The 54,468-nt window shown below is 73.4% G+C and carries 59 protein-coding genes, 1 pseudogene and 1 riboswitch (1 of these 61 only partly in view); of the genes and pseudogenes, 31 read left to right on the top strand and 29 right to left on the bottom strand.

The annotated features are described in order from the left end of the window. Window positions 1–228: 228 nt before the first annotated feature. The gene (locus EBO15_RS26140; RefSeq protein ID WP_122197151.1) at window positions 229–2,016 is read right to left on the bottom strand and encodes an AMP-dependent synthetase/ligase; all 1,788 of its coding nucleotides are present in this window, start codon (window positions 2,014–2,016) and stop codon (window positions 229–231) included. A 402-nt stretch (window positions 2,017–2,418) separates the two neighbouring features. On the opposite strand from EBO15_RS26140, the gene EBO15_RS26145 reads away from it, so the two are divergent. The 6 genes from EBO15_RS26145 (at window position 2,419) to EBO15_RS26170 (ending at window position 6,883) form a co-directional block, all read left to right on the top strand. Beyond that, complete coding sequence (locus EBO15_RS26145) at window positions 2,419–3,111, top strand: copper homeostasis protein CutC (protein WP_122197098.1); 693 nt, start codon at window positions 2,419–2,421, stop codon at window positions 3,109–3,111. Window positions 3,112–3,182: 71 nt separating this feature from the next. Further along, window positions 3,183–3,950: a metallophosphoesterase family protein gene (locus EBO15_RS26150; protein WP_122197099.1), complete on the top strand. Its 768-nt coding sequence runs from the start codon at window positions 3,183–3,185 to the stop codon at window positions 3,948–3,950. A gap of 68 nt (window positions 3,951–4,018) precedes the next feature. Continuing rightward, complete coding sequence (locus EBO15_RS26155) at window positions 4,019–4,453, top strand: SRPBCC family protein (protein ID WP_122197100.1); 435 nt, start codon at window positions 4,019–4,021, stop codon at window positions 4,451–4,453. Window positions 4,454–4,550: 97 nt separating this feature from the next. Beyond that, complete coding sequence (locus tag EBO15_RS26160) at window positions 4,551–5,087, top strand: hypothetical protein (protein ID WP_122197101.1); 537 nt, start codon at window positions 4,551–4,553, stop codon at window positions 5,085–5,087. 31 nt (window positions 5,088–5,118) lie between these two features. Then, window positions 5,119–6,063, top strand: coding sequence for an ROK family glucokinase (locus tag EBO15_RS26165; RefSeq protein WP_122197102.1), 945 nt, complete (start codon window positions 5,119–5,121; stop codon window positions 6,061–6,063). 118 nt (window positions 6,064–6,181) lie between these two features. After that, window positions 6,182–6,883: an endonuclease/exonuclease/phosphatase family protein gene (locus EBO15_RS26170; RefSeq protein ID WP_233616441.1), complete on the top strand. Its 702-nt coding sequence runs from the start codon at window positions 6,182–6,184 to the stop codon at window positions 6,881–6,883. Window positions 6,884–6,905: 22 nt separating this feature from the next. Here EBO15_RS26170 and EBO15_RS26175 read toward each other — a convergent pair whose 3' ends face one another. Further along, on the bottom strand, window positions 6,906–7,805 hold the full coding sequence (locus EBO15_RS26175; protein ID WP_122197104.1) for a hypothetical protein: 900 nt from the start codon (window positions 7,803–7,805) through the stop codon (window positions 6,906–6,908). A 343-nt stretch (window positions 7,806–8,148) separates the two neighbouring features. Between EBO15_RS26175 and EBO15_RS26180 the strand changes: the two genes are divergently transcribed. Both EBO15_RS26180 and macS read left to right on the top strand, forming a co-directional pair. Further along, a complete protein-coding gene (locus tag EBO15_RS26180) occupies window positions 8,149–8,868 on the top strand; it encodes a lysophospholipid acyltransferase family protein (protein WP_199744816.1) in 720 nt (239 codons plus the stop codon). 4 nt (window positions 8,869–8,872) lie between these two features. Then, a complete protein-coding gene (gene macS / locus EBO15_RS26185; protein ID WP_122197105.1) occupies window positions 8,873–10,066 on the top strand; it encodes a MacS family sensor histidine kinase in 1,194 nt (397 codons plus the stop codon). Window positions 10,067–10,082: 16 nt separating this feature from the next. Here the strand turns inward: macS and EBO15_RS26190 are convergent, their stop codons facing one another. Together EBO15_RS26190 and EBO15_RS26195 are read right to left on the bottom strand one after the other, a co-directional pair. After that, window positions 10,083–10,793 carry a response regulator gene (locus EBO15_RS26190; protein ID WP_122197106.1) on the bottom strand — a complete coding sequence of 237 codons (711 nt, stop codon included), beginning with the start codon at window positions 10,791–10,793 and terminating at the stop codon, window positions 10,083–10,085. After that, window positions 10,790–11,965, bottom strand: coding sequence for a sensor histidine kinase (locus tag EBO15_RS26195; protein WP_122197107.1), 1,176 nt, complete (start codon window positions 11,963–11,965; stop codon window positions 10,790–10,792). Before EBO15_RS26195 ends, EBO15_RS26190 begins: the two co-directional genes overlap by 4 nt. 169 nt (window positions 11,966–12,134) lie before the next feature. Between EBO15_RS26195 and EBO15_RS26200 the strand changes: the two genes are divergently transcribed. From EBO15_RS26200 to EBO15_RS26210, 3 genes are all read left to right on the top strand, one after another. Beyond that, entirely contained in the window at window positions 12,135–13,046 is a 912-nt protein-coding gene (locus tag EBO15_RS26200; protein ID WP_199744817.1) for an ABC transporter ATP-binding protein, read from the top strand. After that, complete coding sequence (locus EBO15_RS26205) at window positions 13,043–13,897, top strand: ABC transporter permease (protein WP_122197109.1); 855 nt, start codon at window positions 13,043–13,045, stop codon at window positions 13,895–13,897. Before EBO15_RS26200 ends, EBO15_RS26205 begins: the two co-directional genes overlap by 4 nt. An 88-nt stretch (window positions 13,898–13,985) precedes the next feature. Beyond that, entirely contained in the window at window positions 13,986–14,936 is a 951-nt protein-coding gene (locus EBO15_RS26210) for a hypothetical protein (protein ID WP_147481653.1), read from the top strand. Here the strand turns inward: EBO15_RS26210 and EBO15_RS26215 are convergent. Further along, window positions 14,912–15,817 carry an SDR family oxidoreductase gene (locus EBO15_RS26215; protein WP_122197111.1) on the bottom strand — a complete coding sequence of 302 codons (906 nt, stop codon included), beginning with the start codon at window positions 15,815–15,817 and terminating at the stop codon, window positions 14,912–14,914. The genes EBO15_RS26210 and EBO15_RS26215 overlap by 25 nt on opposite strands. 163 nt (window positions 15,818–15,980) lie before the next feature. On the opposite strand from EBO15_RS26215, the gene EBO15_RS26220 reads away from it, so the two are divergent. Further along, window positions 15,981–16,886: a LysR family transcriptional regulator gene (locus EBO15_RS26220; protein WP_122197112.1), complete on the top strand. Its 906-nt coding sequence runs from the start codon at window positions 15,981–15,983 to the stop codon at window positions 16,884–16,886. Here EBO15_RS26220 and EBO15_RS26225 read toward each other — a convergent pair. Then, window positions 16,883–17,383, bottom strand: coding sequence for a hypothetical protein (locus EBO15_RS26225; protein WP_147481654.1), 501 nt, complete (start codon window positions 17,381–17,383; stop codon window positions 16,883–16,885). The genes EBO15_RS26220 and EBO15_RS26225 overlap by 4 nt on opposite strands. 249 nt (window positions 17,384–17,632) lie before the next feature. On the opposite strand from EBO15_RS26225, the gene EBO15_RS26230 reads away from it, so the two are divergent. Together EBO15_RS26230 and EBO15_RS26235 are read left to right on the top strand one after the other, a co-directional pair. Beyond that, the gene (locus EBO15_RS26230) at window positions 17,633–18,184 is read left to right on the top strand and encodes a cysteine hydrolase family protein (protein ID WP_122197114.1); all 552 of its coding nucleotides are present in this window, start codon (window positions 17,633–17,635) and stop codon (window positions 18,182–18,184) included. 71 nt (window positions 18,185–18,255) lie between these two features. Then, window positions 18,256–19,134, top strand: a complete 879-nt coding sequence (locus EBO15_RS26235) for a DUF1963 domain-containing protein (RefSeq protein ID WP_122197115.1) — start codon at window positions 18,256–18,258, stop codon at window positions 19,132–19,134. Here the strand turns inward: EBO15_RS26235 and EBO15_RS26240 are convergent. Together EBO15_RS26240 and EBO15_RS26245 are read right to left on the bottom strand one after the other, a co-directional pair. Continuing rightward, on the bottom strand, window positions 19,131–19,331 hold the full coding sequence (locus EBO15_RS26240) for a hypothetical protein (RefSeq protein ID WP_122197116.1): 201 nt from the start codon (window positions 19,329–19,331) through the stop codon (window positions 19,131–19,133). The two genes, EBO15_RS26235 and EBO15_RS26240, sit on opposite strands and share 4 nt — an antisense overlap. 1 nt (window position 19,332) lies before the next feature. Beyond that, window positions 19,333–19,686 carry a hypothetical protein gene (locus EBO15_RS26245; RefSeq protein ID WP_147481655.1) on the bottom strand — a complete coding sequence of 118 codons (354 nt, stop codon included), beginning with the start codon at window positions 19,684–19,686 and terminating at the stop codon, window positions 19,333–19,335. 93 nt (window positions 19,687–19,779) lie between these two features. Between EBO15_RS26245 and EBO15_RS26250 the strand changes: the two genes are divergently transcribed. Genes EBO15_RS26250 through EBO15_RS26265 form a run of 4 tightly spaced genes read left to right on the top strand, consistent with a single transcriptional unit; the run spans window position 19,780 to window position 21,126 of the window. Then, window positions 19,780–20,592, top strand: a complete 813-nt coding sequence (locus EBO15_RS26250) for a helix-turn-helix domain-containing protein (RefSeq protein WP_122197118.1) — start codon at window positions 19,780–19,782, stop codon at window positions 20,590–20,592. After that, entirely contained in the window at window positions 20,589–20,771 is a 183-nt protein-coding gene (locus EBO15_RS26255) for a DUF397 domain-containing protein (protein ID WP_122197119.1), read from the top strand. The genes EBO15_RS26250 and EBO15_RS26255 overlap by 4 nt, the downstream gene beginning before the upstream one ends. Further along, window positions 20,768–20,947, top strand: a complete 180-nt coding sequence (locus EBO15_RS26260) for a DUF397 domain-containing protein (RefSeq protein ID WP_122197120.1) — start codon at window positions 20,768–20,770, stop codon at window positions 20,945–20,947. Before EBO15_RS26255 ends, EBO15_RS26260 begins: the two co-directional genes overlap by 4 nt. Further along, window positions 20,944–21,126 (top strand): DUF397 domain-containing protein, encoded by a 183-nt coding sequence (locus EBO15_RS26265; RefSeq protein ID WP_122197121.1) that lies wholly within the window; start codon window positions 20,944–20,946, stop codon window positions 21,124–21,126. The genes EBO15_RS26260 and EBO15_RS26265 overlap by 4 nt, the downstream gene beginning before the upstream one ends. Before the next feature lie 69 nt (window positions 21,127–21,195). Here EBO15_RS26265 and EBO15_RS26270 read toward each other — a convergent pair whose 3' ends face one another. Together EBO15_RS26270 and EBO15_RS26275 are read right to left on the bottom strand one after the other, a co-directional pair. Continuing rightward, window positions 21,196–22,011, bottom strand: a complete 816-nt coding sequence (locus EBO15_RS26270) for an SDR family NAD(P)-dependent oxidoreductase (protein ID WP_122197122.1) — start codon at window positions 22,009–22,011, stop codon at window positions 21,196–21,198. A 219-nt stretch (window positions 22,012–22,230) separates the two neighbouring features. Then, complete coding sequence (locus EBO15_RS26275) at window positions 22,231–22,581, bottom strand: cupin domain-containing protein (RefSeq protein WP_122197123.1); 351 nt, start codon at window positions 22,579–22,581, stop codon at window positions 22,231–22,233. Between the two features lie 120 nt (window positions 22,582–22,701). Between EBO15_RS26275 and EBO15_RS26280 the strand changes: the two genes are divergently transcribed. The 3 genes from EBO15_RS26280 (at window position 22,702) to thiI (ending at window position 26,018) form a co-directional block, all read left to right on the top strand. After that, window positions 22,702–23,346: a response regulator gene (locus tag EBO15_RS26280; RefSeq protein ID WP_122197153.1), complete on the top strand. Its 645-nt coding sequence runs from the start codon at window positions 22,702–22,704 to the stop codon at window positions 23,344–23,346. Between the two features lie 219 nt (window positions 23,347–23,565). After that, window positions 23,566–24,591 carry a 6-phosphofructokinase gene (locus EBO15_RS26285; RefSeq protein WP_122197124.1) on the top strand — a complete coding sequence of 342 codons (1,026 nt, stop codon included), beginning with the start codon at window positions 23,566–23,568 and terminating at the stop codon, window positions 24,589–24,591. A gap of 200 nt (window positions 24,592–24,791) precedes the next feature. Next, on the top strand, window positions 24,792–26,018 hold the full coding sequence (gene thiI / locus EBO15_RS26290; protein ID WP_122197125.1) for a tRNA uracil 4-sulfurtransferase ThiI: 1,227 nt from the start codon (window positions 24,792–24,794) through the stop codon (window positions 26,016–26,018). 63 nt (window positions 26,019–26,081) lie between these two features. Here the strand turns inward: thiI and EBO15_RS26295 are convergent, their stop codons facing one another. From EBO15_RS26295 to aroF, 3 genes are all read right to left on the bottom strand, one after another. After that, a complete protein-coding gene (locus EBO15_RS26295; protein ID WP_147481656.1) occupies window positions 26,082–26,984 on the bottom strand; it encodes a DUF5954 family protein in 903 nt (300 codons plus the stop codon). Between the two features lie 114 nt (window positions 26,985–27,098). Beyond that, the gene (locus EBO15_RS26300; protein ID WP_122197127.1) at window positions 27,099–28,091 is read right to left on the bottom strand and encodes a DMT family transporter; all 993 of its coding nucleotides are present in this window, start codon (window positions 28,089–28,091) and stop codon (window positions 27,099–27,101) included. 255 nt (window positions 28,092–28,346) lie between these two features. Then, window positions 28,347–29,387, bottom strand: a complete 1,041-nt coding sequence (gene aroF / locus EBO15_RS26305) for a 3-deoxy-7-phosphoheptulonate synthase (RefSeq protein WP_122197128.1) — start codon at window positions 29,385–29,387, stop codon at window positions 28,347–28,349. 274 nt (window positions 29,388–29,661) lie between these two features. Between aroF and EBO15_RS26310 the strand changes: the two genes are divergently transcribed. From EBO15_RS26310 to EBO15_RS26330, 5 genes and pseudogenes are all read left to right on the top strand, one after another. After that, window positions 29,662–30,372, top strand: coding sequence for a sulfite oxidase-like oxidoreductase (locus tag EBO15_RS26310; protein WP_122197129.1), 711 nt, complete (start codon window positions 29,662–29,664; stop codon window positions 30,370–30,372). Window positions 30,373–30,507: 135 nt separating this feature from the next. Continuing rightward, window positions 30,508–31,890 (top strand): histidine kinase, encoded by a 1,383-nt coding sequence (locus EBO15_RS26315; protein ID WP_122197130.1) that lies wholly within the window; start codon window positions 30,508–30,510, stop codon window positions 31,888–31,890. A 64-nt stretch (window positions 31,891–31,954) separates the two neighbouring features. Beyond that, window positions 31,955–32,737 (top strand): annotated as a pseudogene (locus EBO15_RS26320) (LytR/AlgR family response regulator transcription factor); the annotation flags it as partial. A gap of 172 nt (window positions 32,738–32,909) precedes the next feature. Next, window positions 32,910–33,407 carry a hypothetical protein gene (locus EBO15_RS26325; RefSeq protein WP_122197132.1) on the top strand — a complete coding sequence of 166 codons (498 nt, stop codon included), beginning with the start codon at window positions 32,910–32,912 and terminating at the stop codon, window positions 33,405–33,407. Next, window positions 33,404–35,110, top strand: coding sequence for a sodium/solute symporter (locus EBO15_RS26330; RefSeq protein WP_233616442.1), 1,707 nt, complete (start codon window positions 33,404–33,406; stop codon window positions 35,108–35,110). The genes EBO15_RS26325 and EBO15_RS26330 overlap by 4 nt, the downstream gene beginning before the upstream one ends. Before the next feature lie 434 nt (window positions 35,111–35,544). On the opposite strand, the gene EBO15_RS26335 is transcribed toward EBO15_RS26330, so the two are convergent. The 6 genes from EBO15_RS26335 to thiO form a co-directional block, all read right to left on the bottom strand. Then, complete coding sequence (locus EBO15_RS26335; RefSeq protein WP_122197133.1) at window positions 35,545–36,396, bottom strand: deoxyribonuclease IV; 852 nt, start codon at window positions 36,394–36,396, stop codon at window positions 35,545–35,547. Between the two features lie 77 nt (window positions 36,397–36,473). Beyond that, window positions 36,474–38,441 carry a Stk1 family PASTA domain-containing Ser/Thr kinase gene (gene pknB / locus EBO15_RS26340; RefSeq protein WP_122197134.1) on the bottom strand — a complete coding sequence of 656 codons (1,968 nt, stop codon included), beginning with the start codon at window positions 38,439–38,441 and terminating at the stop codon, window positions 36,474–36,476. A 148-nt stretch (window positions 38,442–38,589) separates the two neighbouring features. Continuing rightward, window positions 38,590–39,525, bottom strand: a complete 936-nt coding sequence (locus EBO15_RS26345) for a DMT family transporter (RefSeq protein WP_122197135.1) — start codon at window positions 39,523–39,525, stop codon at window positions 38,590–38,592. A 141-nt stretch (window positions 39,526–39,666) separates the two neighbouring features. After that, window positions 39,667–40,479 (bottom strand): thiazole synthase, encoded by an 813-nt coding sequence (locus EBO15_RS26350; protein ID WP_378237714.1) that lies wholly within the window; start codon window positions 40,477–40,479, stop codon window positions 39,667–39,669. 2 nt (window positions 40,480–40,481) lie between these two features. Then, the gene (gene thiS, locus EBO15_RS26355; RefSeq protein ID WP_122197137.1) at window positions 40,482–40,682 is read right to left on the bottom strand and encodes a sulfur carrier protein ThiS; all 201 of its coding nucleotides are present in this window, start codon (window positions 40,680–40,682) and stop codon (window positions 40,482–40,484) included. After that, window positions 40,679–41,815, bottom strand: coding sequence for a glycine oxidase ThiO (gene thiO / locus EBO15_RS26360; protein ID WP_122197138.1), 1,137 nt, complete (start codon window positions 41,813–41,815; stop codon window positions 40,679–40,681). The genes thiS and thiO overlap by 4 nt, the downstream gene beginning before the upstream one ends. Further along, a riboswitch (TPP riboswitch) is annotated at window positions 41,805–41,920 on the bottom strand. Its footprint overlaps the gene before it by 11 nt. A 42-nt stretch (window positions 41,921–41,962) precedes the next feature. Between thiO and EBO15_RS26365 the strand changes: the two genes are divergently transcribed. The 4 genes from EBO15_RS26365 (at window position 41,963) to EBO15_RS45450 (ending at window position 44,783) form a co-directional block, all read left to right on the top strand. Continuing rightward, complete coding sequence (locus EBO15_RS26365; RefSeq protein WP_122197139.1) at window positions 41,963–43,165, top strand: NAD(P)/FAD-dependent oxidoreductase; 1,203 nt, start codon at window positions 41,963–41,965, stop codon at window positions 43,163–43,165. Between the two features lie 82 nt (window positions 43,166–43,247). Continuing rightward, window positions 43,248–43,631, top strand: a complete 384-nt coding sequence (locus EBO15_RS26370; RefSeq protein ID WP_122197140.1) for an Rv2175c family DNA-binding protein — start codon at window positions 43,248–43,250, stop codon at window positions 43,629–43,631. Window positions 43,632–43,848: 217 nt separating this feature from the next. Continuing rightward, window positions 43,849–44,523, top strand: a complete 675-nt coding sequence (gene thiE / locus EBO15_RS26375; protein WP_199744818.1) for a thiamine phosphate synthase — start codon at window positions 43,849–43,851, stop codon at window positions 44,521–44,523. A 95-nt stretch (window positions 44,524–44,618) separates the two neighbouring features. Beyond that, window positions 44,619–44,783, top strand: a complete 165-nt coding sequence (locus EBO15_RS45450) for a hypothetical protein (protein WP_199744819.1) — start codon at window positions 44,619–44,621, stop codon at window positions 44,781–44,783. 21 nt (window positions 44,784–44,804) lie between these two features. Here the strand turns inward: EBO15_RS45450 and EBO15_RS26380 are convergent, their stop codons facing one another. The 4 genes from EBO15_RS26380 to EBO15_RS26395 all read right to left on the bottom strand — a co-directional run bounded on the left by EBO15_RS26380 (window position 44,805) and on the right by EBO15_RS26395 (window position 49,933). Then, window positions 44,805–45,797 (bottom strand): serine/threonine-protein kinase, encoded by a 993-nt coding sequence (locus EBO15_RS26380; protein WP_122197141.1) that lies wholly within the window; start codon window positions 45,795–45,797, stop codon window positions 44,805–44,807. Between the two features lie 118 nt (window positions 45,798–45,915). Next, window positions 45,916–48,114 carry a beta-glucosidase family protein gene (locus EBO15_RS26385; protein WP_233616443.1) on the bottom strand — a complete coding sequence of 733 codons (2,199 nt, stop codon included), beginning with the start codon at window positions 48,112–48,114 and terminating at the stop codon, window positions 45,916–45,918. A gap of 32 nt (window positions 48,115–48,146) precedes the next feature. Next, window positions 48,147–48,767: a carboxymuconolactone decarboxylase family protein gene (locus EBO15_RS26390; RefSeq protein ID WP_233616444.1), complete on the bottom strand. Its 621-nt coding sequence runs from the start codon at window positions 48,765–48,767 to the stop codon at window positions 48,147–48,149. A 77-nt stretch (window positions 48,768–48,844) separates the two neighbouring features. Then, the gene (locus EBO15_RS26395; protein ID WP_122197144.1) at window positions 48,845–49,933 is read right to left on the bottom strand and encodes a polyprenyl synthetase family protein; all 1,089 of its coding nucleotides are present in this window, start codon (window positions 49,931–49,933) and stop codon (window positions 48,845–48,847) included. A gap of 43 nt (window positions 49,934–49,976) precedes the next feature. On the opposite strand from EBO15_RS26395, the gene metF reads away from it, so the two are divergent. Beyond that, on the top strand, window positions 49,977–50,912 hold the full coding sequence (gene metF / locus EBO15_RS26400; protein WP_122197145.1) for a methylenetetrahydrofolate reductase [NAD(P)H]: 936 nt from the start codon (window positions 49,977–49,979) through the stop codon (window positions 50,910–50,912). Here the strand turns inward: metF and EBO15_RS26405 are convergent. The 6 genes from EBO15_RS26405 to EBO15_RS26430 form a co-directional block, all read right to left on the bottom strand. Beyond that, window positions 50,849–51,451 carry a GNAT family N-acetyltransferase gene (locus EBO15_RS26405; protein ID WP_122197146.1) on the bottom strand — a complete coding sequence of 201 codons (603 nt, stop codon included), beginning with the start codon at window positions 51,449–51,451 and terminating at the stop codon, window positions 50,849–50,851. The two genes, metF and EBO15_RS26405, sit on opposite strands and share 64 nt — an antisense overlap. A gap of 17 nt (window positions 51,452–51,468) precedes the next feature. Further along, on the bottom strand, window positions 51,469–51,801 hold the full coding sequence (locus tag EBO15_RS26410) for a hypothetical protein (RefSeq protein ID WP_122197147.1): 333 nt from the start codon (window positions 51,799–51,801) through the stop codon (window positions 51,469–51,471). Continuing rightward, window positions 51,798–52,826, bottom strand: a complete 1,029-nt coding sequence (locus tag EBO15_RS26415; protein WP_122197148.1) for a hypothetical protein — start codon at window positions 52,824–52,826, stop codon at window positions 51,798–51,800. The genes EBO15_RS26410 and EBO15_RS26415 overlap by 4 nt, the downstream gene beginning before the upstream one ends. Before the next feature lie 227 nt (window positions 52,827–53,053). Next, on the bottom strand, window positions 53,054–53,404 hold the full coding sequence (locus EBO15_RS26420; RefSeq protein WP_122197149.1) for an arsenate reductase family protein: 351 nt from the start codon (window positions 53,402–53,404) through the stop codon (window positions 53,054–53,056). Between the two features lie 57 nt (window positions 53,405–53,461). Then, a complete protein-coding gene (locus tag EBO15_RS26425; protein ID WP_122197156.1) occupies window positions 53,462–53,929 on the bottom strand; it encodes a YbaK/EbsC family protein in 468 nt (155 codons plus the stop codon). Between the two features lie 42 nt (window positions 53,930–53,971). Beyond that, window positions 53,972–54,468, bottom strand: the 3' portion of a protein-coding gene (locus tag EBO15_RS26430) for an ATP-dependent Clp protease proteolytic subunit (protein WP_122197150.1). 85 nt of this gene lie beyond the right edge of the window; only the last 497 of its 582 coding nucleotides appear in the window; its start codon lies beyond the right edge, outside the window — the gene reads right to left on this strand; the stop codon is at window positions 53,972–53,974.

Raw genomic sequence — 54,468 nt, forward strand, 5'->3', positions numbered from 1 at the left:
GCCCGTGCCGCTGCCGGCCGGGACCGCCGCCGCGGGGACGCGGCGGCGGGCGACGATGCGGGCGGGCGTGGCGACGGCGCGGTCGAACGGCGCGTCGGTCAGGTTCGCGGTCTCCGGGAACCGCTCCCGGACGGGGACGTCGGTCTCGCGCATCGGTTCCTCACGGCCGGTCGGAGCGGATCGAACAGGACGGATCGAACAGGACGGATCGAGCAGGGACGGGACGGGTCAGGTGTAGAGGGCGTCGATCTCGCGGGCGAAGTCCTTCATCACCACGTGGCGGCGCACCTTGAGGCTCGGGGTCATGTGCCCGGCCTCCTCGGTGAAGTCGACCCCGAGGATCTCGTACTTCTTGATCGCCTCGGCGTGCGACACGGACTTGTTGGCCTCGGCCACCGCGCGGTCGATCTCGGCGATGACGTCGGCGTCGCGGCGCAACTCCTCCACGGTCATCGCGGCGGGCTTGCCGTGCTGGGCCTTCCACGGGACGAGGGCCTCCTCGTCCAGGGTGATCAGGGCGCTGATGAACTTGCGGCCGTCGCCGACCACGATCGCCTGGCTGATCAGCGGACAGGCGCGCAGCCGGTCCTCGAGCGGGGCCGGGGCGACGTTCTTGCCCGCCGCGGTGACGAGGATCTCCTTCTTCCGCCCGGTGATCTTCAGATAGCCCTCGGAGTCGAGTTCGCCCAGGTCGCCGGTGTGGAACCAGCCGTCCTCGACGGCCTCGCCGGTGGCCTTCTCGTTGTTCCAGTAGCCGCGCAGGATGTTGACGCCCTTGGCGAGGACCTCGCCGTCCTCGGCGATCCGTACCGAGACGCCCGGGATCGGCTGCCCGACGGTGCCGATCTTCAGCGCGGACGGCCGGTTCACGGTGATCGGCGCGGTGGTCTCGGTCAGGCCGTAGCCCTCGAGGATGGTGATGCCGACGCCGCGGAAGAAGTGCCCGAGCCGGTCGCCGAGGGCGGCGCCGCCGGAGACGGCGTACTGGACCCGCCCGCCGACGGCCGCGCGCAGCTTGCCGTAGACGAGGACGTCGAAGACCTTGTGCTTCAGCTTGAGCTTCAGGTCGGGCCCGCCGGCCGAGAGCGCCTTGCTGTAGGCGATCGCGGTGTCGGTGGCCGCGGCGAAGATCTTGCCCTTGCCGCCGGCGATGGCCTTCTGCTCGGCGCCGCCGTAGACCTTCTCGAACACGCGCGGGACGGCCAGCAGGAACGTCGGCTTGAAGGTGTCGAGGTCGGGCAGCAGGTTCTTGATGTCGCTGTGCCCGAGGACGATGCCGCCCTCGATGGTCGCGACCTGGATGAGCCGCGCGAACACGTGCGCGAGCGGCAGGAACAGCAGCGTGGACGACCCGGCCACGGTGACCTCGGCGAGCGCGCCCTGGATGGCGTTGCGCGCGGTCAGCACGAGGTTCCCGTGGGTCAGCTCGCAGCCCTTGGGACGGCCCGTCGTGCCGGAGGTGTACACCAGCGTCGCCACGTCGCCCGAGGACGGGACGCGCCGCCGCTTGTCGATCTCGGCGTCCGTGACGCCGGCGCCGGAGGCGGCCAGCTCGGTGACCGCGCCCGCGTCGATGCCCCAGACGTGCGCGAGGCCCGGGAGTCCGTCCCGGACCTCGGCGATCGCCGCGAGGTGCTCGTCGTTCTCGGCGAACACGGCCTTCGCCCCGGAGTCGCCGATGATCCACTTCACCTGCTCGGGGGAGGAGGTCTCGTAGATCGGGACGCTCACGCCGCCGACGGCCCAGACGGCGTAGTCGATCAGCGTCCACTCGTAGCGGGTGCGGGACATCAGCGCGACCCGGTCGCCCGGCTCGATCCCGGCGGCGACCAGGCCCTTGGCGAGGGCGGTGACCTCGGCGGCGAACTCGCCCGCGGTCACGGCGGTCCAGGCGTCGCCGACGCGGCGGCGGATGACGATCGTGCCGGGCTTCTCGGCGGCCCGGTCGAACGGCGCGTCGGTCAGATTGGTGGAGTCGGGGACCTCCACCAAGGCGGGGACGCTGAACTCGCGCACGGCCACTCCTCGGTTGATCACGGCTAAGGCGGGGACGACGGTACAACCTCTTGCTACTCGATGGTAGCTACGGGTCCGCGCAGGTCGGTAGCGGCCACCTCCGAGGCGTTCGCGCACCGCCCGGGCGACCGCCGCCCGGACGCCGCCCGGACGCCGCGCGGACGCCGCGCCCGGCTCGGTCGTGAGGCCGCCGGATCCCGTGCGGCCCCGCGAGATCGGGGCACAAGGGGTGGCGGGAGGCGGGGGCGCGGTGGTGCCGGCGTCCGGATCGCCCGGGGGAGCCCGGCGTGATCGTCGCCACACGGTCACAGCTGGGCAACGTCCGGGGTGGGCCGCGGACCCCCGGTTCCCGCTGGCCTACCCTTGACCAGGACATATTCAGCTTATGCGAGGAGGCGCGCGGTGGCCCTGCTGGAAGTGATCGCGCTGACCGCGGAGGACGCTCGTGCCGCCGAGGCGGGCGGCGCCGACCGTATCGAGGTGGTCGCCGACATGGCCGCGGACGGCCTCACCCCCGATCCGGAGGTCGTCGCGGAGATGCGGCGGGCGACGTCCCTGCCGATGCGGACGATGCTGCGGGCCAATTCCGGCTTCCGCACCACCGCACCGGAACTGGACCGGCTGCGCCGCGCCGCCGGGGATCTGGCCGAGGCGGGCGCGGACGGCTTCGTCCTCGGCTTCCTCGACCCGTTCGGCGCGGTGGACGCCGCGTCGGTCGCCAAGCTCGCGGCCGCGCTCCCGGCCGATCTCCCGTGGACCTTCCACCGGGCCCTGGACCACGCCACCGACCCGCTCGCCGGGTGGGCGGCCGTCCGGATGCTGGGCTGCGACGCCGTCCTCACCGCGGGGTCCGCGCGCGGCGTCGAGTCCGGGCTGGACGTCCTGGCCCGCCGCGCCGCCGAGGGCCCGGCGTCCGCGCGGCTGCTGATGGCGGGCGGGGGGCTCCGGCGCAAGCACGTGGCCGCCCTCGCCGCGGCCGGGGTCGGCGCGTTCCACGTGGGGACGGCCGTCCGTCCCGACGGCTCCTGGGACGCCTCGGTCGACCCGGCGCTGGTCGCCGAGTGGCGCGCCCTCGTGACCGCCGCCTCCGCCTAGCGGTCAAGGGACCGATCAACACGGCGGGGCTCGTCGTGCCCGTTCCCGGCGGCGCCTATTAGGCTCGTTTCATGCGGATCCATGTGGTGAGCGACGTCCATGGCCGCGCGGAGGCGCTCAGGCATGCCGGGGACGGCGCGGACGCGCTGGTCTGCCTGGGCGACCTGATCCTGTTCGTCGACTACTCCGACCATGGCCGGGGCATCTTCGCCGACCTGTTCGGGGCGGAGAACGCGGACCACTTCATCGCCCTGCGCACGGCCAAGCGGTTCGACGAGGCGCGCGACTTCTCCCGGCGGATGTGGTCCTCGCTGGACGGGGACGCCTGGCCGCACATCGAGAAGGCCGTCCGGCGGCAGTACGCCGAGCTGTTCGACGCGATGCCGACGCCCGCCTACCTCACGTACGGGAACGTCGACGTGCCGCGGATGTGGGGCGACTTCGTCCGGCCGGGGCACACCGTCCTGGACGGCGAGGTCGCCGACATCGGCGGCGTCCGGTTCGGGTTCGTCGGCGGCGGCCTGCGGACCGTCTACCGCACCCCGAACGAGGTCGACGACGAGGAGTTCGCCGCGAAGGTCGCGGCGGTCGGCGCGGTGGACGTCCTGTGCTGCCACATCCCGCCCGCCGTCCCGGAGCTGCTGTACGACACGGTCGCGCGGCGGTTCGAGCGGGGCAGCGAGGCGGTGCTCGAGGCGATCCGCGCGACGTCCCCGCGCTACGTGCTCTTCGGCCATGTGCACCAGCCGCTCGCCCGGCGGATGCGGATCGGCCGGACGGAATGCATCAATGTGGGTCATTTCCGGGCGAGTGGGAAACCCTACGTACTGAACATCTGACCGGACTCCGCGAGGATGTACGGCGGCGGAGACAGGCACGGAACACGGAGCCGGAGGGGAAGGGGCCCATGGCGGACCGCACGAGCTCGTCCATCACGATCAAGGCCGCGAAGGCCGACGTCATGGCGGTGATCGCCGACCTGGACGCCTATCCCGAGTGGGCGGGCGGCGTCCGCTTCGAGGTCACCGAGACCGGCGACGACGGCCGCGCCCGCGGTGCCCGGATGTCCCTGGAGGGCGGCCCGATCAGCGACACCGTCGGCCTCGCCTACACCTGGGACGGCGACGACGGCGTCCGCTGGGAGCTGGTCGAGCCGGGCACCATGGTGTCGGGCCTGCGCGGCGCCTACACCCTGTCCGGCACCGGCCCCGGGGAGACCGAGGTCACCTACGAACTGGCCGTGGACGTCCGGATCCCGATGATCGGCATGATCAAGCGCAAGGGCGAGAAGCGGATCATCGACTCGGCGCTCAAGGGCCTGAAACGGCACGTCGAGCGCTGAGGGCGACGGGACGGCGACACGTCGGGCGCCGGGCGGTGTGCCGTCTCGGGCGCGAGCCGCTACCGTTTCCCGCCGACCAGGGATGGACAATGTTCTCATGACCGACCAGCAGCCAGGCGACCTCCTCGACGAGGCGGCCAAGCTCCTCGACGCCGTCCGGCGCCGTGTGGGCGACGCCGCCCGCGCCGCTGCGTCCGGAACGCCGTCCTCCCTGGACGACGAGGACGACGAGGACGTCTGGGGCCGCGCCACCAAGCGCGCCCCCGAGGATGCCGCCGAGGACGCCTCTGAGGACGCCACCGAAGACGCCGCCGGGGAGCCCGAAGGAACCCGGGCGGAGGCGTCCCGTGGCGGGGCGGCGGGCGAGGACGTGTGGGCGCAGGTCCTCGAGGAGGAGCGGCGGGCCGAGGCAGGGCCTTCGGAATGCCAGAATTGTCCGGTATGCCGTGCGATCGCACTGGCGCGCGAGTCCGGTCCGGACGTCCGGCGGCATGTGGAGCAGGCCGGACGGTCGCTGCTGGCGGCGCTGTCCGACGTGGTCGCCGCCTACGAGCGCACCCGTTCCGGACGGCCCGGACGCTCCGGCCGGAACGGTCCGGACGGTCCGGCGGGATCCGCGGCGGACATCGGTTGACAACTCAACGAATTGGCGGAGGGAAACGCTCATGGCCCTGACCATCGGCGTGGACGTGGGCGGGACGAAGGTCGCCGCCGGTGTCGTCGACGACCGGGGGAACATCCTGGAGAAGGTGCGGCGGCCGACGCCGTCCACCAACCCCAAGGAGACCGCCGAAACCATCGCCGAGGTCGTCGACCTGCTGAAGGGCAAGTTCGAGGACGTGACGGCCGTCGGTCTCGGCTGCGCCGGGTTCGTGGACGAGACGCGCTCGGTCGTGATGTTCGCGCCCAACCTGGCCTGGCGGGACGAGCCGATCAAGGCGATCGTCGAGGGCCTGGTCGGGCTGCCCGTGGTGGTCGAGAACGACGCGAACGCCACGGCCTGGGGCGAGGCGCGCTACGGCGCGGGCCGCGGGCACGACTACATGGTCCTGGTCGCGCTCGGCACCGGCATCGGCGGCGGCCTGGTCATCGACGGCGAGCTGTACCGGGGACGGTTCGGGGTCGGCGCGGAGTACGGGCACGTCCGGGTCGTCCCGGACGGGCGCCGCTGCGGCTGCGGCAACCGGGGCTGCTGGGAGCAGTACGCCAGCGGGAACGCCCTGGTCTACGAGGCGCGCGAGCTGGCCCGGGTCTCCCCGGCCCTCGCGGGGCGGCTGCTGGAGCTCGGCGGCGGCAAGCCCGAGGGGATCAACGGCCCGCAGGTCACCGAGGCCGCCCGCGAGGGCGACGCCGCCGCGCTGGAGTGCTTCCGCACGATCGCGCAGTGGACCGGCCAGGGCCTGGCCGACCTCACGGCCGTCCTCGACCCGGGCTGCTTCGTCATCGGCGGCGGCCTCTCCGACGCCGGGGACCTGCTCCTGGAACCCGTCCGGCAGGCGTTCACCAACGCCCTGACCGGACGCGGCCACCGTCCGCTCCCCGAGATCAGGATCGCCGAACTCGGCTCGGCCGCCGGCATCGTCGGCGCCGCCGACCTCGCCCGCCTCTGACCTCCGGACGCCGCTGCCTCCGGACGGCTCCGACCTCCGGAGGCCCTGGCGGCGTCCGGACGTGAACGCCGCTCCAGGCCGAGGCCGAGGGCGGTGTGCATCGCGGGAGGGGAAGACCGTGGGTGTGACGGTTCGGGTGGTCAGCTACAACATCAGGTCGCTGCGGGACGATCCGGACGCGGTGGCGCGGGTCGTCCGCGCGCTGCGTCCGGACGTCCTGTGCCTCCAGGAGGTGCCGCGCTTCGGCAGCTGGTGGTGGCAGCGGCGGCGCCTCGCGCGCGCGTGCGGGATGCGCGTCGCGGCGGGGCGCCGTGCCTGCGGCCTCGCCGTGTTCACCGCGCCGCGCGTCGAGCGCGTGGCCCGCGAGTTCCATCTGCTGTCGCGCGTTCCCGGCCTGCACCGGCGCGCGCTGGCCGTGGCCGTCCTGCGGGTGGACGGCGTGCCGCTCATCGCCGCGACCACGCACCTGGACCTGGCCGACGAGCCGCGCCTGCGCCATGCCGGCGAGATCCTGGCCCGCCTGGAGCGCGCCAGGGCCCGCCACCGGGGCCCTCTCGTCCTCACCGGTGACATCAACGAGGAACCCGGAGGCCAGGCCTGGGGACGCCTCGTCCGGCACTTCCAGGACGCCCACGCCGTGGCCCCGGACGGGGACGCCCTCACCTTCTCCGCCGCCGATCCCGCCCGCCGCATCGACGGCGTGTTCGCGGACCGGGGCGTCGAGGTGCTCGGCTGCGGCGTCCCCGCGGATCCGGAGCTCGCGGACGACTACCCGAAGGCCACCGACCACCGGCCCGTCCTGGCCCGGCTGCGCCTCTGAGCGACCGCCCTCGGAAGCCTGGTCAGACCACGGCGCCGTCGTCGTCCGGGGGACGGGGCTCGTCGCCCATCCGCAGGACGAGGGTGACGAAGCCGCCGATGAAGGCGGCGACGGCGAGGAAGGCCGCCCAGCCGGGGACGTCCCAGTTGAGGACGACCGTGATCAGCAGGTAGAGGGGCCCGCCGACCAGGGCGATCCAGGCGCCCTTGGTGAGCGGGTCGGCCGTCGGGAGCGGCGGCGGGGGCGGCGGGACGTAGTGGCCGTTGTCGTCGGGGGGCGGGAGCTCGTCCTCGTCGTCCTCGAGGTCGGCGGACCGGATCACGCGGGCGCGGGGGAGCCGGCCGGTGCGGTCGTCGCCCTCGCCGGGGGGCTTCTCGTCCTCGCGGATGTTCTCCAGCTCGGGCCAGGGGACGCGGTCGCCCTCGGGCTCGGCGTCGAAGTTGGCGACCAGGTCGGCGAAGATCGCGGCCTCGTCGAGCTCGGGCGGTTCGGGGGTGGCGCCGGAGTCGGCCCCTTCGGCCCGGGACCCGTCACCGCCCGCGTCCGGCGCGGCCGGAACGTCCTCGGACGCGGAACCGGAACCGGAACCGGAACCGGGACCGGAACCGGGACCGGAACCGGCCGCGGAGGAGGGGGGCGCGGGGGGCGGGTCGTCGGCGGCGGCGCCGTCCGAGCCGCGGGACGCCGCGTCGCGCAGCCGCGTGAGGTGGACGCGGAGGATGCCCTCGGCGGTGTGCTTGAGGTCGACGTCCACGTAGAGGCGGTCAAGGTCCTCGTCGGCGGACGGCTGGTCGGGCGGGGCGGCGTAGGCGGCGACGCCCGCCTCGCGCAGCGCGTCGAGCATCGCGTCCGCGAGGTGGGGGGCGAGGTCCACCAGCGGGGCATAGGTGTCGGCGGTCAGGCCATTGCCTCGGCGACTCACGGGGTCGGCTCCTTCGACTCCTGCGTGACCGATGGCACCGGCATGACGGCCTCCGCTCCCCCATTACTCTGTGTACGGCGTGTGCACTCGCGCGTGCACGAGGCACGCCGGTCGGCGGCTCACCCGGACACCCCGAAACGTGTGTCCCACGGTATTCGCTGCGCCGCCCGGAACAAGCCCTCGGGCACACCCGATTGTGGTACTGCTGTACTTCCACAGCAGAGCCTACGGTCCCCGGGCACCCCCGCGCGCGCGAAGCGGTGGCCGGAGCGGTCCCACGGTGTGGGCAGCACCCCGCTCAGATGGGAAGATGTCCCATCATCTCCCTTAGGAAGGTGTCGTCATGCTGTGGTTCTGGATCATGTTGCGGATCGTGCTGTCGCCGATCCTCTACCTGGTTTGGCTGCCGAGGAACTCCGGCATGAAGAACGTCCCCCTGCGGGGCCCCGCGCTGCTGGTCAGCAACCACCTGTCGTTCGCCGACCACTTCTTCGGGCCGCTGCCGCTGATGCGCCCGATCCTGTTCATCGGCAAGCGCGAGTACTTCACCGGCAAGGGGATCAAGGGCCTGATCAGCAAGGGCTTCTTCACCGGCGTCGGCGTCGTCCCGGTGGACCGCACCGGCGGCAGCGCCGCCGAGGCCGCGCTCCAGACCGGCCTGCGGATCCTCGGCGAGGGCAAGCTGCTCGGCATCTACCCCGAGGGCACCCGCGCCCCCGACAACCGGCTTTACCGGGGCAAGACGGGCGTGGCCCGGCTGGCGCTGGCGTCCCGGGTCCCGGTGATCCCGATGGCCATGATCGACACCTTCGAGATGATGCCGCCCGGCCAGGCGCTGCCGAACCTGCGTCCGCGTCCGGGCGTCCGGTTCGGCGAGCCGCTCGACTTCTCCGAGTACTACGGTCAGGAGGACGACCGGGAGGTGCTCCGGAAGGTCACCGACCAGATCATGATGGCGATCCGCGAGCTGTCCGGTCAGGAGTACGTCGACCGGTACGCCGCCGACGTGAAGGCCGAGCTCTCCGGAAGGACCCCGCGCCCGTCCTCGGACGACGACGAGTAGCGGGGTGGGCGTCGGGTCGGCGCTCTGGCGCTCGATCGCGGTCTACCGCTTCCTCGCCCTGCTCTACGCGGGCGTGCTGATCGTCTGGAACCAGGACAAGTACGAACGTCCCTACGCGGCGTGGATCGTCCTGGCCGGGATGGCGCTCTGGACCGGCTACGCCACCCTCGCCTACGGCGGCGGGCGCAAGCAGCGCTGGCCGCTGCTCATCGCGGACCTGGCCGTCGCCGCCGCGTCCGTCCTGGCGACCTCGTGGGTCGAGACGTCGTCGGGGATCGCCCAGGGGCGCCCGACGATCCCGGTCGCGTGGGTCGTGGCCGCGCTGCTCGCCTGGGCGGTGTCCGGCGGACGGCGGCTCGGCCTGCTCGCCGCCGCCGTGATCGGGGCGGCCGACATGGTCGTCCACGTGCTGAACGCGTCGGCTCCCGGCCCGGTGACGTTCAGCAACATCGTCCTGCTGTTCCTCACGGGGCTGGTCGTCGGGCACGTCGTCCGGATGGCGGTGGACGCCGAGGCCCGCCTCGCCCGCGCCGTCGAGCTGGAGGCGTCCACGCGGGAGCGGGAACGGCTGGCCCGCGACATCCACGACTCGGTCCTCCAGGTGCTCGCGATGGTGCAGCGGCGGGGCGCGGAGGCGGGCGGCGAGGCCGCCGAGCTGGGGCGTCTCGCGGGCGAGCAGGAGGCGGCGCTCCGCACCCTGATCACCGGCGCGCCCGTCCCGCGGCCCCGTCCGCCCCGTGGACGCCGGCACGCCCTGGCCCTGGAGACGCCCGCGTCCGGCGGGGGCGCGCCGCCGCCGGGGGAGCCCGACCTCCGGGCGCGCCTGACCGTCCTCGCCTCGGCCCGCGTGAGCGTCGCGACCCCGGCGACCCCGGTCCTGCTCCCCGGGCACGTCGTGGACGAGCTGACGGCGGCCGTGGAGGCCGCCCTGGCGAACGTCCGCGCCCACGCGGGGGAGGACGCCCGCGCCTGGGTCCTCCTCGAGGACGACGGCGCGGACGAGGTGATCGTCAGCGTCCGCGACGACGGTCCCGGCATCCCGCCCGGCCGCCTCGAGATCGCCGAGGCCGACGGCCGTCTCGGCGTCGCCCAGTCGATCCGGGGCCGCCTCCGGGACCTCGGCGGCACCGTCGCGATCCACTCCACGCCGGGCGAGGGCACCGAGCTCGAACTGACCGTCCGCCGCGCCGCCCCCTGACGCGGACGCCGCGTCCCTACTCGCCGGGCGCGCCGGGTTCGCCGGGTTCGCCGACCGTGACCAGGCCCGACTCGTAGGCGCGGATGACGAGCTGGACGCGGTCGCGCGCGCCGAGCTTGGCCAGCAGGCTCGCCACGTGCGCCTTCGCCGTCCCCGGGCTGATGTGGAGGCGTTCGCCCAGTTCGGCGTTCGACAGGCCGCGTCCGACGAGGGCCAGGACCTCGCGTTCGCGCGCGGTGACCCCGGGCAGCGGGGCGGGTCCGGCCCGTCCCGCGCGCCCGTCCCGTCCCGCGCGGGCGCCGCCCGAGGCGGCGAAGTCGGCGATGAGACGGCGGGTGACGGTGGGGGCGAGCAGCGCGTCCCCGCGCGCGACCACCCTGATGGCGGCGAGGATGTCGTCCAGCGCCATGTCCTTCACCAGGAAGCCGCTCGCCCCGGCGCGCAGCGCCGCGTACACGTTCGCGTCCTCGTCGTAGGTGGTGAGGACGACGACGCGCGCCGCCGGGACGTCCGTGGTGATCATCTCGGTGGCCTCGACACCGCCCATCCCCGGCATGCGCAGGTCCATGACCACCACGTCCGGGCGCAGGTCGCGGACGAGCCGGACGGCCTGCCCGCCGCTGCCCGCCTCACCGGCGACCTCGAGGTCCGGCGTGGCGTCCACGACCATGCGCAGCCCCGCGCGGACCAGTTCCTGGTCGTCGACGAGGACGATCCGGACCGTCATCGCGCCTCCCCGGGAAGCGGCAGGGACGCGCTGACCCGGAACCCGCCGCCCGGACAGGGCCCGGCGCTGAACCGCCCGCCCAGCAGCGCGACGCGCTCGCGCATCCCCGGGATCCCGTGGCCCTCGCCGTCCCCGGCGCCGCCTCCGCGTCCGCCGTCGGTGATCTCGAGGGCGAGCGCGTCCGGGCGGCGCTCGATCGCCACCCGGCAGCGGCCGACCCCGGCGTGCCGGACGACGTTCGTCACCGACTCCTGGACGATCCGGAAGGCGGCGTGGTCGACGGTCGGCGGCAGCGGCCCCCGGACGCCGTGCCACCGCACGTCCACCTCCACGCCCGCCGCGCGCGTGGTCGCGGCCAGCCGGTCGAGGCCGTCCAGCCCGGCGAGCTCGTCCGCGCGCGGGACGTCGTCGCGTCCGGTGCCGTGTCCGGTGTCGGCCCGGCGCATGATGTCGAGCATGCCGCGCAGGTCGCGGAGCGTCTGCCTGCTGGTGTCCTCGATGGTGCGCAGTGCACCCTCGGCCTGGTCCGGCGAGGCGCGCAGCACCCGGTGCCCGGCCCCGGCCTGGATGGCGATGACGCCGACGCTGTGCGCCACCATGTCGTGCAGCTCGCGCGCGATGCGCAGCCGTTCCTCGGTCACCGCCCGCGCCGCCTCGTGCGCGCGCAACGCCTCGCCGTACTCGCGCTGCTGCCGCAGGGACGTCCCGGCGAGCCAGGCCGCCATGATGCTCAGCGCGACCAGCACCGCCAGGCCGAGGAAGCCGGGCACCAGCATCCGCTCCCAGCCCCGTTCGCGGACCAGGACGGTGATCCACGGGATCTCCACGCCCAGGAGCGTGACGGCCATCGCGACGAGCCCGTCCCGCCTGCCGCGCGTGGCGGTGAGGTGCGAGAGGACGAGGCCCGCCGACAGCAGCAGCGGCCACGCCTGTTCGAGCCGCAGCCCCGCCGCCGCGCACACCGAGATCTCGGCCAGCAGCACCAGCAGGACCGGCCGCGGACGCGTCCGCGCCCATCCGAGCGGCAACGCGAGGACCGCCATCGCCGCGAGCAGGACGAACGGGTTCCTGGCCAGCGCGTCCGGCGGACGGCCGGACGGATGGGAGGCGGTCAGGGCCAGCGTCAGCGCCGCCGGGGCGCTCACCGTGCGGATCACGTTTCCCGGGTGCACGAACGGAGCCTAGACGCCGCGGGCGGGCCGGGGCGTCCGCCCTGGGGCCTACGCCTGCGGGCATAGGCCCGGAGGCCAGGTCCCCTAGGCCCGGAGGCCAGGTTCGGCGCGCGGAGACCTGCCGCCGGGCCGATGCCGCGCGTCCGGGCCGTCCGGAAGCGTGGACGGCGTGATCGAAGTCAACGGACTGACCAAGCGCTACGGGGACGTCGTCGCCGTGAACGACCTGAGCTTCACGGTGCCGGACGGGCTCGTCACCGGGTTCCTCGGGCCGAACGGCGCGGGCAAGAGCACGACGATGCGCATGATCCTCGGCCTGAACCGCCCCACCTCCGGGACGGCCACCGTCGACGGCCGTCCCTTCACCGGATGGCGTTCGGGGCTGCACCACGTCGGCGCTCTGCTGGACGCGGGCGACGTCCACCCCGGGCGCGGCGCGCGGGCGCACCTGTCCGCGCTGGCCCGCACCAACGGGCTGCCCTCCCGGCGCGTCGGCGAGGTGCTCGAGGAGGTCGGGCTCACCGGCGCCGCGCGCCGCCGGGTCGGCGGGTTCTCGCTCGGCATGCGGCAGCGGCTCGGGATCGCGGCCGCGCTGCTCGGCGACCCGCCCGTCCTGCTGTTCGACGAGCCCGTGAACGGACTGGACCCCGAGGGCGTCCGCTGGGTGCGCGGCCTGTTCCGGAGCCTCGCCGCCGAGGGCCGGACGGTGCTGGTGTCCAGCCACCTGATGAGCGAGATGGAGCACACGGCCGACCGCCTCGTCGTCGTCGGACGCGGCGAGCTCATCGCCGAGGAGACCGTCGCCGAGTTCGCCGCGCGCGGCGGGCGGGCGCGCGTCACCGTCCGCGCCCCGGAGGCCGTCCGGCTCGTCCCGTTCCTGACCGCCGCCGGGGCGGCCGTCGACGCCGACGGCCCGGGATCCCTGACCGTCACGGGCCTGCCCGCGGCGGAGGTGGGCGAACTGGCCTTCCGCAACCACATCGTCCTGCACGAACTGACGGCGCATCGCGCGTCCTTGGAGGAGGCGTTCATGGAACTGACCGCCGACCGCACGCAGTACCGGGCGGAGGCGGCGCGATGAGCACGGCCGTCGGACGGTCCGCGCCGCCGGTGACGCGGCGCTACTCCGCCGCCGATCCGCGCGTCCGGTTCCGGGATCTGGTGGCCGCCGAGTGGATCAAGCTGAGGTCGCTGCGCTCGACCTGGTGGGTGCTCGGTCTCGGCGTCCTGCTGCTCCTGCTGGCCGCCGCGCAGAAGAGCATCGGCGACTACGACGTCTGGCCGACCTTCCGCGCGCGGGAGCGGGCCGACTTCGACCCGATGTCGCCCGCGTTCAGCCAGATGAGCGCCGTCCTGCTCGTCGTGGGCTCGGGGGTGGTCGGGGCTCTGACGCTCGTCGGCGAGTACGCCACCGGGCTGGTCCGCACCACGTTCACCGCCGTCCCGGCGCGGCACCGGGTCGTCCTCGCCAAGATCGCCGTCGTCACGGCCGTCATGCTGGCCGTGGGGGCCTTCGTCGCGCTCAGCACGTTCGCGGTGAGCCAGGCGATCCTGTCCGGACGGGGCATCGCGCTGTCCCTGGACGACCCGGGCGTCCCCCGCGTCCTGGCCGCGAACGCGCTGCTCGCCCCGCTCGCGGCGCTCGCCGGCATGGGGATCGGCGCGCTGCTGCGCCACACGGCGGGAACGGTCGTGGCGGTGATCGGGCTGCTGGTGATCCTGCCGATGATGGTGAAGCCGAACGTCCACCAGTGGGCGAACGACCTCTACATGTGCCTGCCCTTCTACGACTGGGCGCTGTGCCTGTCCCAGCGGCATCCGCGCGTGAATCCGGCGCTCCCCACGGTCACCGTGTCGTGGCTCGTCTTCGCGGCCTGGGCCGTGGCGTCCGCGGCGGTGGCCGTCGCGGTCGTCCGGCGGCGGGACGTGTGAGGCCACCTCGAAGATCACCCGCGCGGGGGAGCGTCGCGCCTCGCGCGGGGGAGGCGGGCGCCCCGGCCTCCGTCCCAGACTCGTGATCATGGATGGACGGACGAGGGTTCGGCGCTGGGCGGGCTTCGGCGCGGCGGGCACCCTGGCGATGTATCTGCTGGTCAAGGTCGTGTGGGTGGTCGTCGCGCTCGGCACCGGACGGTCCCCCGTGCACGGGATGGGCACCGGTGCGTGGATCGCGCTGAACACGCTCACGGTCGGGATGGCGGTCGTCGGCATCGGGCTGGCGCTGGCGCTGGCCTGCGACTGGGGGCTGCGCCTGCCCGCCGCGCCGGTGCTGCTGTTCGCGTGGATCGCGGGCGGCCTGCTGATCTCGGCCGTCCCGTTCAGCCTGCTCGGGTCCCTGGTCGGCGGCGGCGGCGGTGACGACGGCGGCGGCGCGTCCTCGGACGACGGGGGGATGCCGTCCTGGGAGGCGCTGCTCATCATGGTCGGGTTCGCCGGGATGGCCGTCGGCGTCGCGATCGCGCTGCCCATTTACCTGCGCGAACGCTGGCCGCGCGCGCTCACCGGACGGGTCGGGGCGCTGCGGGCCGCGAACGCGCCCTGGGCCGTGATGGCGGCGGTCGCCGCGATCGCCGTCGCCGACCTGTACTGGGCGGCCGGCGGCGGCGCGGCGACGAACCCGCACTACAAGGACGGCCTGGACGCCACCGCCCGCTCGCTCCTCATCGGGGACGCGTTCTGGGCCGCGGCCGGGGCGGCGAGCGCGTGGGTCCTCGCGGGCCGCGCGCGGAACCTGCCGCTCCGGCTCCCGGTGGCGGCGGCGTTCGTCGCGTCCGGGTCACTGGTGGGCTGGGGCCTGTGGCGGCTGCCGTTCGCCGTGCTGCGTCCGGGCGACTTCGAGCCCTATGAGCGGCCCTGGGCCTCCATCGCCGTGAACGCGGTCAGCGTGGCCGCGGGGGTGGCCCTGGCCGTCCACCTGGCCAGGGCCGTCCGCGCGCGGACCGGCGGTCAGGAGCCCGCGGACGCGAAGTAGTGGCCCTCGTCCAGGTCCGCGATCAGGCCCGGGTGCGCGGGCTCCCAGCCGAGCAGCGCCCGGGTCCTGGCGCTGGAGGCGGGGGCGTCCATCGAGACCACGTGCCCCAGGAACCCGAAGTGCTCCCCGACGTCCGACGCGGGGACGGACACGACCGGAAGGGACAGGTGCCGTCCGATGACCTCGGCGATCTCGCGGGTCGGCACGCCCTCGTCGGCCATGCAGTGGAGCCGCGAACCCGCCGGGGCGCCCTCCAGCGCCAGCCGGTACAGGCGCGCCGCGTCCAGCCGGTGGACGGCGGGCCAGACGTTCGCGCCGTCCCCCGGGTAGCCCGAGACGCCCCGCTCCCGCGCGATGTCGATCAGGACCGGGACGAACGCCTTGTCGCCGGGGCCGTGCACGGTCGGCGGCAGCCGGACGACCGACGCCCGCACGCCGTCCTCGGCCAGCGCGACCGTCGCCTCCTCGTTCAGGAACCGGATGTATCCGAACGAACCGGGCGCCTGGCGGGTGTCCTCCGTCGAGACCTCACCCGGCTTCCCCGAACGCGCGACCGCGACCGTCGTGACGAGCGGACGACCCGACCCGGCGAGCGCCGCGCCCATCGTCTCGATCGCGCGCCGGTCCATCGCGATGCTCTCCTCGAACCGGAAGAAGTCGTGGAAGGCCAGGTGGATGACGCCGTCCGCCGTCTCCGCCCCCGCCCGCAGGACGTCCAGGTCCTCGATCGACCCGCGCAGGACGTCCGCCCCGGCGGCGCGCACCGTCTTCTCGGCCTGGTCCGAACGCGCCAGCCCGACGACCTGGTGCCCGGCGCCCTGCAACTCGCGGATGACCGCGCCGCCGATGTATCCGGACGCGCCGGTGACGAGAACACGCATGACTGAAACTCCTGAGAACACGAAGGAACCGGCCGAAACCCGGCCGGACGGCTCCCACCGTCGCCCCGCCGCCCGGCCCGCGTCCAATGACGCTTGCGCAACGCGTCTTGCGGAACGCGCATCACCACAGGTCGGACACCGGAACTGCCCCTACGCTGGACGCATGGCCGACTCGCCGCCTCCGGCGGACCTCGATCTCCGGCTCGTGCGCTGCTTCACCGTCCTCGCCGAACACCGCCACTTCGGCCGCGCCGCCGCCGCGCTGCACCTGACCCAGCCGTCCCTGAGCAGGCAGATCCGCCGGCTCGAACGGGACCTCGGCGCGCGCCTGGTCGACCGCACCCCGCAGGGCAGCGACCTCACCGAGGCGGGCCGGACGTTCCTGCCGCTCGCCCGGTCGCTCCTGCGGACGTCGGCACAGGCCGTCGCGCGGACGCGGGCCGCCGCCCGGCCGGACCGGATCGTCATCGGCTACACCTCCGGCGTGGTCGTCACCCCGGCCGTCCGGGAACTGCGCCGCCTGCACCCGGACGCCGACGTCCGGACCGTCCACGTGTACGCGCCCGAGGCGCGCGAGGCGCTCCTCGACCACCGGGTGGACGCCCTGGTCAGCCGCCTGCCGTTCCCGACCGGACGGCTGCGCGTGACCGTCCTGTACGACGAGCCGCGCGTCGTGGTCGTCCCGCTGGAGCACCGCCTCGCGGGCAGGGAGGCGGTCACCCTCGACGACATCGCGGACGAGCCGCTGCCCCGCCTGCGCGGCGCCGACGCCGAATGGGACGCCTACTGGCGCCTCGACCCCCGCCCCGACGGGCGCCGCGCCCCCGACGGCCCCTACATCGACCGCCTGGAGGAGAAGTTCGAGCTGGTCGCCTCGGGCGAGGCCATCGCCGTGGCCGCCGGACGACACGGAAACGGCCTCCGCCCAGACCTCACCACCGTCCCCCTGGAAGGCGTGGACCCGAGCCACGTCGTTCTCGCCACCCGAGCCGACGACCGCGCCCGCCTCGTCGCCACCTTCCGCAAGTGCGCCCAATCCCACATAAGACCCCCGCACCCACCCGCTTAGAATTCACACCCCTTGCAGGCGCAACTGGTGATCGGGGGATAGGGGTCGCTCTTACCCGGAGCCGGTGGCCCGAGCGGAGCGGCGACCCACCACTCGCGCCCCCGATGCGCGACGTTGAAACCGAGCCGCCGACGCGGATGCTCGACCTTCCCAAAGGTGAAGCAGGCGATGGTATTGAGAGGGACCGTCCCCGGATGGCCACTGACATTGATCGGGCCCATGAAGTCCGCTCTGGCCTGCGTGGTCAGCCAGGACGCCAGTGCCTTGATGTCGGCGGTCTGATAGCGCGGCTTCGCCTCCAGCCTTTTCAAGGTCGCCTTCGTATCTCCTCGCCGCACGGCCCCGATGAAACCGACGATGAACGCCCGCGTACGTCTCGGAATGTTCTCGTCCTCCCCGATGACCTTCCGGAAGGTCACATCATGCGCGGTCGTCGGGCTAAGGATGTTCACGGTGCCGCAGCCCGCGGCGAGACAACCGGCGAGCCCGAGCGCCACGAGCCTCATTCCACGCGTCGGCTCCATCGGCCTGGATTCTCGCTCTTCCACGCACTCACTGACCTTTCACATGGGGGTGTCCAGCCGAACCGGCACCGGCTCCGGCCGCCCGACATTCTTCAGGAGCCGCCGCACACACACCAGGTAGCCCCATCAACGTCCCGCCGAGGCCGCGAATAGCATGGCCGCCGAACCCGGGGTCCGGCTGATCGCGGGACGCTCGACGGAGAGATGGGACAGGAACCAGCAGTGACCACCGCACTGATCATCGGCGACATTCAGCAGGGCATCACCGGTAGCTACCCGTTCGCCGAGCAGGTGGTGGCGCCGCTCACCGACCTCCTGCCGCGCGCCCGCGAGGCCGGCGTCCTCGTCGTGTTCGTGCACTTCGGCTTCCGCCCGAACGGGACGGACCTGCCGCCGGACAACGACCTGTTCAAGTCGTTCTTCGACGCCGGAGACGCCTTCCACGAGGGATCGCCCGGAACCGAGATCGCGCTGCCCGTCGCCGACGAGGACGTCGTCGTGCTCAAGCGCCGCGCCGGCGCGTTCGCCGGGACGGACCTCGACCTGGTCCTCCGCTCACGCGGCGTCGACACCGTCGTGGTCGCCGGCGTCGCGACCAGCGCGATGGTGGCAGCGACCTGCTACGACGCGGCCGACCGCGGCTACCATGTCAGCGTCCTGCGCGACGGCTGCGGCGACGGCGACCCGGCGATCCACGACTTCTTCATGGACGCCGTGTTCCCCGCCCGCGGATTCGAGGTCACGACCTGCGCCAAGTGGCCCGCCGAACACTGAGCCCGGAGGCCGCGTCCGACGTCCCCGCTAAGGTCGGCCAGAACGTTTCCGGCCGGACGATTCGGGGTTTCATGGGTTTCGCGAGTTACGAAGAGGCGAGCGCCCAGGTGCGCGATCTGTGCGTCGAGCATCTGGGCGAACACCTCGGGGCGCAGGTCGCGGCCCTGGCCAAGCCCGCGTTCGGCCTGCGTCCGGTGAAACCCGGCACCGAACCCGCCGGACTGAGCCGCTGGGGCGGCCCCGCCCTCCTGAACCCCGGGACGCCGTGGCCCGAGTGCGAGGGCGTCCCGCTGAGCCTCCTCGCCGTCCTGGACGTCGACGCGCTCGGCCCCTGGCTGGCCGCCGAGCGTCCACCGACAGGCGACCAACTGCTCAACATCTTCTACTGCGAACCGGACCCCGGCCGGGGGTACGTCTACGGACAACCCGACCTGCCCCGGTCCGACGACCCGCGCATGTGCCGGATCATCCCGGCGGACCCCGCCAAGGCGACCGAGACGGACGCCCCGGCCCCCGCTTTGATCCACCCACCCCAGCCGTTTTACGCGGTGCCGGTCATCACGCTTCCCTCGGCCTTCAGCGTCGACTACGACCCGACACTCGACACCCTGGACTACAACGGCGAGACCGACGGCTCCCCGTACTACGAGTCCATGCCCGGCTGGCTGGTCGCAGACCGCCTAGGCGAAGCCTGGGCCGAGTTCTGCCACAAGGAGCAAGGACTCTACAAATACGACGACATGTCGTTCTCCCCAGACCAGGCCTTCGGCTGGCCCCACCTGGAGGGCCATTTCCCCCTGGAGGAGTTGTCAGAGGACGAGCCGTACCGCCACGTCATCACCATCGGGCACGGCATGGGTGACGGCAGCTACCTCCACTTCGTCCTCCCCGCCCAAGCCCTCCGCACCGGCGACTACACCCAGACGCGCGCCTTCCCGGAAAGCTTCTAACGCCCCTCTGCGGTCGGGACGCCGTCCGGCTCACGCTCCAGAGCAGCGAGGTTCTCCTCCGCATACGTGGTGATGACCGCGATGGTGGACGGCAGCAGACCGTGCCGTCGCATCGCTTCCGCATAGGCGGCCGTCACGATCTGGACGGCCAGCCGTATGAACACCCTCTCCATCCGCTGCTCCGACGCGCCGTCCATATCAGCGACAGCCTTCGACACGGAGTATGCGAGCGATTTCGGTGGCCGCCTCGTGCGCGCGCACGACAGGCACGATGGGACAAGCACTGGGCGCCCACGTGAAAACCCACCCGTGCGTCCGATCGAAGTCGCATCCGATGTCCGCGCAGTGCGCGACATGGAAGGAGTTGAACACGAAGAGAATCGGACTCCCCGCCCGCAGAACGACCGCCGACCGCAACCGAGGCTGCGTTTCCTTGATCACCTGATGCAGCACCTCCAGAAACGCCCGCCGCTGATTAGACGGCAACACCCGATCCGTCCCTTCCGTCGTGTGCCGACCTTCGTCAAAGCCCATCTCGCCACCTTCCTTCACGGAGCGGAGTTTCTCGATTACGCCTCCAAGCGTGCACCTCAGTGCCTAGCCTTGGAGCGTTCAACTCGTCACCTTGAAGATTGGTGATCAGTCATGACGGCAGCTCAGCACCTTGATCCAGATGCCTCCGTCTGGGACTGGATAGCTGTTGACCTGCGCATGTTCCGCGAGATCTACAACATGCGGCAGACCGAGGTGGCCCGGATTCTGGGCGTCGTGAACACCACGGTTTCGAACCTTGAAGCGGGCCGGACGAAACTGCGCGCCGAGCACGCCGAAATCCTCGACACCCGCTGGCGGACGCGCGGCCACTTCCAGCGCCTCGTCCGCCTCGCCAACTCCATGCACGATCCGAACTGGTTCGCCAAGTACACCCGATACGAGATCAATGCGCGCCATATCCGCACCTATCAGGCGTTGGTTGTTCCCGGCCTTCTTCAGACGCCGGAATATGCGTACGCGCTGCTGGCCGGTGCCGGGATCGTCGAAGATCCGGAGGCTTCGATGAGGTCGCGGATGGCGCGTCAGGAGATTCTCGACGGCCCGGACGCGCCGCAGTTCTGGGTTCTGATCAAGCAGAGCGCGTTGGAGGATCCGATCGGCGGTGCCGAGGTCATGCGCTCCCAGCTCGCCCATCTGCTCGAGGTCAGCGAGCGCCGGAACGTGGTGCTGCGGGTCGTGCCGAGGTCGACCGGCGCTCACGTCGGCGTGGACGGGTCATTCTCGATCCTCACCGGCCCGAGGAGCGAGTGCGCCTACATGGAAGCGGTCGGCGGCGGAAGACTGGTCCTCGACCCCGAAAAGATCGAGAATTTCCGTATGAGGTTCGACAAGATCGGGGCGGACGCGTTGTCCCGCGACGCCACCCGACGCCTCATCCGCGAGCTGATGGAGGCCATGCGATGAACACCCCCACGTGGCGTAAGTCCTCCCGGAGCGATTCCTCCGGCAACGAGTGCGTCGAGCTGGCGCGGCTCACCGAATCTGTTGGCCTCAGGGACAGCAAGACCCCGCAGTCCGAGCATCTCTGTCTCGCTCACCAGGACTTCCGAAACCTCGTGCAGCAGTTGAAGGCCCGATCGTGAGCGGCTGGCGTAAGTCCACCTACAGCCAGGGTATGGAGAACAGCTCGTGCGTGGAGGTCGCCGACCTCGTGGAACGTGTTGGCGTCCGAGACTCGAAGGCCCCCGACGCTGGACATCTGCGGCTCACCGACCGGGACTTCGGTCTGCTCGTCCGCCGGGTGAAGGACCTTCAGTGAACACCCCGAGGTGGCGTAAGGCATCCCGGAGCGATTCCTCCGGCAACGCGTGTGTGGAGGTCGCGGCTCTCTCGGGCTTCCTCGGGGTTCGCGACTCGAAGGCTCCGGACGTTGGGCAGCTGCGGCTTGGCGGGCGGGAGTTTCGCGCGCTGCTCAAGCGGGTGAAAGGTCTGGCTTGACCGATTGACCGGAGCTCTGGCCTCGCTGGGTTGTGGTGGCGGGGTCAGGGCTTTGGTGTGTTGGTTGGGTCAGAAGTCCGATACCCGGGTTGCGATGCTCATGCCTCCGGAGAGGTCCAGCACCGTTCCGGTCGTGGTCAGGCCGTAGTGGCGGGAGGCGAGCATCAGGTATGCGCCGCAGTAGTCCTGCGGGCGCGGGCTTCGGGCCAGGGGGCTGCGCTTGCGCATGACCTCGTCCATCTGGGCGGGGTCCCAGGTGGCGTCCTGGAGGCCGAGTGCGCGGGGGCCCCGGATGTCGGTCGGCATTCCGCCGAGCGCGACGCCGTTCACCCGGACGTCCGGTGCGTACTCCCAGGCCAGCTGGAGGACCAGGCCCGCGCCGGCGTGCTTCGAGGCGACGTACAGCGGACCGGCGGCCCCCGGGAACAGCGACGAGCCGGAGAGGGAGACGAGGAACGAACCGCGCGTGGCGCGCAGCGCGCCCATCGCGGCCTTCGCCCCGAGCAGGGGGGCCTTGACGTTGACGGCGAAGATCTCGTCGAAGGCGTCCGGGATGGCGTCCTCGGAGAGGTCGTCCAGCATGGTCCGGCAATCCCAGATGCCGGCGTTGGCGATGAAGCAGTCGAGCCGTCCCCAGCCGTCGACGGCGGCGGCGACCGCTTCGCGGTTGTCGGACGACGACCTGACGTCGCCCTCGACGACACGGACGGCATCGGAGCCGAAGCTCTCGCGTAGCGCCTTGACCTTCTCCGGGCGCCGTTCGAGCACGACCACGCCCTCAGCGCCCTCGGCGAGGAAGGCGTCGACCAGGGCCCGGCCCAGGCCCGATCCTCCGCCGGTGATGAGCACGACTTGCCCGTCCGCCCAGCCCGATTCCGTGTTCACAACAGCACCCCCAGGTTCTCGGACAGGACGGCCGAACGGTTCAGCGCGTCCCGAAGAGCAGCCCTTGTGGGTCTCCACTCGCTGTTCTCCGTGGGTGGCCAAGAAATGGCTCTCGTGGACGTGGCATCGTCGCCCATTAGGCCATGCTACTGGTCGTAGCCATTCCCCTGCGGTACGTCATCGGCTGCTGGAAGTTCGACGGTCAGCGGCTCCGAGACGTCATTCGGGCGAAGGTGCGGCGCTCCCGCGTGAGCCGTAGGCCGGGCCGAAGACGACCAGGAGCGCCAGGTCCTCGGTCACGTCGGTGAACCGGTGCTCCTCGCCCGCCGGGACGAAGACGACCGAGCCGGGTCCCACCTCGGCCGTCGCGCCGGGCGTCACGATCGTCGCCCGCCCCGCCGTGACCACGTAGATCTCGTCCTCGGTGTGCGGGCTCTGGTCGTCGGTACCGCCGGCGGGGATGCAGTACGTCCCCACCGACAGGTCGGGCGTCCTCAGCTGCTCGGCCCAGTCGTTGGCCGCGCCGTCCGCGGCCGGCCGCCAGGCCCCCGCGCCCTCAACGATCCGCATCCCCGAACCCTAACCCGTCCCAACCGTTTTGCCCTGCCTGTTGCGTCGCGCCCGGATATCGGAGGATTCGGCCGTAGGGTGGGGCGGGTGAGCGACGAGAACCCCCGATCCCTGCGCGTGATGGTCGTGGACGACCACCCGATGTGGCGTGACTCCGTGGCCCGCGACCTGGCGGAGGCCGGGCACGAGGTGGTCGCCACGGCCGGGGACGGCCGGACCGCGCTGCGCGTCGCGGCCGCCGCCCGCCCGGAGGTCGCCGTGGTCGACCTCCAGCTGCCCGACATCAGCGGCGTCGAGGTGACGCGCGGGCTGGTCGCCGCCGATCCGCCCGTCCGGGTGCTGGTGCTGTCGGCGAGCGGTGAGCAGCAGGACGTCCTGGAGGCGGTGAAGGCGGGCGCGACCGGCTACCTGCTGAAGTCCGCCGCCCGCGAGGAGTTCCTCTCCGCCGTCCAGACGGCGGGGAACGGCGACGCGGTGTTCACCCCCGGCCTGGCGGGCCTGGTCCTCGGCGAGTACCGGCGCCTCGCCGCGACCCCGGCCCGTCCGGACGAGGACGACAGCACCCCGCGCCTCACCGAGCGCGAGACCGAGGTGCTGCGCCTGGTCGCCAAGGGCCTCACCTACAAGCAGATCGCCGCGCGGCTCGTCCTGTCCCACCGGACGGTCCAGAACCACGTGCAGAACACGCTCGGGAAGCTCCAACTGCACAACCGGGTCGAACTCGTCCGCTACGCGATCGAGAAGGGTCTCGACCGGGAGTCCTGAGCCCTCCCGGCATCCCTCCGGGCATCCCGCCCGACGAGCCTCCCCGGCACCGCGCCTGGTCACCGCCTTGTGCCCTCCTGTCCGAAGTGCCCGGTCAGTGGGCCCCGCGACGACCGGACACGCTATGGTCTAGACCAATCGAAAGCCCCGGCCGCGGCCCGTCCGCGCACTAGGCTGAGGCGTCGAGACCAGCGGAGAGTCCTGTCGGAAGGTGAGGGAATGCGCGTCGGAGTGCTGACCGGGGGCGGCGACTGCCCTGGCCTGAACGCCGTGATCCGCGCCGTGGTGCGCAAGGGCGTCAAGGAGTTCGGCTACGAGTTCGTCGGCTTCCGGGCCGGCTGGCGCGGCCCGCTCGAAGGCGACACCATGGCCCTCGACGTCGAGGCGGTCCGCGGCATCCTGCCCCGCGGAGGCACGATCCTCGGCTCCTCCCGGACCAACCCGATCAAGGTCGAGGGCGGGATCGAGCGGATCAAGGACAACCTCGCCGGGCTCGGCGTGGACGCGCTGATCGCGATCGGCGGCGAGGACACCCTCGGCGTCGCGAGCGCGCTGTACACCCACGGCGTCAACGTCGTCGGCGTCCCGAAGACGATCGACAACGACCTGAACGCCACCGACTACACCTTCGGCTTCGACACCGCGGTGAACATCGCGATGGAGGCCATCGACCGGCTGCACACCACCGCCGAGAGCCACCACCGCGCGCTGATCTGCGAGGTCATGGGACGGCACGCGGGCTGGATCGCGCTGCACGCGGGCATGGCCGCGGGCGCGAACGTGATCCTCATCCCGGAGAAGCCGTTCGACATCGACGAGGTCGTCGCCTGGGTCGAGTCCCGGTTCAAGACCCGGTACGCGCCGATCATCGTCGTCTCCGAGGGCGCCCACCCCAAGGAGGGCCAGATGGAGCTCCAGACGGGGGAGAAGGACGCCTTCGGGCACGTCCGGCTCGGCGGCATCGGCCAGTCCCTCGCGGACGAGATCGAGCGGCGCACCGGCAAGGAGGCCCGCGCCACCGTGCTCGGCCACATCCAGCGCGGCGGCACCCCGACGGCGTTCGACCGCGTCCTGGCGACCCGGTTCGGCCTCCAGGCCATCGACGCCGTCCGGGACGGCGACTTCGGCAAGATGGTCGCCCTCCAGGGCACCGACATCGTCCGGGTCGGCCTGGACGAGGCGACCGCGGAGCTGAAGACCGTCCCGCTGGAGCGGTACGCCGAGGCCGAGGTCTTCTTCGGCTGATCCGCCCGCCGGAGATCGCCCGCCGGAGATCGTCCGGCGGCCGGTCGAGATCGTCCCGGACGCCCCGGAGGCCTCGCGCCCCGGGGCGTCCGCGCGTCCGCGGGATGCCCGGGAAGAGAATGAACGGTCGCGGCGTTGGCGTTCGTGGGCCACACTAGAAGTTCCGCCCTTTCCCGAACGTCGTCCCAGGAGGAAGCCGCATGTCCACGCTCGAGGCGCCGACCGTCGCCGTCCGGGAGCAGTCGCCGGTCGACGGTGAACCGTGCGCGCTGCTGAAGCTGGGCGAGGTCGTCCTCAAGGGCAAGAACCGGGAGCTGTTCGAGAAGCGGCTCGCCGAGAACGTCCGCCAGGCCGTCCGCCCGATCGCGAAGGTGGACGTGATCCGCCGCCACGGCGTGTTCATCGTCCGCACCAAGGACGCCCACGTCGAGCTGGTGGACCGGCTGGTCCAGCGGATCTCCGACGTCATGGGCATCGTCTGGGTGCACCGCGCCTGGCGGGTCGGCAAGGACGTGGCGAGCGTCGAGCGCGCCGCGCTGGAGCTGATGGCCGGTCGCGAGGGCAGCTTCGCGGTGCGGTCCAAGCGCCGCGACAAGCGCTTCCCGCTGACCTCCACCGAGCTGGACCGCCAGGTCGGCGGCAAGATCAACGACGTCTACGGCAACCCGGTCAAGCTGAAGAACCCCGACATCACGGTCTCGATCGAGATCGACCGGGACGAGGCGTTCGTGTTCTCCGGCGGCGTCCCCGGCGCGGGCGGCCTGCCGGTCGGGATGTCCGGCCGCGCGCTGGTCCTGATGTCCGGCGGCATCGACTCGCCCGTCGCCGCCTACCGGATGATGCGGCGCGGCCTGCGGGTCGACTACCTGCACTTCTCCGGCATGCCGTTCACCGGCCCCGAGTCGATCTACAAGGCGTACGCGCTGGTCCGCGAGCTGGACAAGTACCAGGGCGGCTCCCGGCTGTTCGTCGTGCCGTTCGGCAAGGCCCAGCAGCAGATCAAGTCGTCCGGCGCGGACCGCCTCGCCGTGATCGCGCAGCGCCGCCTGATGCTGCGCACCGGCGAGATGCTCGCGCACAAGATGCGCGGCGCGGCCCTGATCACCGGTGACGCGCTGGGCCAGGTGTCCAGCCAGACCCTCGCCAACATCACCGCCCTGGACGACGCGGTCGAGCTGCCGATCCTGCGCCCGCTGGTCGGCATGGACAAGTCCGAGATCATGGACCAGGCCCGGAAGATCCGGACGCTGTCCATCTCGGAGCTGCCGGACGAGGACTGCTGCACCATGCTCGCCCCGCGCCGCGCGGAGACCCGCGCCAAGATCGACGACCTCCGCCAGATCGAGAAGCGCCTCGACGTCGAGGAGCTCGCCGAGCAGCTCGTCGAGAGCATCCAGGAGCACCGCCCGGTCTACGGCGACTCCTGACCTTCGCCCGAGACGACACGAAACGGCCCGTCCTTCACCTGAGGACGGGCCGTTTCGCGTCGTCTAGAGGGTGTCGAGGTCGGTCGGGCGGGGCGGCTCGGGCCCGTCGGGCCCCATGAGGGTGATCCGCTCGATCCGGACGATCCGGAACCGCCGTCCGGCGACCTCGATGCCGTTGCGGCGGGCGCCGTCCGCCAGCGCGTCGGCGGCGGCCGCGTAGGCCGCGCGCTCGTCCTCGGTGGGGTTCTCGACGGCGGGGACGATGTGCCGGAAGTACAGGGCGAGCGAGTCGCGGGCCGCGCGCGGGCTGTCGTGCAGCCGCCCGGTCGGGCGCCACGCCTCGTCCGACCGCTCGGCCACCGCGAACGCCGGGTTCAGCGGCAGCGGCGTGAGGAACGCCTCGGACGCGGGTTCGACCCCGGCGTGCGCCGCCGCGTCCAGCAGCTGGCAGAGCAGCTCGGACGCGGCCGTGTCGGGCGGCAGCCGCCCGTCGTCCAGCAGTTCGTAGGGGCGGGGGACGGCCGGACGCGACGACGGCCGCGGGTCGAGGTCGCTGGGCCGCGGCGGCTCCGGCCCGTCCGGCCCGGACCGGACGAGCTGCTCGATCCGGACGATCCGGAACGTCCGCCCGGCGGCCCGGACCTCGTCCCGCGCGCCGACCCGCAGCTCGCGGGCGGCGGCGAGCAGGTCCCGGGCGTCCGGGCCGCCGGAGAGCGCGGCACGGTCCCCGAGGTGGTCGGCGAGCAGCTCGCGCGCCCCCTCGGGGACCGGATCACACGGCGTCACCACCTGCCAGCCGCGCTCGACCCGTTCGGCGGCGGTGAACAGCGCGCCCACCACCCGCAGCTCGGGATAGGCGGTGATGGCACGGCAGGCGTCCGCCAGCATCACCGCGGCCACCGGATCGACGCGGTCGAGGTCCTCGGGGAACAACCGACCCCCGGCGTCCCCATCGCCCGTAGTCATGCCGGTCATCATCCTCGCGGACACCGGCCGTGGCGAGTGGTTCAGACCATTTCGTGCTTCGAGATGCCCCGAATAGTGGCCTCTGGGATACCGCGTCCGAAGTGTCGTCCCACGTCAGCGGCCCTTCGTCCCGCCTCCGCGCCCGAACGGGACGACCAGCACGATCAGGCTCGCCGCCAGGAAGGCGAGCCCGCACAGGGCGACCGGCCCGAGGTGCTCGCCGAGGACGGCGACCCCGAGCACCGACGCCACGGCGGGTTCGGCGAGCGTCAGCGTCGTCGCGGTCGTGGCCGGGACGGTCCGCAGCCCGCGGGCGAACACCAGGTAGGCCCCGCCCGTGGCGACCAGCCCCAGATAGAGCGCGACGGCGGGCCCGGTGCCCGTGACCAGCCGGCCGGGGGAGTCCAGCAGGAGCACGGGCAGTGACGCCAGCCCGGCCAGGCCGAACAGGCCCGCCACGACGCACCGGTCCCGCTCCCCGCGCATGATCAGGACGGACGACAGCGTCGCGTACGTCGCGTACCCCAGCCCGGAGAGCAGCGCGAGGCCGATGCCGACCGGCTCGACGCCCGCGCCGCGTCCGCCGAGGACCAGCGCGGCGCAGCCCACGACGGCCCCGGCGGTCGCCAGCAGCCAGCGGGCGTCCGGGCGGGTCCGCCGGGTGAGGACGCCGACCATGCCGGTGAACGCGGGCGAGCTGCCGATGGTGACGACGGTCGCGACGGCGACGCCCGTCCGCCCGGCGGCGACGAAGAACGCGGTCTGGTAGACGATCATCGCCGCCGCGCCCGCGCCCAGCATCGGCAGGGCGCGCGGCGCGCGGAGCAGGCGCCGCAGGTCGCCGCGCGCGGTGGCCAGGACGACCCCGGCGAGCATCAGCCCGCCGAGGACCATCCGCATCGCGGCGATCGACACGCTGGACGTCCCGTCCGGGGCGAAGGTGCGGACGGTTCCGGTGGTGCCCCAGAAGCAGGCGGCGAGCAGCACGTCGGCGGCCCCGCCCGCGCGGGGGCGGATCCGGACCTTCGACGTGGACGTGGACGAGGACGACGGCGTGGACGTGGACGACGGCGTGGACGAGCGCGTCGGAACAGGACGCAGGGACATGGAGTGAACGCTCCCGGTCTCGAAACGGAGGATGGCATCCGTGTCGGGACGCGGGAGAACGCGGGCCGGGCGCCGATCAGCGCCGAGCCCGGTCGTCGGATCTCGCGAAGAGGTGCCGCGCCCCGGTCAGGAGCGGGGCGGTCCGCAGTTGGGGGTCCAGTACTCCACGCCCGCAGGATAACGCGCCGATCGGGCGCGATCACTCCTCGGACGGGACGCCCCAGGCCGGGGGGACCGGGGCCGGACGGCGGGCGGTCAGGCGGGGACGGCGTCCTGCGCGACGGTCAGGGAGCGGCCGACCACGGGCGGCAGGTCGCGGACGACCCGGGCCAGCTCGCGCAGGTCGCCGTCCACGAGCGCCTGCGGCCCGTCGCAGAGGGCGGTCTCGGGGTGCGGGTGGACGTCGATGATCACGCCGTCCGCGCCGATCGCGATCGCCGCGCGGGTGAGCGGCAGGACCAGGTCGCGGCTGCCGCCGGAGTGGGACGGGTCGACGATCACCGGCAGGTGCCCGAGGCGCTGCGCGACCGGCACGGCCGAGATGTCCAGGGTGTTGCGGGTGGCCTTCTCGAACGTGCGGATGCCGCGCTCGCACAGCACGATGTCGAGGTTGCCGCGCTGCGCGACGTACTCGGCGGCCATCAGCCACTCCTCGATCGTCCCGTTCATGCCGCGCTTGAGCATGACGGGCTTGCCGGCCTCGCCGGCGGCCTGGAGCAGCGCGAAGTTCTGCGCGTTGCGGGTGCCGATCTGGAGCATGTCGGCGTAGGAGGCGACCAGGTCGACGTCGGCGGCGTCCACGACCTCGGTGACGACGGGCATGCCGGTCTCGGCGCGGACGTCGGCGAGGATGCGCAGCCCGGCCTCGCCGAGCCCCTGGAAGGCGTAGGGGGAGGTGCGGGGCTTGAACGCGCCGCCGCGCAGCAGCGTCGCGCCCGCCGCCTGCGCCATCCGCGCCGCGGCCAGGGTCTGCTCGGGGGTCTCGACCGCGCATGGCCCGGCGATCAGGGTCATGGTGCCGGGGCCGATCGGGACGCCGCCGACCCGGACGACCGACCGCTCCCGGTGGTTCTCCCGGCTGACCAGCTTGTACGGCGCCGAGATCCGGACGACGTCGCTCACCCCGCGCAGCGACCGCAGGTTGAGCGCGCCGAACTGCTGGATGTCCCCGACCAGTCCGATGATGGTGCGTTCGACGCCCCGGCTGACGAAGGCGTCGCCGCCCGCCGTCTCGACCAGTGAGACGACGGCATTGATATCCGCCTCGTTGGCTTCGGGGGCCATGACGATGACCATGCTCTTGCCTCTCGTACGTGTGCGGGAGCCGGAGGACCCCGCGTGGATCGATCCCGGAAAAACGACGAAGCCCCGGGCCTTGTGTCTAGGCCCGGGGCTTCGGTCGTTCGAGGTCTGTCAGCGCAACGTCTGGCAGACCAGCCGCCCGGGCTGGTCGAACCAAAAGAAATAGATGACGTTGCGCACGTGCCCACAGTAACCCATCAGCGCGGGTGCGCGAGGCGAGGCCCCCGAATATGGCTCAGCTCACGCCGGATGGCAGGATGGCCGCGTCATGTCGCCACCGCCACCCGAGTCAGCGTCCGACCGGACCCCCGAGCCGAGCCCCGGCGCGACCGCCGCCGGAGATCCCGGGCCCGACGCCCTGCCACAGGACGGGGAGAGGGCCGGGCGGACGGCGCTGCCCCCGGGGCAGTACGTCCCGCGCGGCTGGCCCGTCCTGCACTACGGGCCCGTCCCGAAGTTCCGTCCCAAAGAGTGGGATTTCCGTGTCTTCGGCGCGACCGCCACCGGCGGCCAGTACTGCTGGACGTGGGACGAGTTCGACGGGCTGCCCCGCGACTCCGTCGTCGCCGACTTCCACTGCGTCACCAAGTTCACCATCCCGGACAACCACTGGGAGGGGATCCCGGGGACGGCGATCATCGACCTGGCCCCGCCCGACCCCGAGGTCACGCACGTCATGGTGTGGGCCGAGTACGGCTACAGCGCCAACATCCGCATGAGCGACTTCCTCGCCGACGGGACGATGTTCGCCACGCACCGCGACGGCGAGCGCCTGCCCCTCGACCACGGCTTCCCGATCCGGCTGGTCGTCCCGCACCTGTACGCGTGGAAGAGCGTCAAGTGGGTGCGCGCCATCGAGTACATGGTCAAGGACCGCCGCGGCTTCTGGGAGGAGCGCGGCTACCACAACGTCGCCGACCCCTGGCGCGAGCAGCGCTACTCCTACCAGGAGGACGAGGGCGACGCCCCGCCCCTCTGAGCTGCGAGAACGGCGCGCCACCGGGGCTTCTGGACGCGCCGTCCGCGGGTTTTAGGTGGACTTGGCCGGACCTGGTCCGCGGTTGTGATCCGAACCGCCCACGCCCCGGACCCGGGACGGTTACGTTAGGTCGTCATGGACGCACCGTCCGTGCTCGACCTCGCCTGCACCGGCTTCACGACCGCCGTGGCGCTCGGGGCCGTCACCGTCTGCCGCCTCCGCCGCACCCGCCGGCGCGGCTTCGCCAACCCGGCGGACGAGGCGACGTTCTCCACCCTCCACACGATCTCGCGCGCGTCGCCCGCGCTGCGCGCGGGGCTGACCCCGGACTCGGCCCGCAAGGCCGCCCGGCACCTGCGCGCGCTGCTCGGCGCGGACGCGATCGCGCTGGTCGCCGCCCCCTCGGGGACGGTCGCGCCGTCCGGGGCGTCCGCCGCGTCCGGGCGTGTCGCGACGCTGCTCGGCGTCGGCGCGGACGACGACTCCGACGAAGGCGACCCGCTCGCCCACGCCGTCCTGCTGGCCTGGGACGGCCTCGGCGCCGACGACCACGCCGACGAGGCGACCCTGCACGCCCGCCCGGTGCTGTCCACCGGACGTCCGCGCGTGGTCGCCACGGACCCCCTGACCACCTGCGGCGACCCGTCCTGCCCGATCCGTGTCGCGGTCGTCGCGCCGCTCGCGATCGACCGGCACGTGGTGGGGGCGCTGGTCGCGTACGGCCCGCAGCCGTCCGCCACGCGCGTGCGCGCGGTGGGCGAGGTCGCGCGGTGGGTGGCGGGACAACTCGAACTCGCCGAACTCGACTCGTCCCGCGCGCGCTTGGCCGAAGCGGAGATGCGGGCCCTGCGCGCGCAGATCTCCCCGCACTTCGTCTACAACTCGCTGACCACGATCGCCTCGTTCGTCCGGACGGACCCCGTACGCGCGCGCGAGCTGCTGCTCGACTTCGCCGACTTCGCGCGCTACTCGTTCCGCAACCCGCGCGACTTCACGACGCTCGCGGACGAGCTCCGCTCCATCGACCGCTACCTGCTGCTCGAACGCGCCCGGTTCGGCGACCGGCTCCAGTTCAGCGTCGAGGTCGCGCCGGAGGTGCTGTCGGTGTCGGTGCCGTTCCTGTCGCTCCAGCCGCTCGTCGAGAACGCCATCAGGCACGGCATGCAGGGCCGTACCGCCGACGAGTTCCGGATCCGGATCGTCGCGCGCGACAACGGCGTCGAGGCGGCGATCAGCGTCGAGGACGACGGCGTCGGCATCGATCCCGAACGCCTCGGCGAGATCCTCTCGCCCAGCCCCGGCGCACGCGACCGCGCCACCCGCACCAATGGCGGCGGGGGCGGGGGCGGCGCGTCAGGACGGGGCGGCGGCGCGGGCATCGGCCTCGCCAACGTGGACGAACGCATGCGCCAGGTCTACGGCGACGAGTACGGGCTGACCGTGGAGACCGCTCTCGGCGCGGGCACGAAGGTGAACCTGCGGGTTCCGAAGTACCGTCCGGCCGCGTTCCCCGCGTGACCCATCCGAAGTCACCTGGTGAAACCGATTGCGGACGGACGGTGAACACGGGCAAGGTCGTCTCATGCTGCGCGTCCTGGCCGTCGACGACGAGGTGCCCGCCCTGGAGGAGCTCTCCTACCTGCTGCGGGAGGACCCGAGAGTGGAATGGGTCGGGGGCGCGGGCGACGCCGCGTCCGCCCTGCGCGACCTGTCCCGGATGCTGACCGCGGGAGAACGGCTCGACGCCGTCTTCCTCGACATCCGCATGCCCGGACTGGACGGGCTGGACTTCACCCGCCTGCTCGCCGGGTTCGCCGCGCCGCCCGCCGTGGTGTTCGTGACCGCGCACGACGACTGCGCCGTCGCCGCCTACGAGCTCGGCGCCCTCGACTACCTGCTCAAACCCGTGCGCCGCGAACGGCTCGCCGAGGCCGTCCGGCGCGTGGTCGAGTCCGTGGACCACGCTGCCCGCGCCGCCCGCGCGGACGACCCCGGCGGCGGGCCCGCCGCGACCGGCGCGCCCCCGGCCGCGGACGACGACGAGATGATCCCGGTCGAGCTCGGCGGGCGCACCCGCCTGGTGTCCCGCCGCTCGGTCACGCACGTCGAGGCCCAGGGCGACTACGTGCGGCTGCACACCGCCGAGGGCAGCTACCTCGTCCGGATGCCGCTCGCCTCCCTCGCCCGCCGCTGGGAGGACTCCGGCTTCATCCGCATCCACCGCAGCACGCTCGTCGCGTCCCAGCACATCACCGAACTGCGCTTCGACGCCGGACGCGTCGCCGTCCAGATCGGCGACGAGCTGCTGCCCGTGAGCCGCCGCCACACCCGCGCCGTCCGCGACCTGCTCGTCCGCAGCTTCCGCAACGGCGACCACCCGGACCCCGCCTTCCACCGCACCGACCCCACCCGCACCGACGCCCTGCGAACCGACAGCCTGCGCCCCGACAGCCTTCGCACTGACAGCCTGCGCCCCGACACCGCACGACCCGAGCGCTTGGACGCGGCGCGCCCCGACGCGGCACGGCGGGACGCCGATGACTGAGCCGCGGCCGTCCGTTCCCGAGCCGCGGCCCGGCGAGACCCCGGCGCTCGACCCGCACGGCGGGACGCCGCCGCGCCGCGTCGTGGTCGCCAACCCGCGCACCCGCGTCGCCCGCTCCGTCCCGCCGCCGGACGCCGGCGAGCCCTACGCCGGCGAGCCCTACGCCGGCCCGTACACCGGAACCGGCTGGAACTACGCCACCGACCTGGACGAGCAGACCGAACTCGGCGCGGTGTTCGCGCGGACGCTCATCCGCGCCCAGCTCCGCACCGCGCTCGGCACCGGCGGGCTGGTCCTCGGCGTCGTCGCGCTGCTGCCGCTGCTCGCGTTCGTCCCCGGCGGGGCGCACGCCGGGCCCATCGGCCTGCCCCTCCCGTGGCTGGTGCTCGCCGCCGGGATCCAGCCGCTGTGGGTCTACGCCGCGCGCCGCCAGGCCCGCCTCGCCGAGACCGCCGAACACGACTTCGCCCGCCTGGTCGGCCGCCCGTGACCGGGGTGGCGGTCGCCGCCGCGCTGTCGGTGCTGGCGCTCGCCGCCGCGACCGTCGGGCTCGGGTCGTTCGGACGCCGGGCCGCCGTCACCGCCACCGACCTGATGGTCGCCTCGCGCGGCGTGACCTCGCTGTGGAACGCGTCGGCGATCAGCAGCGAGTACATCTCGGCGGCGGCGTTCCTCGGCACCGCCGGGCTCGTCCTCGCCTACGGGACCGACACGCTCTGGCTGCCCGTGGCCGCGACCGGCGGGTTCGTGCTGCTCGTCGCGTTCGTCACCGCGCCGCTGCGCCGCTCGGGCGCCTACACGATCTCCGACTTCGCCGAATGGCGGCTCGGCTCCGTCACGGTGCGGCGCATCTCGTCCGGCTGCGTCTGCTTCATCGGCTGGTTCTACCTGCTGCCGCAGTTCCAGGGCGCGGGCGTGACGCTGCGCGTGCTGACCGGCGCGCCGGTCTGGGCGGGCTGGGCCCTGGTCGTCGCGGTCGTGCTCACGCTGACCCTGTCCGGCGGGATGCGCAGCATCACCGACGTCCAGGCCGTCCAGTTCTGGGTGAAGCTGGTCGCCATCGCCGTCCCCGCGGCGGCGCTGCTCGTGCTGTGGCGCCTGGACGGCGCGGACACGCCGAGCGGCCCCCCGGTGTTCGGCGGCGCCACGACGATCCGCGTGCAGACCGAGTCGGCCGTCCGGGTCACCGCGCCGACCGCCGTCACCGTCCGGGGCACCCTGGACGGCGAGCGCCACGACGGCGAGCGGGTGGTGCTGTCCGCCCGGGACCACCGCGTCGGCGCCGGGGCCGAGCTGGTGTTCCCGCGCGGCGCGGCCGTCCCGCACGCCGCCCGGCTGCCCGCCCACAGCGGCGGGGCGTGGGCGATGCCGTCCGAGCGCGGCCGCGACCACGCCCTCTACACCACCTACTCGGCGCTGCTCGCGGTGCTGCTCGGCACGATGGGCCTGCCGCACATCCTGATGCGCTTCTACACCAACACGTGCGGGCGCGCCGCGCGCCGGACGGCCGCGATGGTGCCCGGCCTGCTGTCGCTGTTCTACGTGTTCCCGGCCCTGTACGGGACGCTCGGCCGCCTCTACACGCCCGAGCTGCTCATGACCGGCGACACCGACGCCACGATCCTCACCCTGCCCCGCAGGCTCGCGCCCGGCCTCCCCGGATCGCTGCTGGTCGGGCTGGTCGCGGCGGGCGCGTTCGCCGCGTTCATCTCCACCACCTGCGGCGTCGTCGTCGCGCTCGCGGGCACCGTCTCGCAGTGCGTCCTGCGCGGCGGGACGGGCAGCTTCCGCGTGGGCGCGGTGTTCGCCCTCGCCGTCCCGCTGTGCGTGGCGTGGACGGCCGGGACGCAGAACGCGGCGGGCCTGGTCACGCTCGCGCTCACGGTGTCCGCCTGCTCGCTGTGCCCGCTGCTCCTGCTCGGCCTGTGGTGGCGCGGCCTGACCCCGCTCGGCGCGGGCGCCGGCCTCGTCTTCGGCGGCGGGCTCGCCGTCGCGACCGGCGGCGCGGGCCTGTTCCTCGGCCCCCGGCCCGGCTGGACGGCCGCGCTCCTCGCCCAGCCCGCCCTCGTCCTCGCCCCGGCGACGCTCGCGGTGATGGTCGGCGTCTCGCTGGCGTTCCCGCGTTCCGTCCCGGCCCGCGCCGACCGCGCGCTCGCCCGCATGCACCTCCCCGAGGAGGCCGTCCTCCACTGAGGACGCGAGCACTGGGGGCGCGGGCACTGGGGGCGCGGGCACGGAGGGCGCGGGCACGGAGGGCGCGAGCGCCTACCGTTCGTCGTGCGGATTCGACCGTTTGTCGTACGACTACGCTACGTATAACTCCGACTACGCACCGTTTACCGAATCCCGGGTTTCGCTGCACCCTCCTGGTGACAGGACACCTCTAGTGTTCTCAGTGTCACCGGGGGCGGCAGCGCTCCCAGAGGACCAACAGGCAACCTTGGAGATCCGGCGGCCGCCAGTCGACCGCCGGATCGTGCCAGAGGATCCCGTACCGGGGGGGTGGGATCCACTGGCCTACCGCTCGGGCGCCGCTGGACAGTCGGGGGGTTGTTCAGCGGCGCCCGAGCTTGTGCTTGACACACCGTGCGCCCGGGGCCGACGGCCCCGGGCGCACGGCTTCGTTCTCAGGAGTCGCGGAGGCGCTTGAGGGTGGCGACGTCCTCGCCGTGAGGGCCGGCGTCGCGGCCCGGCGTCTCGATGACGAAGGGGACCCCGGCCACCTCCGGGTGGCGGAAGAGCTCGGCGAAGGCCGCCTCGCCGATGTGGCCCTTGCCGATGTTCTCGTGCCGGTCCTTCTTGGAGCCGCAGACGTCCTTGGAATCGTTGGCGTGGACGAGCTTGAGGCGGCCCTCGCCGACGGTGTCGACCAGGGCGTCCAGGGTGGCCTTGACGCCGCCCGGCGCGGCCAGGTCGTGGCCCGCGGCGAACGCGTGGCAGGTGTCGAGGCAGACGCCGAGCCTGGGGTGGCGCTCCAGGGCGTCGAAGTAGGGGCCGAGGTCCTGGACCATGGCGCAGAGCATCGCGCCCTGCCCGGCCATCGGCTCCAGGAGCAGGTGCGGGCCGTCCTCGGGGATCTCCTCGAGCAGCGGCAGGACGTGCTCGTGGATCTGCGCCATCGCCTCGTCGTAGGTCTGGCTGACGGCCGAGCCGGTGTGCACGACGACGCCGAGGGCGCCGATCGCGTGGCCGCGGCGCAGCGAGTGCCGGACGGTCGCGAGGGACTTCTCCAGGGTCTCGGCGCTCGGGGACCCGAAGTTCACCAGGTACGGCGAGTGCACGTAGACGGGGATGTCGTCCCGCTCGCGGAGGAGGGCGTCCTCCGCGGGGTTGCCCTCGGGCAGCGCCCATCCGCGCGGGTTGGAGGTGAACACCTGGATCACCTCGGCGCCCATCTTCGCCGCGTACTTCAGCCCCCCGGTGGCGAGCCCCCCGGCCACCGGCACGTGTCCCCCGACGGGGCTCTTCTCAGCGCTCATAGGCGTCCAGCCTAGCCGGGTTCGAGAGCCCTTCCGAGGGAGCGACCGAGGGGCCCCGAGCCTTCTCGGGGGAGTGCTCAGGGGCCCTTGACGAGGGTGACGGTGGAGTCGCGCCGGGCCTTGGAGCCGCCCGTGGGCCACTGCACGCGGACGGTGTCGCCGCCGAAGCCCTGGACCTTGACCTTGAAGCCCGCGTCCTCGAGGGCGCTGCTGGCGTCGTCGACCGACCGTCCCGTCACGTCCGGGACGGGCAGCTGGTCGCCCTGGTCGCCCTGGCCGCTCGGGTTGTCGCAGCCGAAGTGCCAGCCGCCGAGGTTGACCAGGCAGTCCTGCTGGTTGACGACGAGGGTGACCTTGTCGCCGCGGGACAGGCCGGTGCCCGGGTCGGGCTGCTGCTCCAGGACGACGTTGGCGGGCTTGTCCTTGTCCTTGCGCTTCTTCGTGTCGACCTTCAGGCCCATGGAGCGCAGGGTGTTGGTGGCCTCGTCGGCGTTCTGGCCGACCAGGTTCGGCATCGACATGCCGGTGCTGACGACGATGCCGACCGGCCCGGCGTCCGGGGAGACCTTGGTGCCGGCGACCGGGTCGGTGCGGAGCACCTTGTCCCTCGCGACGGTCTGGGAGGTCTGCTGCTTGACGTCGCCGACGGTGAAGCCCGCGTCCTTCAGCTTGCTCCTGGCGTCGTCGAGGGAGGATCCATTGACGTCCGGGACGTCGCGGGGGGTCTTGCCGAGGGACGGCGTGAGCGTGATGGTCTGGCCCTTGGACACGCGCGCCCCGGCCCCCGGGTCGGACGCCGCGACTGTGCCCTTGGGCGCGCGGTCGCTGTAGGCGGCCTCGCCGAGCCGGACGTTCAGGCCGTCGCCGCGCAGTGTGCTCTTGGCGGCGGCGATCTTCATGCCGACGATCCGGTCCGGGACGTGGTCGTACTGGCCGGACGTCTGCCACCACACGGCCCAGCCGAGGATCACGGCCGCGACGGCGGCGAGCGCGATCAGCACGTAGCGGCCGGTGAGCGCGCCGAGTGCGCGGTCGGCGCCGGTGCGTCGCGGCGGAGTCCCGTCGCCCAGGCCGTCCGGCATCGCGGACGGGTCGTACACGGCGGTGTGACCGCTGCGCGGATCGCCGGGGTCGCCCGGGTTCTCCAGGACGGAGGTGGGGCGGGGCTGGGCGTCCTCGATGCGCTGGTCGATGCCGGGCGGGAGGCCGTTGACGACCTCGGCGACGGCGGCCAGGAAGGCGTTGGCGTCGGTGAAGCGGGCGTCGGGAGAGTGCGAGGTGGCGCGCGTCACCAGGGCGTCCACCTGCGGCGGCAGGCCCTGGACGGCCAGCGACGGCGGCGGGACGACCTCGTTGACGTGCTTGTAGGCGACCGCGAGCGGCGAGTCGGCCTGGTGCGGGAGGACGCCGGTCAGCAGCTCGTAGAGCAGGATCCCGGCGGCGTAGACGTCGGACCGGACGTCGGCGTTCCCGGACACGACCTGCTCGGGCGCGAGGTAGCCGACCGTGCCGATGATCATCCCGGTCTTGGTCATCTTGCTCGCCGACTCGGCGCGGGCCAGCCCGAAGTCGGCCACCTTGACCTGGCCGTCCCCGGTGATCAGGACGTTCTCGGGCTTGACGTCGCGGTGCACCATCCCGGCGCGGTGCGCGGCGCCGAGCGCGGCCAGCACCGGCTGCATCAGGGTGAGGGCCTCGCGCGGGCCGATCCGGCCGCGTTCGGTGAGCAGGTCGCGCAGCGTCCGGCCCGGCACGTACTCCATGACGAGGAAGGCGTGCTCGCCGTCGGTGCGCTGGTCGTACATCGCGACCACGTTCGGGTGGGAGAGCGCCGCCGCCGCCTTGGCCTCGCCGATGAACCGCTCGACGAACTCCTCGTCGGACGCCAGGCCCGCGTGCATGACCTTGATGGCCACGACCCGGTCGAGCCGGACGTCGCGGGCGAGGTACACCGTCGCCATGCCGCCGCGGGCGATCCGGGACTCGATGCGGTAGCGCCCGTCGAGCACCTGCCCGACGAGGGGATCTGCAACCGTAGTGTCCACGCGCCGAGTCTAAAGGCCCCGCCGGACGGATCTCATCGGCCGGGAGGAGGAGCGCTGATCGGACCCACGGCTGATCTTTTCTGGTTTCCGCCTGGTCAGGGGCATGACGACTGAGGGCATGGAGATCCGCTACGCCGCGCCGGGGGCGTCAGGTCCGGGGCGTGGACGCGGCCGGTTCCGGCTTCGGCTCGGGAGCGGCGGCGGGGGACGTCCGGGGACGGCTGCGGGCCACCGCGACGCCCAGCAGGCACAGGACGCCGCCCGCGAGCGCCCCGGACGAGGGCATCTCGCCCAGGAACAGCCACGACATGAGGACGACGAGCGCGGGCACGACGTAGGTGGTCGCGCCGAGCTTCCCGGCGGAGGTGCGGGCGAGGGCGTAGGCCCAGGTGGTGAAGGCGATCGCGGTCGGGACGACGCCGAGGTAGACCATGTTCAGCGTCGCGGAGAGCGAGGCGTGCGGCAGGTGGGAGGCGAGCTGGCCCGCGAAGGGGAGGGCGAACAGCGTCCCGACGAGACAGCCGAAGGTCGTGACCTGGAGCGCGGATCCGTGCCGCAGGGCGGGCTTCTGGGAGATGACGCCGCTCGCGTAGGCGACGGCCGCCAGGACGCACAGCACGGCGCCCAGCAGCGAGGACCCGCCGCCCGTGGACGTGGCGAGCCCCACGACGACGGTCCCGGCGAAGGCGACCGCGACCCCGGCGAACAGCCGCGGCGGGAAGCCCTCCCGCAGCAGCCAGCCGCCGAGCAGCGCGATCAGGATCGGGCCGATGTTGACCAGCATCGCGGCCGTGCCCGCGTCCACCTTCCGCTCGCCCCAGTTCAGGACGACCATGTAGAAGCCGAACCAGAGCACCCCGGACAGGAGGATCCCGCGCCAGGCGGCGCGCGGCGGCAGGCCCTCGCGGCGGACGGCCAGGATCGTGAGGAGCGCCACGGACCCGCAGGTCAGCCGTCCGAGCGCGAGCGCGCCGGGCGGGTAGTCGGCGCCCGCGCTGCGGATCGACACGAAGGCCGACGCCCACGCGAGCACCGTCACCGAGGCGGCGAGCAGCGCGCGCCTGTCCACCTGTGAAGTCGTCATGCGGCCATCCTGGGGTCCGGAGGTTTCCACGGCGGACGAAATATGCATGTCCACTCTGAAGTGGGCAAACGCCGTGTTCCGGACCCCAGTGTGCCGCCGGATGACCGTTCAGGTCCAGTGAGAGCTACTCCACCTCACCGATTAGAACGACTTAACCATGCCCTCGAACGGCGAGGACGCCTGGGCGTACCGCCGCTTCGGGATGCGCCCGGCCAGCCGGGCGAGCCGTCCGGCCTCGACGGCGTGCCGCATCGCCGCGGCCATCGCCGCCGGGCGCTGCGCCCGCGTCACGGCCGTCGCCAGCAGCACCGCGTCGCAGCCGAGCTCCATCGCGAGCGCTGCGTCCGAGGCCGTGCCGAGCCCGGCGTCCAGGACGACCGGGACGGTCGCCGCCTCCACGATCAGCTCGATGTTGTGCGGGTTGCGGATGCCGAGGCCCGACCCGATCGGCGAGCCCAGGGGCATCACCGCCGCGCAGCCCACCTGCTCGAGCCGGCGCGCCAGCACCGGGTCGTCGCTGGTGTAGGGGAGGACGACGAAACCGTCGTCGACCAGTTGCTCGGCGGCGTCCACGAGCTCGATCGGGTCCGGCAGCAGGGTGCGCTCGTCGGCGATGACCTCGAGCTTCACCCAGTTCGTGCCGAGCGCCTCACGGGCCAGCCGGGCGGTCAGGACCGCCTCGCCCGCGGTGAAGCACCCTGCCGTGTTCGGCAGCACGCGGATGCCGTGCTCGCGCAGGACGTCCAGCACCGAGCCGCGCGCGGCCGGGTCGACCCGGCGCATCGCGACCGTGGTCAGCTCCGTCCCGGACGCGGCGAGCGCCTCGCCCAGCACGCTCATGCTCGGCGCGCCGCCGGTGCCCATGATCAGCCGGGACCCGAACTCCTCGCCCGCGATGACCAGTGGGTCATGCCCCACCGGGGCCTCCGCGGGCGCCGACACTTCAGCGGTCACCGTCATCCTCCCTGCACGGCGGTCAGCACTTCCAGCCGGTCCGCCTCGGTCAGCCTCGTCGCGCCCCACGCGGACCGCGACACCACCTCGTCGTTCAGCGCCGCCGCCACCCCGCCCGGGGCCTCGGTGACCGTGGCGACCGCGTCGGCCACGCTCGCGTCCTCGGGGAGGTCCCGCGGCTCGCCGTTCACAATGATCTTCATACGCCTTCCTGCACGCGTCCGGGGGAGAAGCGGTCGGGGGAGAAGGGCCGGGCCACCTCCGGGAGCTCGCCGTCCAGCAGCGCGGCGCTCAGCGCGTCCGCGGTCACCGGGGTGAGCAGGATCCCGTTGCGGTAGTGCCCGACGCCGAGCACCAGGCCGGGCAGCGCGGACGGCCCGAGCACCGGCGCGTTGTCCGGTGAGCCGGGCCGCAGGCCCGCCGTGACCTCGGCGAAGTCGAGCTCGGTGATGCCGGGCACGAGCTCGCGGGCGTCCCGCAGCAGCTCCCAGACGCCGCCCGCGGTCACCCGGGTGTCGAAGCCCAGCTCCTCCTGCGTCGCGCCGACGACGATCTCGCCGTCCGCGCGCGGCACCAGGTAGACCGACGACCCGCGCACCACGCCCCGGGTCGTCCGGCGCAGGAACGGCACGCGCGTGCGCAGCCGCAGCACCTGCCCCTTCACCGGCCGGACGGTCGGGACGACGCCCGGCGGGATCCCGCCGACCTCGCCCGCCCAGGGCCCGGCCGCGAGCAGCACCCGGTCGGCGGGGAGCTCGGTGCCGTCGTCCAGGCGGACGCCGGCCGCGGCGTCCCCGCGCACGACCACCTCGGCCGCCCGCCGCCGGACGATCCGCGCGCCGAGCCTCTCGGCCCCCGCGAGCAGCGCCGGGGCGAGCCGCCTCGGGTCGATCGAGCCGTCCTCGGGCGCGTACAGCCCGCCCCGGACGGTCGGCGCGAGCATCGGCTCGAGCCTGCGGCACTCGCGCCGGTCGAGCGCCTCGGTCGGGACGCCCAGCGCCTCCTGGAACCGCTTCACGTCCTCGAGGACGCGCAGGTCGTCGGCGTCGAAGGCGACCTCGAGCAGGCCGTCGGTGCGGTGCCCGGTGTCGAGGCCGGTCAGCTCCTCGAGCTCGGCGACGAACCCCGGGTACCGGTTGCGGGACGCCACGCCCAGCCTCAGCAGCGGTTCCTCGCCGTAGTCGAGCTCGCTGACGGGGGTCAGCATCCCGGCCGCGACCCCGGACGCGCCGCTCACGGGCGCCGGATCGACCAGGGTGACGTCCGCGCCGCGCGCCGCGCAGCGCCAGGCCGTGCCGAGGCCCACGACCCCGGCTCCGATGATGACGACGTTCACAGGCGGCTCCCTTCGCCGGCATGACCCGGATCAGGTTCAGGCGGTCGGCGGCCCGTCCAGCCGCCCTCTCAGCCCGGTTCAGGCCGGGCTCCCGCGCACTTCCGCCTCCTAGCCTACGACGAACCGGACACCGGCTAGCCTGCGGGCATGGACCGGGTGATCGTGGTGGGCGGCGGGCTGGCGGGCGTGCGCGCGGCGGAGGCGCTCCGCAGACACGGGTACGAGGGCGCGCTGACGCTGGTCGGCGCCGAGCGGCACCGGCCGTACGACCGTCCGCCGCTGACGAAGGCCGTCCTGAAGGGCGAGACCGACTTCCCGGCGCTGGACACCGACCTCGCGGCCCTGGACGTCCGGGTGCTCGCGGGCGAGCGCGCGACCGGCCTCCGGCTCGCCCCCGGACGCGGCGGGACGCTCGCCACGACCGCCGGCGACCTGGACTTCGACGGCCTGGTGATCGCGACCGGCGCCACGCCCGTCCGGATGCCCGGCGACGGCCCGCAGCACGTCATCCGCACGCTGGACGACGCGCTGGAGGTCCGGAAGGGGCTCGTCCCCGGCGCCCGCGTCGTGATCGTCGGAGCGGGCTGGATCGGCGCCGAGGTCGCCACCACGGCCGTCAAGGACGGCTGCGCCGTGACGGTCGTGGAGGCCGCGGACGCGCCGCTCGCGAACGCGCTCGGGCCGGAGCTCGGCGCGCTCACCGCTCCCTGGTACGCCGAGGCGGGCGTCGAGCTGCGCACGGGCGTCAAGGTCGCCTCGGTCGAGCCGTCCGGGCTGGCGCTCGCGGGCGGCGGGCACATCCCGGCCGACCTCGTCGTGTCCGGCGTCGGCGTCCGTCCCGAGGTGGCCTGGCTGGACGGCTCGGGTCTGGACGTCGAGCGGGGCGTGCTCGCCGACGCGTCCCTGCGCGCCTCGGTGGACGGCGTCGCGCGCGCCGACGTGGTCGCGGTCGGCGACTGCGCCGCCTGGTGGTCGAACCGGTACGGGCGTCGCCTGCTGGTCGAGCACTGGGACACCGCGCTGAACGCGCCCGAGACCGCCGCCGCCACCCTGCTCGGCCAGGACGCGACCTACGACGTGGCGCCCTACTTCTGGTCGGAGCAGTTCGACCGGTTCGTCCAGTACGCCGGGCACCACTCCGGGGCCGAGCGGATGATCCGCCGGGGCTCGCCCGCGGACGGCGCCTGGGCCGTGGCGTGGATCACGGGCGACCGGCTTGACGCGATCTTGACCGTGGACCGGCCGCGGGACCTCGTCCAGGCGAAGCGGATCATCGCCGCGGGGACGCCCGTGGACCCCGCCCTGCTGGGCGATCCGGGCATTCCGGTGCGGCGGACGGTGAAGTCCTGACGAACGGCGAAAGATCGACGGAAGTGTCCCCCGGGGGGCCTGGACGGGTTTGAGTGCTCCGGGGGCGTGGTAGCAAGGGGGCGTGACGCAGACGCACGCAACCATTGAGAGCGACCTCGACCCCCGTACCGACGCCCTGGTGGGCGAGTGGATCGGCCTCCGGGAGGTGGCCGAGCGCCTCGACCTGAAGTTCAACCGGATCAAGCAGCTCATGGCGGAGCGCAAGCTGCTGGCCGTCCGCCGGGACGGCCACTCCATGGTGCCCGCGGCGTTCATCGCCGACGGACAGGTGATCAAGGGCCTGCCCGGCACGCTGACACTCCTGAAGGACGCCGGTTTCGACGACCTGGAGACGCTGCGCTGGCTCTTCACCGTCGACGAGACGCTGCCCGGCACGCCGGTGCAGGCACTGGCCGAGAACCGCGGCACCGAGGTCCGGCGGAGGGCCCAGGCGCTCGCCTTCTGACCCGGCGCCTTCTGACCCGGCGCCTTCAGACCGGCGCCTTCTGACCCGGCGACCGACACGCCCCCGGCGGAGGGACGTTCCGGACGGCCAGGCCGAGTCGGCGGCAAAGCACGTGAAATGATGCGGGTCACGTGCGCGGATCCCCGCGCGCGTGGCCCGCACCCGTACGCCCCCCCTTTTGCACTCCCCGTTCCCGCTCCGGAAGGACCCGCTCACCGTGTCCAGGCACCTGCCCACCGACCGCGCCGTCCGGCTGCGCGCCCGGCTCGGCCGCGCGCGGCTCTACCTCTGCACGGACGCCCGGGAGGAGCAGGGCGACCTGCCGGAGTTCCTCGACGCGGTCCTCGCGAACGGGGTCGACATCGTCCAGCTGCGCCAGAAGGGCCTGGAGGCGCGGCAGGAGCTCGGGTTCCTCGAGGTGTTCCGGGACGCCTGCGACCGGCACGGCGCGCTGCTCGCGGTCAACGACCGCGCCGACGTCGCGCACGCCGCCCAGGCCGACGTCCTGCACCTCGGGCAGGACGACCTGCCCGTCCCGGCGGCCCGCGCGATCGTCGGCCAGGACGTCCTGATCGGCCGCTCCACGCACGACACCGGGCAGGCCGCGGCCGCCGTCGCCGAGCCCGGCGTGGACTACTTCTGCTGCGGCCCCGTCTGGCCCACCCCGACCAAGCCCGGCCGCCACGCGCCCGGCCCGCCGCTGCTGGAGTACGCGGCCGGACGGAACCCGGCGCGCCCGTGGTTCGCGATCGGCGGCGTCGACCTCGGCAACCTCGACGAGGTCCTCGCGACGGGCGCGGACCGCGTCGTGGTCGTCCGGGCGCTCACCGAGGCCGGCGACCCGGGCGCCGCGGCCGCCGAGTTCTCCCGCCGCCTCCGCCGCGACGCCTGACCGGCGCCTTCTCCGGCGGGGAGATGACAACACGCCGCCATCCCCTGGACGCCGGGTGGTCACCAGCGGCCCTCCGCGTGGCCGACAATGGAGGCATGAGCGTTTCACCGGACGACGACCGCGTGGTGGACCTGGCGGACGACGACCTGCCCGTGCTGCCCGACCAGACCGACGACGACACCGACGCCGGATGGGGCGAGTGGCGCGACGGCGGGGACGACGACGCGCGCCTGCGCGACGAGGTTCCGCCCCACTGGTGACCGGGAGGGTGGCAGCAGGGGCTAGAGCAGGACGCCCAGGGCGAAGCCGGCCGTGACGACGGCGGCGAGGGCGAGCATCATGCGCCACCGGTAGCGGGGGATCCTCGTCGGGCGCGGCTGCGGGGCCGGGGTCTCGCCGTCCCGCAGCGCCCGGACGATCTGCCGCGCCGTGGGACGCGCGGCCGGGTTCTTGTCCAGGCAGCTCGCCACCAGGTCGCGCAGCTCGCCGCGCATGTCGCCGAGGTCCGGCGGGCGGGTGACGATGCGCCGCATGACCGCCGCGCTCGGGCCGCCGCCGAACGGCGGGCGCCCGGTCGCGGCGAACACGACGGTCGCGGCCCAGGCGAACACGTCGGCGGGCGGGCCGACCGGCTCGTCCTCGATCTGCTCGGGGGCCATGTAGGCGGGGGTGCCGACCGCGCCGTGCGTGGTGACGGGGGTGGCGTCGGCGGTCCGCGCGACGCCGAAGTCGATCACCTTCGGGCCGTCCGGGCCGAGCAGCACGTTGCCGGGCTTGAAGTCGCGGTGGACCACGCCCGCGCGGTGGATCGCGGCGAGGCCGGCGGCCGAGCGGAGCGCGATCCGGCGCAGCCGCCCGGCCGGGAACGGGCCGTTCTCCTCGACCGACTCCTGGAGGGACGGGCCGTCCACGAACTCGCTGACGATGTAGGGGCGGTCGCCCGTCACGTCCGCCTCGAGGACCCGCGCGACGTGGCGGCTGGTGACCTCGCGGGCGGCGTGCGCCTCCTTGACGAACCGGGAGCGCGCCCGCGGCGTCGCGGCGGCCCCGCCCCGCAGCAGCTTCAGCGCGACGCCCGGCCCCTGGTCTCGGTCGCGGTCGTGATCACGGTCACGGTCACGGTCACGGTCGCGTCCGCGCCCGTCGGGGACGGCGAGGTAGACCACGCCCTGGCCGCCCTCGCCCAGGCGGCGGACGAGCCGGTGGCCGCCGAGGCGGCGCGGGTCGTCCGGGCCCAGGGGCAGGCCGGGACGGCTGGACGAGGGGTCCAGCATGCTCCCGGGGGAGGAGGATGACGGCAACGGGGGCTCCGGCTCGGCGGGGGAGGACGAGTGGAAGTTTCCCTCTTTTGTACCCTGTGCCGCCCGCGCGCGGGGCGGGAAGCTTGATCTTTTACGTCCGGCAGACGCCCCCAGCTCGGGCGAACGCCCCGGTCAGGGCCACATCCCTGGAGGAATCGCCCACCTGCACGCGGTAGCAGCCGGGCGCGACCTTCCAGCCATGGGACGGAAGGTCCCAGTACGCGACCGACCGGTCGGTGATCGGGAACGTCACGGTCGAGCTCGCCCCGGCGGCGAGCGTGAGCTTCTGGAAGCCCTTGAGCTGGCGCGGCGGCTGCGGCGTCGTGACGTTCGGCGCGGGCAGCCCGAGGTAGAGCTGCGGCACCGTCACGCCCTTCCGCGAGCCGGTGTTGGTGACCGTCACGCGCACCGAGGTGGGCGTCACCTTCAGCCCGCTGTACCGGAATCGCGTGTAGGAGAGCCCGAATCCGAACGGGTAGCGCGGCGCGATGCCCTTGGCGTCGTAGTGCCGGTACCCGACCAGGACGCCCTCGGAGAACGTGACCGCCTTGTCCACACCCGGGAACTGCGCCGGGTTCCCGGCCGTGGGCGCGTCGCCCTCGGCGGCGGGGAACGTGAACGGCAGCCGTCCGCCGGGGTCGACGTCCCCGTACAGGACGCGCGCGAGGGCGTCGCCACCGCGCGCGCCCGGGTACCAGGCCTCGACGACGCCCTTCACCTTGTCCGCCCACGGGGTGAGCACCGGGCCGCCGGTCTCCAGGACGACGACGGTGTTCGGGTTGGCGTCCGCGACGGCCGAGATCAGCCCGTCCTGGTCGCCCTTGGTCGGGTCGCCACAGTTCAGCGTCAGGCAGGACCGGTCGAAGAACTCGCCCTCGCTGTCGGTGGCGAACACGATCGCCACGTCCGCGTCGCGGGCGGCCTTCGCGGCGGCGCCCTGGTCGCGTCCGCTGGTGGAGGTGACCGTGGCTCCCGCGCCCGCGCGCCCGCCGATGCCCTGGCGCGGCGTCACGGACGTGAACGGCTGGACCTGCGCCGATCCGAACCCGCTCGGGTTGGCGTCGGCGGCCCCGCCGATCAGCGCGATCCGCTTCGGGGCCTTCAGGGGCAGGACGCCGCCGGCGTTCTTGAGCAGCGTGATGCCGCTCTCCTCGATCCGCTGCGCCGCCGTCTCGCTGCCCGCCCGGCTGATCTTCGTCAGGTCGTTGGCGTACGCCGGACGGTCGAACATCCCGAACGCGAACATCGTGCGCAGGATGGCCCGGACGTGCGCGTCCACGGTCGCCTGGGTGACCTTCTTCTGGGCCAGCGCGAGCTTGAGCGCGAGGTTGCTGTACCGGTAGCCGTAGGGGAGTTCGAGGTCGAGGCCGCCGTTGGCCGCTCCCACCGTGTCCTGCGCGGCGGTGTGGTCGGACGCCACGAACCCCTTGAAACCCCACTCCTTGCGCAGGATCGTGTTCAGCGTCGCGCCGTCCTGGCAGGCCCACCGGCCGTTCAGCTGCCCGAACCCGCACATCACGGTCGCCGCGTTCCCGTTCCGCACGGCGGCCTCGAACGGCGGCAGGTAGATCTCCCGCAGCGTCCGCGGGTCGACCTTCATGCTCAGCGCCGTCCGGTCGGTCTCCTGGGTGTAGACCGCCAGGTGCTTGACCGAGGTCAGCACGCCCTGCGCCTGCGCGCCCCCGATCCAGGACGTCCCGGTCGCCGCGGACAGGAACGGGTCCTCGCCGAAGCCCTCGAACGAGCGCCCGTCGCGCGGGTTCCGCAGGACGTCCACGGTCGGCCCGAAGATCAGGTCGTTGCCGCGGTGCCGGGCCTCCCACGCCACGGTCGTGCCGTAGTCGCGGGCCGTGGCCGGGTCGAAGGACGCCGCCGCCGTGATCGGCGCGGGCAGCGCGGTCGCCTTGCCCTGCCGGACGCCCGCCGGGCCGTCCGCCATGGAGATCGGGGGGATGCCGAGGCGCGCGACCCCGGCGCTGGTGTCGGCGTGCGCGTTCTCGGAGAAGCCGCCGAGCGGGCCGCCCAGCGGGTCGTCCGACGCGAGCAGCGAGATCTTCTCGTCGGCGGTCATCTTCGGCAGCAGCAGCGCCACCCGCTGGTCGGCCGTGAGGGTCCTCTTGCACCAGGGCCGTTTCGCGGGGTCGCCGCAGCGCGTGACCGCGGCGGCCCTGGCGATCCGTCCGGGCTGGGCCTCCGCCGACTGGACGGCCCAGAGCGACACGGCCAGCGCCGATGCGAGGGCCCCTGCGCCCCACATCCGGCTCGTCCCCGCGCGCATGAGGCTCGCCATGCGGCCTGCCGTACGGCTCGTGCGCGCGGGCATCAGTGGTCGTCCTCGATCTGGACGCGCAGCGCGTTCAGCGCGAAAGCGACCATGTGGTACTGCCCGATGAGCATGACCAGCTCGATCAGGCGGGCCTCGTCGAACCGCTCCGCCAGCGCCGCCCAGGTCGCGTCCGAGACGGTGGACGTGGCGTCGAGCTCGTCCGCCACGTCGATCACCGCCCGGTCGCCGTCCGGCCAGGGGTGGTCGCCGGGCGCGCCCCGCAGCGCCTCGATCTCCGCCTCGGTGAGCCCGGCCAGTCGCGCGAGCGGGACGTGGTGCGCCCACTCGTACGCGCACGAGCGCCGGTGCGCGACGCGCAGGATCACGATCTCCCGGACGCGCCCGTCCAGCGTCCCCTCGAACAGCAGCTTGGAGCCGAACCCGATCCAGGCCGTGAACAGCGCCGGATGCCGGGCGAGCGTCGTGAAGACGTTCAGGGGGCCGGTGGCGGAGACGACGGCGCGCAGCGTGTCGTCCCACTCCTCCGGGGGCAGTGGCGGGACGCGAGGCGTGCCGGGCGCGGGCGTGGACGGCGTGTCGGCGGGCGCGGTGTCGGCAGACGCGGTGTCGGCGGGCGGGGTGTCGGAGGCCATGGCGTACTTTCTGCCACCGATCACTGGGAGAGTGCTAGCCCGTCCCGCCGCATTGGCCACATCGTGTCACGCCATTGACACGCGGTCTCAGAAGGCCAGGGTCAGAAGGACCGCGCCGTCGCCGCGACCGCCAGCTCCGCCAGGGCGTCCCGGGCCTCACCGGCCACCGGCGCCGCGGCCAGCGCGTCCCGCGCCTCGCCCGCGAACCGGTCGATCATCTCCTCGCAGGCCGCCAGCCCGCCCGTCCCGGTGATGATCTCCCGCAGGTCGGCCACCCCGGCCTCCGACAGGTCCGCGGCGCCGAGCAGCCGCTCGACCACGTCGGCCTGCTCCGGCGTGGCGCGCTCCAGGGTGAGCGCCACCAGCACCGTCCGCTTGCCCTCGCGCAGGTCGTCCCCGGCGGGCTTGCCGGTCTGGGACGGGTCGCCGAACACGCCGAGCACGTCGTCCCGCAGCTGGAACGCCATCCCGAGCGGACGCCCGTAGGCGCTGAGCGACGCCGTCAGCTCGTCCGGGCCCCCGGCCAGCGCCGCCCCCAGGTGCAGCGGACGCTCGATCGTGTACTTGGCCGACTTGAAGTCCACCACGCGCAGCGCCGACTCGACCGTCCCGCCCGCGCGCGTGCTCTCCAGCATGTCGAGGTACTGGCCGCACATGACCTCGGTGCGCATCACGTCGTACACGCCGCGCCCGCGGGCCCGCTGCTCCCCGGACAGCCCGCTGGTCTCGAACATCTCGCCCGACCAGGCCAGCAGCAGGTCGCCGAGCAGGATCGCCGCGCCCTCGCCGAAGGTGTCCGCGGGCCCGCGCCAGCCGCGCTCGGCGTGCAGCGCCTCGAACCGCCGGTGCACCGACGGCTGGCCCCGCCGGGTGTCGCTGGCGTCCATCACGTCGTCGTGGACCAGGGCGCTGGCCTGGAGCAGCTCCAGGGACGCGGCCGCCGCCGCGATCTCCGGTCCGTCCTCGCCGCCGGCCGCCCGCCAGCCCCAGAAGCAGAACGCGGGCCGCAGGCGCTTACCCCCCGACAGCAGCGCGGAGAGAGCGGTGATCATGGGCCGCAGGTCCTCGCTGATCGCGAGCAGACCGGGGCTCTGGCGCGCCACGAAGGCGTGCAGCGCCTCGTCGACCTCCTTGCGGAACTGGCCGGTGGAGGAGCTGGTGGACGAACTGCTGGACGAACTGCTGGACATGGCGAGATCGTATCTTTTCGGACTGGGTCGATAGGATTGCGGGATGCGACGCCAGAATCCCGATCGCGCGCCCACGATCCGCGAGCTGCTCGCCACCGGCGAGCCGTCGTTCTCGTTCGAGTTCATGCCGCCGAAGACCGCGGAGGCCGCCCGGACGCTGTGGCGCACCATCCGGGAGCTGGAGCCGCTGAACCCGACCTTCGTGTCGGTCACCTACGGCGCGGGCGGCAGCACCCGCGACAACACGGTGGACGTGGTGGAGCGGATCGCCACCGAGACGACCATGACGCCCGTGGCGCATTTCACGGCGGTCAACCACTCCCAGGGTGAGCTGCGGCACCTGATCGGACGGTTCGCGTCCGCGGGCGTCCGCAACATCCTCGCGCTGCGCGGCGACCCGCCGGGCGACCCGAACGGCGAGTGGGTCAAGCACCCGGAGGGCCTGGAGTACGCCAGCGACCTGGTCCGGATGATCCGCTCGTACGGGGACTTCTGCGTCGGCGTCGCCGCGTTCCCCTACAAGCACCCGCGCTCCCACGACATCGAGAGCGACACCCGGTACTTCGTCGAGAAGTGCCGCGCCGGGGCCGACTACGCGATCACCCAGATGTTCTTCCGCGCGGACGACTACTTCCGGCTGCGCGACCGGGTCGCGGGCGAGGGATGCGAGGTGCCGATCATCCCGGGCATCATGCCGGTCACCCGGATCAGCACGATCGAGCGGTCCGAGCAGCTGTCCGGCGCGCCGTTCCCGCCGGAGGTCCGCGAGCGGTTCGAGGCCGTCCGGGACGACCCGGAGGCCGTCCGGCGGCTCGGCATCGAGCACGCGGCCGGGCTCTGCCGGGAGCTGCTCGACCAGGGCGCGCCCGGCATCCACTTCATCACCTTCAACCGCTCGACCGCGACCCGCGAGGTCTACGAGCTGCTGGAGGGCGCCGGGTACGGGGCCAGGGGCAGCGTCCCGCCCATCACGGCGTAGGGCGGCCCGCCGCCGGGGAAGTCGAAGCCGGTCAGCAGGTCCCTGAGGCCGACGGAGCGGTAGAGCCTGCGGGCGGGCGACTCGGGGTCCAGGTCGAGCGTGGACAGGACGACCGTCCGCTCCAGCCGGCCTTCGCACAGCGCGGTCAGCAGCCCGCGCCCGTGCCCCTGCCCCTGCTCGTCGGGGTGGACGTGCAGCTCGGCGACCTCGAACGCGTCGTCCAGCCAGTAGTCGGCGTGCTCCGCGCCGTCCCGCTCGACCAGGGCCCGCCGCACCACGTCGTGCCACCACTGCCCGGCCTCGCCGTGGAACCCGTACGCGAACCCGCGCACGCTCCCCGGCATCCCCGGCAGCGGACGCGGCCGCTCCAGCACGTACGCGCGGAACCGCGGGTACGTGGTGTGCCGCTGCATGATCGAGTACCGTCCGGGCAGCTGCTCACCGGGCGGGCGCATCGCGGCGGCGTAGACCTGGAGGACCGGGTCCAGACGGCGCAGGAACGCGGGTTCGTCGAGTCGACGCAGTTTGGGCTCCCTCATCCTCACGCCGAGAGAGCCTAGACCCGGACGATGGTCCGCTGCGTCCCCGCGAGCCGGTTGTAGATGTCCCAGAGGATCTGGTCGGCGGCCTTCCGCAGCGCGGCCCGCTGGGTCTCCAGCTGCCCGCCCCACGTCCGCGACTCCGGGCCGATCCAGGCGTCCGTGCCGTTCAGCGTCCGGACGGGCGCGTCCAGCGCGGTGCGGAGCGCGTCGATGCTGCCGTAGGCGTCACTGTAGGCCTGGTAGATCTGCCGGTACTCGGGGTTCGGCTTCTCGTTCGGGGCCAGCTGGGTCGCGGCCACGCCCTCCAGGGGCGCCGGGAGGCTCGCGGGCGGCGGGGGCGGGCTCATGCCGGACGGCCCTTCGTCTCGTGGACCGGCGTCGTCTCGTGGACCGGTGTCGTGTTGTGGACCTGAGTCGTGTCGTGGACGAGCGTCGCCGTGTCGGCCGCCGGGCCGGGTGCCGCGGGCGTATGCGCCGGAGGCCGGATCGGGTGGCGCGGCGGCTCCGGCGCGTGGTGCGGAGCCGGGCGCGGCGTGTGCCGGCCCCCGTGGTGAAGGAGGCCGAGCCTGGTCAGCGCGTCGCGGGTGCGGGCGCTCGTGGGCGCCGTCGTCAGGACGTGGACGGCGGCCGCGTGGTCGCCGAGGCGGTCCGACTCGTCCAGCACGGCGTCCAGCCACTTGGCGTTCATCGTCAGGTGGTGGCTCGCGACGCCCAGGGACCGCTCGATCACCTTCAGGTGCGCCGTGTTCCCGTGCGCCGCCTTGATCAGGGCGGCGACCCGGGCCGGGCCCAGCCGCTCGTAGAACGCGCGCGTGTAGTCCGGGTCGCCCGCGTGCTCGGCGAGGTGCTTCCAGACCTCCGGCGGGACGGGCCGGTGGTGCTCGAGCGCGTCCCCGAGCGTGAACGCGTCCTTGCGGGCGGCCCTGCCGGCGGCGTCCGGGGTCTTGAACTTGCCGAGGTCGCCCGCGCCGTTCGGGGTCGTCCGGTGCGGTCGCCTGCGCGCGGGCGGCGGTGTGACCTTGACCTTCCCGGGCATCCCGCCGCCTCCGCCCCCGCCGCCTCCGGACGGCCCGGGGCTCGGCGCGGGGGAGGGCGGCGCGTGCACGCCGCCGCCGTCGTCCGGATGGGTGATCGCGAAGTTGTACCGCCGGGACAGCATGCCGATCTGGTCGGACGCCCACTGCCCCACCTGCTCGGCCTGCCGGTACCCGGACGCCGAGACCCCGGGCGGCGGACGGTGCCCCGCCAGCCAGCCCCGGATCGCCGTGTTCGCCTGCTGGACCTGCCGGAGGAGCTGGTCCAGCGCGGGCGGATCGATGCCCCGGAAGTCGCCGTTCCTGCTGGCCGGGCCGGTGCGCATCTCCGCGGTCATCGCCCCTCCGGGTGCCGCTCCAGCCCGTCGCGCCCGTCGCGCCGGGGGTTCGGTTCCCCAGAATCACACTCGCAACAGGCGATGTCGAGTGCCGGACGGTCACGGTCAGGCCGCGCCGCCATGACGGCCGCCGGACGCGGACGCCATGGCCGCACGGTCATGCCGCCCGCGCCCGGCACCGGGACGATCGAGACGTCCCGGACGGCCCGAGCGGCCTGGACGGGTGGTCAGGCGCCGCCGAGGGCGCGCCGGACGGACACGTCGTCGCGCGCCACGACCGCCGACCCGTCCGTGACGATGATCGGACGCTCGATGAGCACCGGGTTCGCGACCATGATCTCGATCCACGCGTCCCGGTCGTGGGGCAGGTTCCGCAGGTCGAGCTCCTTGGCGACGGACTCGCCCAGCCGGGCGACGTCCCAGGGCTCGGCGCCGATCGCGGTGAGCGTCCGGTCGAACTCCGCGGCCGTCGGCGGCTCGTCCAGGTAGCGGCGCTCGGTGTAGGCGACGCCCGCCTCGTCCAGCGCGGCCTTCGCGGCGCGGCTCTTCGAGCAGCGCGGGTTGTGCCAGATCTCCATGCCCCTCAGTCTTCCACCCGGCTCGGTCTTCCACCCGGCTCGGTCTCCCGCCTCGGCTCAGTCCCCCACGTCCGCCGCGGCGCCCCCGGTGACGCGCAGCAGTTCCGCGTAGGAGGTCGGGAAGACGGTGTGCGGGTGCCCGCCCGCCGCCCAGACCCGCTCGTGCCCGTCCAGCCAGACGTCCACGAGGGTGCGGATCGGGGCGGGGTGCCCGACGGGCGCCACCCCGCCGATCGGCTGGCCGGTGTGCTCCCGGACGAACTCGGGCGTCGCCCGGCGGACCTTCCGCGCGCCCACGAGGGCGGCGACGCGCGCCGTGTCCACCTTGTGCGCGCCGCTGGTCAGGACGAGCAGGGGCCCGCCGTCGGCGTCGAACACGAGGCTGTTGGCGATCGCGCCGACCTCGCAGCCGAGCTGGTCGGCGGCGGCCTGGGCGGTGCGGGCGGAGTCGGGCAGTTCGATGATCTCGCCGTCCGCGCCCTGCTCGCGCAGGACACCGGCGACGCGCTCGGCGTTGGGGTGCATGGACGGCACCCTAAGGCGTCGCCCCGGATCCCGTGCCCGGGTTCACGCCGCGGCCGAGGGGAGGATCCGGGCGGTGTCGATGACGTGGTCGACGAAGCCGTAGTCGCGGGCCTCCTCGGCGGTGAAGAAGCGGTCCCGGTCGGAGTCGGCCTCGATCCTCTCGACGGACTGGCCCGTGTGCCCGGCGATCAGCCGCTGCATCAGCCGCTTGGTGGCCAGCATGTTCTCGGCCTGGATCCGGATGTCGGTCGCCGTCCCGCCGATCCCGCCGGACGGCTGGTGCATGAGGATCCGGGCGTGCGGCAGCGCGTACCGCTTGCCCGGCGTGCCCGCGCACAGCAGGAACTGCCCCATGGACGCGGTGAACCCCAGCGACAGCGTCGCCACGTCGTTCGGGATGAACTGCATGATGTCGTAGATGGCCATCCCGGCGGTCACGGACCCGCCCGGGGAGTTGATGAACAGCTGGATGTCGCGGTGCCGGTCTTCAGCCGACAGCAGAAGGATCTCGGCGCAGAGCCGGTTGGCGATCGCGTCGT

The organism is Actinomadura harenae, assembly GCF_003696215.1.
In the GTDB taxonomy this organism is placed as follows: Bacteria; Actinomycetota; Actinomycetes; order Streptosporangiales; family Streptosporangiaceae; genus Spirillospora; species Spirillospora harenae.

Bases quoted from the DNA above. Each gene is read 5' to 3' on its own strand.
- aroF (WP_122197128.1), bottom strand. From the start codon at position 29,387: ATGGTCATCGTCATGGCCCCCGAAGCCAACGAGGCGGATATCAATGCC.
- EBO15_RS26365 (WP_122197139.1), top strand. From the start codon at position 41,963: ATGGACCGGGTGATCGTGGTGGGCGGCGGGCTGGCGGGCGTGCGCGCG.
- thiS (WP_122197137.1), bottom strand. From the start codon at position 40,682: ATGAAGATCATTGTGAACGGCGAGCCGCGGGACCTCCCCGAGGACGCG.
- EBO15_RS26415 (WP_122197148.1), bottom strand. From the start codon at position 52,826: ATGACCGCGGAGATGCGCACCGGCCCGGCCAGCAGGAACGGCGACTTC.
- EBO15_RS26285 (WP_122197124.1), top strand. From the start codon at position 23,566: ATGCGCGTCGGAGTGCTGACCGGGGGCGGCGACTGCCCTGGCCTGAAC.
- EBO15_RS26280 (WP_122197153.1), top strand. From the start codon at position 22,702: ATGGTCGTGGACGACCACCCGATGTGGCGTGACTCCGTGGCCCGCGAC.
- EBO15_RS26300 (WP_122197127.1), bottom strand. From the start codon at position 28,091: ATGTCCCTGCGTCCTGTTCCGACGCGCTCGTCCACGCCGTCGTCCACG.
- EBO15_RS26160 (WP_122197101.1), top strand. From the start codon at position 4,551: ATGACCGACCAGCAGCCAGGCGACCTCCTCGACGAGGCGGCCAAGCTC.
- EBO15_RS26420 (WP_122197149.1), bottom strand. From the start codon at position 53,404: ATGGAGATCTGGCACAACCCGCGCTGCTCGAAGAGCCGCGCCGCGAAG.
- EBO15_RS26410 (WP_122197147.1), bottom strand. From the start codon at position 51,801: ATGAGCCCGCCCCCGCCGCCCGCGAGCCTCCCGGCGCCCCTGGAGGGC.
- EBO15_RS26380 (WP_122197141.1), bottom strand. From the start codon at position 45,797: ATGCTGGACCCCTCGTCCAGCCGTCCCGGCCTGCCCCTGGGCCCGGAC.
- EBO15_RS26235 (WP_122197115.1), top strand. From the start codon at position 18,256: ATGGGTTTCGCGAGTTACGAAGAGGCGAGCGCCCAGGTGCGCGATCTG.
- EBO15_RS26275 (WP_122197123.1), bottom strand. From the start codon at position 22,581: ATGCGGATCGTTGAGGGCGCGGGGGCCTGGCGGCCGGCCGCGGACGGC.
- EBO15_RS26180 (WP_199744816.1), top strand. From the start codon at position 8,149: ATGCTGTGGTTCTGGATCATGTTGCGGATCGTGCTGTCGCCGATCCTC.
- EBO15_RS26385 (WP_233616443.1), bottom strand. From the start codon at position 48,114: ATGGCGAGCCTCATGCGCGCGGGGACGAGCCGGATGTGGGGCGCAGGG.
- EBO15_RS26335 (WP_122197133.1), bottom strand. From the start codon at position 36,396: ATGAGCGCTGAGAAGAGCCCCGTCGGGGGACACGTGCCGGTGGCCGGG.
- EBO15_RS26205 (WP_122197109.1), top strand. From the start codon at position 13,043: ATGAGCACGGCCGTCGGACGGTCCGCGCCGCCGGTGACGCGGCGCTAC.
- EBO15_RS26295 (WP_147481656.1), bottom strand. From the start codon at position 26,984: ATGACTACGGGCGATGGGGACGCCGGGGGTCGGTTGTTCCCCGAGGAC.
- metF (WP_122197145.1), top strand. From the start codon at position 49,977: ATGCGACGCCAGAATCCCGATCGCGCGCCCACGATCCGCGAGCTGCTC.
- EBO15_RS26220 (WP_122197112.1), top strand. From the start codon at position 15,981: ATGGCCGACTCGCCGCCTCCGGCGGACCTCGATCTCCGGCTCGTGCGC.
- EBO15_RS26345 (WP_122197135.1), bottom strand. From the start codon at position 39,525: ATGACGACTTCACAGGTGGACAGGCGCGCGCTGCTCGCCGCCTCGGTG.
- EBO15_RS26150 (WP_122197099.1), top strand. From the start codon at position 3,183: ATGCGGATCCATGTGGTGAGCGACGTCCATGGCCGCGCGGAGGCGCTC.
- EBO15_RS26315 (WP_122197130.1), top strand. From the start codon at position 30,508: ATGGACGCACCGTCCGTGCTCGACCTCGCCTGCACCGGCTTCACGACC.
- EBO15_RS26395 (WP_122197144.1), bottom strand. From the start codon at position 49,933: ATGTCCAGCAGTTCGTCCAGCAGTTCGTCCACCAGCTCCTCCACCGGC.
- thiI (WP_122197125.1), top strand. From the start codon at position 24,792: ATGTCCACGCTCGAGGCGCCGACCGTCGCCGTCCGGGAGCAGTCGCCG.
- EBO15_RS26250 (WP_122197118.1), top strand. From the start codon at position 19,780: ATGACGGCAGCTCAGCACCTTGATCCAGATGCCTCCGTCTGGGACTGG.
- EBO15_RS45450 (WP_199744819.1), top strand. From the start codon at position 44,619: ATGAGCGTTTCACCGGACGACGACCGCGTGGTGGACCTGGCGGACGAC.
- EBO15_RS26155 (WP_122197100.1), top strand. From the start codon at position 4,019: ATGGCGGACCGCACGAGCTCGTCCATCACGATCAAGGCCGCGAAGGCC.
- EBO15_RS26255 (WP_122197119.1), top strand. From the start codon at position 20,589: ATGAACACCCCCACGTGGCGTAAGTCCTCCCGGAGCGATTCCTCCGGC.
- EBO15_RS26215 (WP_122197111.1), bottom strand. From the start codon at position 15,817: ATGCGTGTTCTCGTCACCGGCGCGTCCGGATACATCGGCGGCGCGGTC.
- EBO15_RS26425 (WP_122197156.1), bottom strand. From the start codon at position 53,929: ATGCACCCCAACGCCGAGCGCGTCGCCGGTGTCCTGCGCGAGCAGGGC.
- EBO15_RS26310 (WP_122197129.1), top strand. From the start codon at position 29,662: ATGTCGCCACCGCCACCCGAGTCAGCGTCCGACCGGACCCCCGAGCCG.
- EBO15_RS26325 (WP_122197132.1), top strand. From the start codon at position 32,910: ATGACTGAGCCGCGGCCGTCCGTTCCCGAGCCGCGGCCCGGCGAGACC.
- EBO15_RS26240 (WP_122197116.1), bottom strand. From the start codon at position 19,331: ATGGACGGCGCGTCGGAGCAGCGGATGGAGAGGGTGTTCATACGGCTG.
- EBO15_RS26210 (WP_147481653.1), top strand. From the start codon at position 13,986: ATGGATGGACGGACGAGGGTTCGGCGCTGGGCGGGCTTCGGCGCGGCG.
- EBO15_RS26405 (WP_122197146.1), bottom strand. From the start codon at position 51,451: ATGAGGGAGCCCAAACTGCGTCGACTCGACGAACCCGCGTTCCTGCGC.
- EBO15_RS26165 (WP_122197102.1), top strand. From the start codon at position 5,119: ATGGCCCTGACCATCGGCGTGGACGTGGGCGGGACGAAGGTCGCCGCC.
- EBO15_RS26190 (WP_122197106.1), bottom strand. From the start codon at position 10,793: ATGACGGTCCGGATCGTCCTCGTCGACGACCAGGAACTGGTCCGCGCG.